Raw genomic sequence first — 57,671 nt, 5'->3', positions numbered from 1 at the left:
CGTATGATCAATCGCTTTTCCATGCTTTGATTTCAGACGATACTTGCTATCCCAAATCTCCATGGAGGTCGATTGGTATGCAATATCGATTGCTTGAGAGACTTCAGAAGCCGTTGGGTTTTTCGCCATTATGAATGCACCTTAATGTTTGTTGTAATTCATGCGCGATTGACACAGAACGATGAGCAATCCAGAACTCTGTTCTGTTGTCGGTACCCCGATGTTAAAGAGGCACTTGTGGCAGACAATAGATTAAATCACTACATGTGGTATTTATCAAGCTGTCTCGACACAATATCTGCTTTTGTAAGTATGGTATGAAATGGAGTAAATGACCCGGGTGTTATAGGTTTTGGCATTGTGAGCAGCAGAGAATTATGGATCGAATCTGCACTCAATTGATGAGAGATTGATCATAGGTAGCGAAAAAGAAAGCGGGCGAGTTCCACCTCAAAACAAATTATTTTGTTATCAATGAGGCCGACAGTATCAGGCTTCTATCGGTACGGATCAGAACCTACCATATATAGAGGTAGTGCTGGATGTAAAATCAGGATAAAATCGCCGGCTTTTTTATGTGGAGGTTCGGCATGTACATCGGGTTTGATTACGGAACAGCAAACTGCTCTGTCGCAGTGATGGAGCAGGGGCAGCCGCGTCTGTTGCCGCTAGAAAAGGGAAATCAGTACATCCCTTCCACATTATGCGCACCAACCCGTGAAGCTGTCAGTGAATATTTATTTCGCCATATGGGAGTTTCACCATCAGGCTCTGTGGGTGAGCAAGTACTTCGCCGGGCAATTGCGTTAAATCGAGATGAAGATATCGACGTGGACAAGGGTGACTTGCAGTTTGGTCAGGCAGCTTTAGATCTTTATCTGGAAGATCCGGAAGAAGTCTACTACGTAAAATCACCTAAATCGTTTCTGGGTGCAAATGGTTTACGTGATGTGCAAATCAGCTTCTTTGAAGATTTGGTGTGCGCCATGATGGTTAACATTAAGGCTAATGCTGAGCTAACGACCCGCAATAATATAACGAGTACTGTAATAGGCCGCCCGGTGAATTTCCAGGGCAGTGGTGGTGATCGTGCTAATCAGCAAGCTGAAATGATTTTAACTCAGGCCGCGAAACGTGCTGGTTTCAAGAATATTGAATTTCAATTCGAGCCCGTCGCGGCTGGCTTAGAGTATGAAAGTACTTTAACCGAAAATAAAACCGTGCTGGTGGTCGATATTGGTGGTGGTACGACAGACTGCTCATTGATTGAAATGGGACCGGACTGGCGCGGCCGTACCGATCGGCAAGGCAGCTTACTGGCACACAGCGGCCACCGGGTTGGCGGGAATGATCTAGATATTTATTTAGCGTTTCGCCAGCTTATGCCATTGCTTGGTTTAGGCAGTAAGACGCAAAAAGGCATCGATATGCCAATAAGCCAGTTCTGGAACGCCATTGCCATAAATAATGTCGTGGCACAGACAGACTTTTACAGTGCTTCTAATTTAAGAACGTTGGATCAGCTAAGGCGAGATGCGGCGGAACCTGAAAAGCTGCAACGTCTGATCCAGGCTTATCACGAGACACTGGGATACCAGATAGTTAGAAAAGCGGAAGAAAGTAAAATTGCACTGTCAGAGGCTGCAACAAATAATGTGCAGCTGAACATGTTGTCTGAGCTGCTTGAAGTAACGATCAGCCAAACTGATATGGCAGAGGCGATTGAATCACCAAAAGAGAAAATGAGTGATTTGGTAGCAGAAGCCATGGCACAGAGCGGTAAAAAGCCAGATGTGATTTACATGACGGGTGGCACTTCACGATCGCCAATACTGCGTAAATGTATCGAGCAACAATTACCGGATGTTCAGATAGTCAGCGGCAGCTACTTCGGCTCTGTGACTGCGGGGCTGTCTCGTTGGGCAGAGCACTGCTTCGCGTAACAACCTCATTGTCAGGCAGCTTCTCACCGTTAGTCCTTTAATGTCATCTGACAACCTCTGCACTTTCTTCCTTGTAAGCCATTGAGTAACAGGGAAGAAGCTTGGTATCTCCCGCATTTTATTACTGTGCTGTCATTGATATAGCCAAATATAAACTTATGGGAGGTATAACCGCACTTTAGTGAAAAATGTCGATATTTCTCCAGTTTTTTTGTGATTTTCTGTCTACCCTTGTTCAGGTAGAGGTGTCGGTAATCGCTTGTCCTCAAACTGCAGCCAACACTCTGAATTGAGCGGAGAATTGTCCGGTTGATATAACACCAGCCAAGTGACCAGAGGTATAGGCGTATGAATGAAAACGACAGGGTGAATTACTGGTTTAACGAAGTGTTAGCCAAAGCCAACGGAAATGTGCTGGCCGAATGTGCGACAGATCCTTTCAATTTTCATCTCTCTGGTGGCCGCTGTTTGACGCTTAGCCATGAAGAATACCTTTCCTATTTAGTTATTTGGAACCAACGATTCAAAAATGTTCAGTTTACGATTAATCAGATTATTCATAATGAACAGAAAACCGTTGCCGTTTATAAATGCAATGCGACCTACCATGGTGGTTGGCTCAAAATACCAGGTAAAAATCAAAAGGTTACAATGACAGGTATGTTATTGCTTAAGATCAAGGACGACTTGATAACGGATTGCTGGCTTGAAGACAGTAGCTTTGATTTGTATCAGCAGTTAACGCGCTATCTCGAGTAATAAAAAGGTAAAAAAAAGCGGTATCCTCACAATACCGCTTTTTATCAGCACATTTTTATCTTAAAAGATTAAGCGGCTTGCGTTGTAGCCTGAGACGCTGACTTTAGCTGGCCAAAGTAATATTTACTTTCAGAGATAACAACGTTACGCAGCAAGATCAGACCGATCAGGTTTGGCACTGCCATCAGGCCGTTGACGATATCAGCGATTAACCAAATCATATCGAGCTTTATGAAAGCCCCGCCGGCAATCAACACCAGGAATATAATTTTGTAAGGTAAAATCGCCTTCACACCAAACAGATACGTGATACAACGCTCACCGTAGTAGTTCCAGCCAAGAATGGTGGTAAAGGCAAAGAACATCAGGCCAACGGAGACCATCAGCGGGCCCCAGTAGGCAGAATCTAAACCCGCAGCAAACGCGTAGGTTGTCATTGCGGCACCGGCATAGTCACTTTGCCACGCACCCGTAACAACCAGAGTTAGACCTGTCATGGTACAGATAATGATGGTATCGAAGAAGGTACCCGTCATTGATGTTAGCCCTTGCTGTACACAAGAGTCGGTTTTCGCCGCGGCTGCCGCCATCGGTGCACTGCCAAGGCCCGACTCATTCGAGAACACACCACGTGCAATACCGGATTGAATCGCCAGCATGATACCCGCGCCAACAAACCCGCCGGTTGCAGCCTGACCGGTAAAAGCCGAGCTAATAACCAGAGCAACGGCCGCTGGCAGGGCGTCGGCTTGCGACGTCAGTACTAACAGACACGCCAGAATATAGAAACCAGCCATTACCGGAACGACTTTACTGGCAACGCTTGCGATAGATTTAATCCCGCCCAGAGTCACCGTGGCGACTAAGATCGTCAGCAATACGGCGGTGTATTCTTTCGGTACCTCAAAAGACAGGTAAGCAGCATCAACAATCGCATTGACCTGTGGGAAGGTACCAATACCGAAACAGGCCACACCTAAGGCAAAGAAGGCAAACATTTTTGCCAGCCATTTGCTGCCAACACCTTTTTCAAGGTAATACATCGGGCCGCCAAGCATTTGGCCGTTTGCATCTTGCTCGCGATATTTTACTGCCAGCAGGCATTCAGCATATTTAGTTGCCATCCCAAATAAAGCGGCGATCCACATCCAGAGAAGGGCGCCGGGTCCACCTAGTTTAATCGCCGTCGCAACGCCAACAATGTTACCCGTCCCGATGGTTGCAGACAGGGCTGTGCAGAGCGCAGCAAAACTGGAGATATCTCCCGATCCTTTAGTGCGGTTCTTATTTGAAAATACGTAGCTTAACGCTAATGGTAAATAGCGAATTTGTATAAAACCCAGGCGCAGTGTGAGGTACAAGCCTGTGCCCACCAGCAGCAATAGCAGCGGTGGTCCCCAAACGAGGTTATCAATAACTTGAAGTGTATTTTGTAGCGTATCGTGTAGCGGATTCATTATTCCCCCTTTAAAAATCAAAGGAAGAGATACAGAACAACAGAAACGTGGGATTAACAGAAAATATTTCTGGCTGTTGAACTTATCTCCTCTGTCCTTTTGCCTGAGAGTTTCACCTTCCAGCGATGTGCAACTAGTGCAACGCGGGTCGGTTTGCTCCTTCGGCGCCCGATTTAACGGATCTCTCCAGAGGCTCCTCCAACAACAGTCCATACCGTAAACGGTGCCTGAAAGATTAACGTTTTGTGCTTGAACAGTAACAAGCGAGGTAAAACGCTTACTTCTTCGGCGGGCTAACTACCTATCTATTTGTCAATAGATAAAGCGCCACTCTCCTGCTGTCTTCATCGGAACTCATTTTTCGAGCCGCAATACTAATTGATAAATATGCGGTTGTCTGCAAAAAAATACAGGCAAAAGGTTAAAAAATCACGCCGCTGAAAGTTAAGGGGTTAGGCGTGTATTTCTTGGTATAACGAGAACAGGTTAACGGTAGTAGGCATCAACGAAGAAATGGATGTTTTTGTGAGCACAATCAAGTGTTAAAAAACTAAGACTGAATCACGCCTTATCACTTTTTTATGATTCAGTCTTTTTTTTACGACGCTATAAATTATATAAGTGATAGTTTATTTTGGAATAAGAACAGCGCCTTGTTATTTTATTTTGACATATAAGCGCGGCCTCTAAACATATAATATTCTGTAACTGTCTGATTGCTGCAGCGTAGCAGAATTTTATTTTTTCATTGCTTAATTTTGAGACATATTTTCCAAGCTGGATTTATTTGGTTTTTTGGCCGTTAATTATTCATATGTAAGGTTTTTTTTGTCGTACTTTACATACACTTACTTGTATTTTTCTATACATTCATCGACACGGAGTGTCTATTACGAATAGATTTGCCTAGTACTTAGTTGTGTAATTCATTTTAGTTGCATATCAGGTAAATCGTTTGGAATTTAATTGGTATGTACATACTTGCTTTTATAGTGAGATGCATGAGTTATGGTGCTGGCAGTAAGGTGAAATTGTGATTTGGGTTAGTTGTTATCATCAAGATAAGCAGACTGAAGCGGAAGAAAACCTGAAGCTGTTTCATAGCGTGGTTGATATTTCGCCTTTTGAACTTTTGTCAACAATGACAGGGCATGAGTTGATTTTTCTTGAGGTAGAGAACTCATCGTCAGAAGGCTTTGAGTTGTTACAAGCCGTCAAGAATCGTTTTCCATCAACAAAAGTGGTCGTGGTTTACCATGATCTGGATGCCGATTTAGCATTAAATGTGTTACGTGCGGGTGGGGAAGATGTACTGAGTGCAAGAGCAACACGGCAACAGCTGGAAGAATGTTTCAGTCGCATGCATACGCATACGATTGAAATGGGTGACGATGATGACTACCAAAACCGAGAGTTATCGATCAAACCGGCACTGAAAATTATCGATGAAAATATAAGTGCTCCACTCAGAGAACAAGATTTGGCGAACGCCTGCCATTACTCTCCGACTTATTTTTCCCGCCTGTTTCATAGCATTATGGGGGTGACCTTAAAGCAGTACATCATAAAGAAAAGGCTAGATTTAGCTTGTGGTTTATTAATCTCAGACCGAGGGAAAATTGCATCTGTCGCCACTTCGGCAGGATTTAAAGATGTGTCCTACTTCTCTCGGGTTTTTAAAAAGCATATAGGCTGCTCGCCGGGTGAGTTTCGGATGAAAAAACATAATTTCAATTGAGTTAATAAGTTTGTTTTACTTAGTCTTTTTGTTCCGTTATAACGCTTAAAGTTGTTCAATATATTGAATTAGAATATATTCTCTGTAGAGACTTTTCGGTATTTAATTAGAATGACAGAATGGCATCTTTCCACGATATCTTAGGCACAGATAAAAATACCTCCAGCGATGAAGTAAAACGTCGTTATAAATTGCTTTCTACTCGTTTTCACCCTGACAAGGGGGGCTCGAAGGTGATCATGCAGCTTGTTTCTCAAGCCTATGATCAGGTAGGGAAGGGGAAAGGCGATGAAGAAGCCGTGCACACTTGCTATATCAAAGACCCTGCAATTGATAACTATGTGCTAAAAATTCAGCGGCTGGAGCGAGATTATCAGCAGCTCAAAGAGTCTAACGATGTTGTGAAACGAAAGTTGAAGCAGGCGGATCAAGAGAATAAGCAAAGGCTTAACTCCGTTGCGAGGCAAGCTAAAGCAGAAAGTGAAGAAAAAAAACTGCGAGCAAAAAATGATGAATTACAAGCACAGCTGATAAACGCCCGGCGAGAACTGAGAAAAAGATGGCGGGGTGTTAAGCCGTTTGAATCGGCTTCAGACAACAAGTCAGGGGTTGTTTTGTCGCAGAAAGTGTCGGCGCAAATCAAATCACTTGGACGATTTAACGCTCGTCGGATTGCACTACTTATGATCTTTCCGGCCATTTTTTTGATGCTGATGTCGATGCTGGGTAAAGAGCCCTGGTTGGCTCTGTACGCTATGGTTAAAGGCCCGACTGACAAACCGAAAACGGTGGTGACAGTATTAGCGATTAACCCGGCTGACTTGGTTTCTCAGCAACGGCCACGGCAAGCCACAGAACAGGAAACCGTGGTATCGGCCAAGCCAGAGCCTGACGTAAGGATCAAAATGGCCCAAGTCACGGGCTCGTGGCAGTATCGGCATTTTGAAGACACTCAGCAGCCTTATGTTTCAGTCAGGAGCGAAAAGGGATCCTATATTGTGAAAAGCTGTGAAGGGGGCTTTAAATATTATCGCAACGACAACCTTCGTTCACGTCGTTTGCCCGCCAACATGGTTTTAGAGCGTCGAGATCGTCACTTTACAATCTATAAGCTTGCTTATGGTAACGGCTCATCGGTTGCGAACTGGTCTGAAAGTAAAAGCTTGCTGATTAACGAAGAATATTTTCCGAATAAAGGATTTGCAGGATCCTACAATCAACTGACGAAAGCATGCCAAGCGACGAGTTAACGGCGCATTATTCTATATTTTTTTGAGCTCTGACCGCTGACATTATACCAATTTGAATAATTACACTAATTGGTATTCTTCACACTTTTTGTTGAAAAAATAACCATAAAAATAAACACAGTTTCCCTGAGCGGAAACAGTCTCGACGGTTTTTTCGGTTATCATTTAGCAAATAATTGCGAGGGATTAGCTATGACAATGACGAGCTTAGATGTAAGTAAAAAGAAAGTAGTAGACTTTCAAATCCAGAGTTTGCAAGGCTGCGATGAGCAATATTTGCTGTCGCTGTTTAATGAGGAAAAAGCCAAAAAACAAGAACAAGATGCAGCTTATTACCTGGTCTTCGAGCAAAGCGTACCGTGCTTTCACTCATTAAAAAAACAGCGTATTCAGCTTGATGCTGAAAATCGCTTTCCGATCAAAATGATCGCCACCGACTGTGCCGTCGCAGAGATCGAAGTCGATTTCCCTTTAGCATTTTATCGCTCGTGTCAGCGAACCGAAATTTTTGATTTGCTACTGTCGTTAAGAGAGCAGTGCAGTCATTATACTTTTAACCTGCGCTTAAACCTGGATGATATTGCATCCCATTATGAAGTTAATGACATTGCCAAGTTGTGCATTGTTGCCGGAGCGGACAACCTGACTCTGGCTGTTGACGGCAAACTATCTGAGCAAGAAGAATCTTATATCATTCTGATATCTAACCTTTTGAAGAGTCTTTATGTTGCCGATAGCTGTGGCCTAATTTATGCGGGCCTGACTGCCCCACAAGAGCTGGATAAATTGGTCGTACTATCGAAAGAGGTGCTGGGTGATGCCTGGGTGCAAAATAAACAACTTAGGTTTGAGTACTCATTGCGCGATAAACATCTTGAGGAGCTTTGGGGATAACGGTGCCAGACAGCACCGTTAATCATTGCATTATTTGATGAACTGAATACCCAATTACAAGGTGTTGAGAAAACTTTCAATTTTCGTTTTGTGTGCCATTACGGTTTCTTCTGATGGCACTTTATTGTGACGATAAGTCAGGTATACCAGCAGGGCCATTTGAGCCGTTAGGCGGTTTTCTGCTTCATCAAAAATAATCGAACGGGAAGACTCCATTACTTCACGGGTACATTCACGTTGGTCGTTGGCTGGCAAACAGTGCATAAACATCGCATCCGGGCCGGCTTTTTCCATCAAACCTTCAGTGACGACATAGTCTGGAATGAAAGTCGACAAACGAATGTCTTTTTCATCTTCCTGGCCGAACCAATAGAAACTATCGGCAACGATAACATCGCAACCTGCAACCCGATCTGTGTCATCAGTGATCACTAACTTGCCACCCGATGATTCGCAGTTCTCTAAAGCAATATCAATCCATTTTTGCGGTGCTTTGAAACGCTCAGGACAAATGTGCTTAAATGTCATGCCAAATTTTGTGCAGGCAAACATCAGTGACGAAGCGACGTTTGTTGCATCACCGACGAATGCAACAGTCAGATCACCCAATGATTTACCTTCCGGTAAGTGTTCCATCATCGAAAACAGATCGGCCATGATTTGGGTGGGGTGCAGCCAGTCACATAATCCGTTAATAACAGGAACGCTCGCATGCTCTGCTAATCCGGCCACGGTACTGTGTTCATCAACACGCGCCATGATCACATCCACCATTCTTGAAAGAACACGGCCAGTGTCTTCTAGCGACTCTTTTGCACCAAGGTGAATGTCTTTAGGTGATAAGAACAGGGCATGGCCACCCAGCAGTGTTGCCGCGGTCTCAAATGATACCCGAGTACGGGTAGAGGGCTGCTCAAAAATCATCGCAACCGACTGGCCCTTGAAAAGCTGAGGAATAGCATTGTCACTACGGGCCTGTTTCAGCATAGCCATCAGCTCAAGAATATCGGTCAGATCTTTTTTCGTAAAGTCTTGAGTTTTAAGAAAATGGCGTAGACCTTCTTTATGTAAATTCGTTGCGCTTGAAGATGGTAATTTCATAATAGATCCCTATTACTTTTTATTTTATGAATGTTATTTCAACATGCAAAGTGATTGTCTATGGTGGTTATTTATTTTGGTGAGATATATCTGAATGTTTTTGTATATCCCCCCTTGGTGTATGACTAATTATCGATTAGGTAAGTGCGGATTTCTGAAACCAGAATCACTAATCGGTATAGCGGACACGAACACAATAATATTCTCGTGCATTCTCACATTTTTATTATTCATCATGACGTGATTGTCGATATTTAATTCTAATGATGATGAGAGCGAAAAATAAAGGGCTAGACCACGCTGATTAATAAGCTTGGTCTAGCCCTTTATTTTTAAATAGGATAGGACTAATGAAATGAAATGTCTTCGGTGGTTGTTTCGTCAGGTTTAGGCAGGTATTTAGGTAAATAAACGCCAAGGTACGCTTCAGTCAATATTACCGCTTCACGGGCCATCGCGGTGGGGATATTGCCATTTTCCCGGTAGTTCATAGAATAAACTTTATCTGCAACCTGAAGGGCAATTGCAAATATATTCACATCTTCAGGCAGCTGAGGCAATTTAAAATAGGTACGATAGATACGCTCGACTTGCTCAGCTAGAACAACATCATTTTCGGCATCGGCATGTCTGATTGAGGAATATGTGTGCTGACCGAGTAAAATCCTTTGCACTAAAGGGTTGCTGCTGTAATAGGTCACAAACCCTTGTTCAACCATGCGGTTAATATCACTCCAGTGGTGAATGTTCTCTGGCTTTATCGCTGAGGTCAGTACTGACTTAAAATCTTCAAAGATGTCTTCCATTAACCGATAGACTAAGGCTTCCATATTGGGGTAGTGGTGGTATACCGTTGATGTTGCAATTGAAGCCTCCTTGGCAACATCATAAATGGAGATATTATTAATGTCTCGGTTTGATACCAGGGTTGTTACAGCCTTATGTATTCGATCTAAACGCTCTTGAGTGGATTCTTTTTTCATCTTGGCCTCTATAATCTGCGGACAAATCCATTGCCGTATTTTAAACATGGCTGTAATCACTAGATCGGGTGTATCCGATGTGTGTCCCTCCAGCACATACGCTACCACTATCAGCCGGTATGATGAAAGCCACCATGGCCTAAAGTATAGATAAGAAGGAAACGGCAAGGTTATTGTCTCTTTCTCTGTAGAACAACATACCGCTCTATACACAGTAGATAAATTGATCAGAATCAAATTTCTGCTTTGTATGCCATTACGGACGATTTTTTATCTTAGCTATCACGAAGTGAGCGGTGTATTGAAACGCAATGTCGATAAGTGATTTTCATAACAATAAATAAATCGATAGTTTGATTAGATAATTACCAGTCGAGCGGATTAATTCATGAAGGGTTTGAATTTTAATTCAAATTCATGGTTGTTGATTTTAATGATGGTACTGAAGAAAGTAGTGACGGGATGAAAGCGAAATATTGCTAATTAAATAAAAACCAAATGAATGGCTGAATAGGATTGTGACTGGTAAAGACAGGCATCTATACAGCAGATGGAGAAATAGATATGGAAACGAAAAAATCTACAGGGAAAATGGGGGTCACAAGCTTAGCGTTATTTAGCCTGTGTGCAGTTATTGTTGTCGATACATTAACAGCTTCAGCGTCAATCGGGGTCAGCTCTATTGGATGGTGGCTGATCACTTTGTTCGTTTTTGTTATTCCTTATGGGTTGATCACCTCAGAGCTAAGTACAACGTATCCTGGTGACGGGGGGATTTACGATTGGGTCAAACAGGCATTTGGATATAAATGGGCGGTTAGAACAACCTGGTTCTACTGGATAAACGTCGGTTTGTGGATGCCTGCCGTATATATTATGTTTGCAGGAATGTTTGCAGAATTATTTATGCCGGACCTTTCTTTATTTGGTCAAATTGCCATATGTATCGTATTAACCTGGTTAACGATCTGGGTCTGTAATGTCTCTGTCGACGTCGGTGTATGGGTCACCAATATTGGTGCGGTATTGAAAGTAACGGTTATTAGCGTTCTGGGTTTTGGTGGTTTCATTTATGCTGCGAAGAACGGGGTAGCTAACGAATTTAGTCTATCTGCAATCATGCCGTCGCTCGATACCGGGGTCGCTTTCCTGCCAGCTTTGGTTTTTAACCTGATGGGGTTTGAATTAGTTGCGACCATGACGAAAGAAATGAAGGATGTACGTGATCTTCCTAAGTCTATCTTCTTGGCGGCAATTATCACCGCATTCCTCTATGTCTTTGGCACTATTGGTATTTTAATGGCCTTGCCAGTTGAAGATATCGGTCTGGTCGCCGGTATTATAGACACCTTGAGGAAACTGTTTGGTGAGGGGGCGTTTGGGCAGTTCATGGTGTACGTCATTGGTACCATGGCGCTATTGACCTTCATTGGTAACATGGTGACCTGGACCATGGGTGCCAGCCGGGCTGCCGCCGAAGCTGCCAGCGAAGGAGAGTTACCTGCGGCCGTCGGCAGAATGTCTGAAAAATTCGATACCCCTGTAGGAGCCAACAATATTACGGGGATTGTTTCTACTGTCGTGATTATGGCCTACGCAGTGTTTGCACAAAATAGTGATGAACTGTTCTGGTCGGTGTTTGCATTCTCCAGTTGTATTTTCTTGTTGCCATATCTGTTCATGTTCCCTTCTTATCTGAAATTACGTATCAGCGATGGCGATAAGGAACGTCCGTTTAAAGTACCTGGCGGTATGGCGGCGCAGTGGAGCCTCAGCATTATCTGCTTCCTTGTTATTGCACAGGCCGTGTTGCTCTTCATCTTCCCGGATCTCATCACCATGACGGTCGATTGGGTCTATAGCGCCCCGGTACTGATTGGCGTCATCGTCACCATCGCGATAGGGGAGTACTTACTGAAACAGGCAACAAGCCGTAAGCAGAAGAATGAATATCAAGAAAACATTGCGTAGTTATTGGACTGAAATCTAAAGGTGGAAAAATGAGTAAGCAATTAGAAACTACCCCTAAAAAAGATGGATTCCGGATGCCGGCAGAGCATGAAGCACAATCCGGTATATGGATGGCATGGCCTGAGCGCACAGATAACTGGCGCTTCGGTGGAAAACCTGCCCAAGCAACATTTGTTGACGTTGCCAAAGCAATTTCAAAAACCACCAAAGTGACAATGGTCGTCAGTGCCGGTCAGTATGACAACGCGCGTTCTATGCTTCCTGAAAACGTCCAACTGCTGGAAATGAGTACGGATGACTCATGGATGCGCGATATCGGCCCTTCCTATGTGGTAAACGACAACGGTGAACGACGCGGTATTGACTGGCATTTCAATGCCTGGGGAGGTCTGGAAGACGGTCTCTACTTCCCATGGGATAAAGACGATGCCGTTGCTCGTAAAGTTTGCGAGGTTCTGGGTGATGAAAGCTACCGCGCGCCTGTGGTGTTGGAAGGCGGGTCTATTCATGTTGATGGGGAAGGAACGCTGTACACGACCGAGGAATGCTTGCTGCACCCGAGTCGAAACCCCGATTTGTCAAAACAACAAATTGAAGAAACACTGAAAACGTACTTATCCGTTGAAAAAATCATCTGGATCCCCAACGGGCTGTATAATGATGAAACAAACGGTCATGTCGATAACCTGATTCATGTGGTTGCGCCGGGCGAAGTCGTTTTGACCTGGTGTGACGATGAGGCCGATCCCCAGTATGAGATTTCTCGCAAAGCGCTGGATGTCTTATCGACGGAAACAGATGCCAAAGGACGTCAGATCAAGGTGCATAAATTACCTATGCCTGGCCCGCTTTATATTTCAGAATCAGAAGCTAGCGGCGTAGATGTTTCAGATGGTATGGAGCGCGTACCGGGTGAACGTCTGGCTGGCTCATATGCAAACTATCTGGTTTCTAACAAGCATGTCATCTACCCGCTACTCGATCCTGAATGTGACGCTGAGGTTGGCGTATTGCTGCAGCACCTTTATCCCGGCTATGGAGTCACAGGTGTCGATGCTAGAGAAATCTTATTGGGAGGTGGCAATATTCATTGTATTACCCAGCAGATCCCAGCCGTTTAACCGTTAAGTAATACGCAATCCTTCTCAATATCATTGTTAACGAGCTTGTTAATTTACTTATTGGGAAGGATTGTTCCGTTGCAGTGGTTTAAGCTTAATAAGATCAACTATTTTTGATCACACCGCAAAAATAAAGAAAGCCATGAAAATAATTTGTTATATTGCCTTTAGAACCTGGAACTTAAGGAAAAGTGCATGGATTTATCAGCATATAAAGGCATTATTTTCGATATGGACGGCACATTGATCGATTCAATGCCGGCTCATCTCTACGCATGGAAGGCGGCCTGTGAAGAGTTTGGGATCCCTTTTGATTATGACTGGTTTTACAGCCTGGGCGGCATGCCGACGATTAAAACTGCTCATGCAGTGAATGAAAAGTATCAGCTTGATTGTGACCCCACTTTGTTGGCCGAAACTAAAATTAGCTGTTTCGAAGCGATCGAACATAAAGGCGATATCATTCCACAAACATTTGAACTGCTAAAGCTGCACAGAGCCGATAAAAAAATCGCAGTCGGAACGGGATGCCAGAAAAGGCATGCTGATGAATTGCTGGAAGTAACCGGCATTCTCTCACTGTTAGATGCGTTGGTAACCTCGAATGATGTCGAGAATCACAAACCAGCTCCGGATACATTCTTAGAAGCAGCCAAGCGAATTGGCCTGGCGCCTGTCGATTGTGTGGTCTTTGAAGACACTGATTTAGGGCGTTCTGCCGCCCTGGCAGCGGGAATGGATTGCTATCTGGTTGTTGATGGTAAAATCACCGAATTTACGCCAGCAAAGGCATAGAAAGCGGCCAGCCCTAACTCTCATCTCGCAACTTGTCTTTCACTTCGGTATCCTTAGCGGCCTGTACCGAGACTCGATTGCCACAATGAAAAAAACAGATGAACCGCAAGAGCCACAACAGATATTTTCTCATGCAGAAAGAAAAGGAAAGGGAGATTGCAAGGGTGAAAAATATCCGATCTCCGAAGCTCGTTTCTGGACGCAAAGATTAAGCAAAACAGGCTTACGAGCACTGCATATCTTAGGCGTTGCAGCATCCAGCGGCGGAATACTATATGGCGTCGATAAACACCTGTGGGTAGGCTGGTGGGTGTTAGCCATGTCGACAGGCCTGATCATGATGACGCTGGAAATAATCCGTTCACGTCTGTGGATCATTCAGCTAAAAGGCGTGCTGACCTTCGTTAAACTGGGATTGTTAGCCTCGTTCTGGCTGATCCCTCAGCACAAGCCGGCGTTATTTATCAGCATTCTCGTTATGTCGGTCTTTATTGCCCATGGTCCGGCGGGATTGCGGCATTATTCCATCTGGCATCGACGACGTATTGATGAAAAGCGGAATGTAAATGGCTGAAATCATAAATATAAAACATAATTTTTTTGCGTAAGCAAAATTCTCCTATTACAATGAGGTATAAATTCTGACACCGACAGGAGAAAGTCAGTGAAAGTAGTTCTTAGTGTCATTTTTGCAGTTTTAGCGTTATCAGGGTGCTCTAAATCGGTCGACGAACAAGCAGATGACTATGTGGATGTCAGTTTTTCTTTGTGTGGAACTAAAGTAAAAGCCTATTCGCAAGGGGATGACGGCAAAATCCGTGTGATCTGTGATAACGACAGCTATTTTCTTGTTAAGAGCGAAGAAACCTTAGCCTATATGCAAGAACTGAACGGCGCATACTGTCACGGCAAAGGTTTCTCGTTGTTTAATGAGCGCAAAAACTATTACACCTTTACCTGCGCTGATGACAGAAACTTCAATATTCCGAAGTAATCTCGATTACAGGTATATTCTTTCATTCATTAAAAAGTAGCTTAACGCTGCTTTTTTTGTTTTTGACCGGATCTATTTCGTAATCCAGTTCGACTGCTTCTGGGGTATTCTGCTTTACCGGGTCAATTCAGAGCGTTGTCAGCCGTTTGAGTTTATAACAGCAAGGAAAAGTGTGCGTTCGCTAGATAACATTCTATCTAATTGATGCAATTAATAATTGTTGGGATTAGAGTGGGAGCAGTTGCATAAAGTAAGCGCGTTTGTTGTGAATCTGTATTGGTTTTTCCTGGTTGGTTTATTGAACGACTATCACGTCCACCAATTGCTATTCTGAATCATAAAGAGTTGTGTGGAACGATTCCTAAGATATCTGGTATGAGTATTTCTCCTCAACTTCAAGCTCAGATTGTTTATCAAATCAAGCAATATAATGTTGAGCAGGATAGAGCCTTTGAAAAAGCAAAAGCTGCTTAACTGGATGATACCTGTAATCAAAATAAGTGACATGTCTCATTCAATCGTGCCCTGAGCACTACGCTACTAATGCCAAAGAATTCTGTCTTTACTGGCTGATCCCCATCAGCTTCTGATACTCGTTCTCTGTGACGACATCGTGCTTGCCTGCTCGGTCGAGGAAGACAATGCCGTTGAGGTGGTCGAGTTCGTGCTGGAAAATTCGCGCAATAAAACCGTCGAACTCTGTTTCAATCACCTGGCCTGATTCGGTTTGGTAACGAACCTGTATACGTTTATGGCGGTTCACTTTGGCTCTTATTCCCGGGATGCTGAGGCAGCCCTCCCAGTCCTGTTCCATCTCATCGCTTTGCCAAAGCAGTTCGGGGTTGAGCATGGCTGTTGGCTCCATCAATGGAGCGTGGGGATAGCGAGCGTTAGGGCGAGAGGCCACAATAAAAGCGCGTACCGACTGGCCAACTTGAGGGGCGGCAATACCGACCCCCTGATATTTGCTCATGATATCTTTAAGTGATCCAAGGAAAGGAGCAGATTGTTCAATCTGTACAGACGTCAGGGTGACCGCCTGTGCTCTTAAGATGGGATTGCCGAGTTGGATTATGTCTAAAGCAGGCATTGTCTTACCCCTATCATTGAAGAGCTCACGTTAATATTAGATAAGTCTATCGGCGTTTAGGGTGTCTGCGTGATGATTTTTCTTTATGCGCAGAAGCCGCTTTTGCCTGAGAAAGCAGGATTGACTCAACGGTTAGTACCATCGGCTCACGTGGCACGATGCCGACTGGAAAAGTACGCTTACGAGGTGGTAATGCAAAGTCTTCTTCGCTTGCTCTTGGCATGCGCTTATAGCGGGATAAATAAAACGCTTCTACTTTTTCGCGTGCCCACTCTGTTTTGCGAAGAAACTTAAGGCTACCTGCAATGGTGGGGTTGGTATTAAAACAGTTGAAACGCATAGCGGTGTCGAGGATATCCCAGCCATAAAAATCGACAAGTTCTGTGAGTAAAGTTTCTAATTTAAGGCCGTGTAACGGGTTGTTTTGTTGTTCTTCTAGCATTGCTGTTCCTAAAACGGGTATATATGGGCAGGATCTGCGCGCATTATACTGCTTACTGCTACGTAATGGATAGCCCTTAAGCGCTGAGACGCGAATCATCGGCGAGATAGTAAAGTCTATGCGTCACTCAATCCAGAGATGTGACTCAAAACACACTTTCATTGTTCTAACGCATAGTGTTATAAAAATCAGTTGGTTATAAAGTCACAATCAGTCACAAGTGTGAAGAACAATGAAATTAGTAATCAATACAATCTATGAAGCAAAACTTGAAGAGCTTAAAAGTAAAATCACGACTTTAAGCATGCCAGTACAACTGACTATCGTTACTGTTGGGGACGATCCCGCCAGTAAAGTTTATGTCCGCAATAAAATCCGTCTATTTGATCAACTCGGTCTTGAATGTCATCACATCACATTGGCAGAAGAGACAACGGTCCAGGCGGATCTTGATATACTTGCAGCGAATGCGGATCATCCTATTTTATTCCAGCTGCCATTGCCGAGCGGACTTACCGCTCCCGACCTACCTGTCGACATCGATGTGGATGGATTTGGTTCTGCGTCGCTGGGTCAGTTAGTACTGGGTCAGAACATCGTTCTTCCTTGTACCGTGCAAGCGACGATAGATATTATATCGGCTCATTGTGGCGAGCATAATTTTGCCGACCTCAAAGTGGCCGTGGTTGGTCGCAGTAATATCGTTGGCAAGCCTTTGGCTATTGAGCTTATTAACCGTCAAAGTACGGTCGCCAGCTTTAACAGCCGTTCAGATCTCTTCGCGGTAGACTGGAATAAATATGATGTCATCGTCGTTGCAACCGGTGCTCACGGTATTTTAGACAACTCACAGTTTATCGAAGGCCAGCTTATCATTGATGTTGGAATTAATCGCGTAGACGGAAAGTTGGTCGGCGATATTAAGCATCACCATGGGATGGTAACGGCGGCATCAATTACACCAGTTCCCGGAGGTGTAGGTCGACTTACCTGCCTGCATGTTCTGGGCAATGCCGTGAAGCTGATTGAATCCTATCAGGCGGGATAAAAAGCCATCAAGAAAAGATAAAAAGCCTCAGAATTTTAACTCAGGCTTTTTATTTACATCAGCAGCAGGTTGAAAGCGTCATTGAGATCGCGATTTCAATTGGCTTAGCAGGAATTATGCTGCAGGCATCAACAGTTGTCCCAGGTAGCGAACAACATGCGCGGCATCTTGTGCGGCGCTGTTTACTTTGGCAATGATCGCTTGGGCACGTACGTCATCCGCTTGCAGGCTAGCCTTCACTTTCTCGTTCATGGCTTCGGCCATTTCTAATTTCTGCTTACAGTCTTGAAACAGTGCCGATAGGAACTGCATTTCAACTTCACCGCCCTTGGCAAATAATTCAGCCGCAATGGTATAAACCGTGTGAAATTTTGTTGCCATGTCTTTTTTGTCAGCCTGGCTTTCTTTTGCCCAGTCAGCTGCCCATCCTTTGAAGATTACGGCGATTTGTGGCATTGGGGCGATGTTAACTTGCTGCATTGCGTGTTTGTCCTTGGGTTCGTCTGGAACGAGCATAGTAAAGGAGCACAGAAACGGTTTAAAGGAATAATCTTTTTCAATGCATTGGCTGACTAAAAAGTAGCCAATAAAAAGGCCTGTAGCGGAGTTATAAAAAAGGTTTATGTTTTGGCTTCGGAGTTCGGGTTTCCTGAACTGCCTGAGCCAATTAATAATATTCCCGAATACTAAATTAACATCCACTTATTTAACGCTATCAGTATATTTCCAATAGATTAGTTGCAAATCTGTTGCAAGCTAGGTCGTAACGTACTACTGTTGTTATATACAGTTGTCGGGAGGCGCTTATGATTAGAGTTAACTTCGAACTGGCAAAGCAAGCATATGGTAAAGTATTGAAATACCCTTACGGCGGCGAGATTGAGCAGCATGAATATCAGGCATTGAGGGTGTTTAAGCAGGATCTTGCCCGAGCAGGAATGCCCATTGATAGTGCCTTCGATTTACGATTAAAAGCCGCTGGATATCGTAATATCGCCACACGGCCAGCTAAGGCGCACCGGCCATTGCCAGCCTGCGTATTAAATCAAATGAGCAAAAGCTGGAAACACGAACATGGTTATTATTAGCGGTGAAAGCAAAGGCCTCGGAATCGGAGGCCTTTTTTAGTGCTGCGTTTTCTTGAGCGGGAGCTGGTTCTGACCATTTGTTCCTTAGATCCCGCATAAGCTTTTCATTTTACGGAATGATAACACACGAACATCACACCATTATTTCGAATAGTTTTCTAAGCGCTCGGCGAGCAGATCAACAAAGCCTTGGCGGTTAATATCATACAGTACCGTGGCGTTGGCCGGATTATTGGTGAGCTGGTAACGATCGACCACTGTCATACCTAAGCTGTGGTTTCCCTGGGTTTCAATACCAACCCAGCAATTTTGCGGCTGGAACAGTTCCGGTTTTAATAGCCATGCAATGGTACATGGGTCATGCAGTGGTGCGCCTTCAAATCCCCACTTTGGATCGCGATGATAAATCATAAAGAAATCGAGTAACTCAGCGACGACGTTTGCAACGGGGTTGGCGATCGCTCTGATCCTCTCAATATCTTGATCCATTATCTGGGCCCGGTGGGTGACATCCAGCCCGCACATAGTGATAGGAACACCAGATTTAAAGACGATATCCGCCGCTTCAGGATCGACAAAAATATTAAATTCGGCCGCTGGCGTCCAGTTACCGGCTTCGGCGGCACCTCCCATCAGAACAATTTGTTCAATATTCTCATGCAGTTCACGGTGGCTTGCCAGTAACAGGGCGATATTGGTCAGTGGCCCTGTCGGTACCAGTGTTACCGGTGTTTTTGATTCTCTCAGAATATTCGCCATTAATTCAACGGCATGAATCGGTTGTGGCTTAAATCCGGGATCGGGTAATACCGGGCCATCTAATCCGGTTTCACCATGCACGTTGTCGGCAATGATCAGTTCGCGGGAAAGCGGCTTGAGTGCGCCGCCAGCAACAGGAATATCCGTTCTGCCAACCAAGGTCAAAATCCGTAATGCGTTGTTAAGGGTTTTCTCGGGCGTTTGATTTCCTGCGCTGGTGGTAACGGCTTTAATATCCAGTTCTGGACTGGCACAAGCCAAGATCAAGGCAATGGCATCATCATGACCTGGGTCACAATCGAGAATAACGGGGTACGACATAGAGATCTCCTTCTGTATATCGCCACACTATATCTGTTTCGAGAGTGAGTGCTGTGATCCATCTGTCATAAAAAAGCAAGGATTGATAGTAAAGGTGATGCACATGATAAGTTGATGTATCTGGTTGGTTTTTATATTAAAAAACATCGTGTCGTTGGCTTGTCTATACTGTTTAACACATTCAATGCCGGTAACTCTGGTCGACAGCGCCGAACAATTAGAGTCAGGGGTTTACGGGCTTTATGACAAATACTTCTTATTTCAATACAGCAGAGCAAATATCGTGAAATTATCAACATTTATAGGTGCCTTCGAAGATTATCTTGAGAATAATGCAGCAAAGGATTTGTCTGTTCTTCCCCAAGATATTCAGTTGCTGCTGGAAAGCCCGTTATCCCTTAATTATATCGTCACAATGGGGTGTGCCAGCCCCTATGATGTTGAGAGTGATGAATTTGACTTATTGCTGCAGTGGCTTGAATATTCAGCAGGCCATTTCTATCTGCTGAAACGCAATGATCCTGAAATGTTTGAGCAGTTTAGTGAAATAGTGTCAGCGATTCTGATAGCCCTGCTGGAAGACGACAAGATTAATCCTGATTGTGCCTATCAGGTTGTCAGGGTGTTGAAAAGCCACCAGGTCTCAGTCCCGGAAGAGGTTATGAGCTGGTTGCAGAAAATCTATATCGATAATGACAATCACACCGGCACCTATGTTATCGATTCCCCCGACGGTTTGATAAGCCATATACATGCGTCAGGTATTAGAAATGGCGAAGATTTTGTGGTGTTAATGATGAGTGAATTAGCCATGCTGCCTGAGGGGGGAGTAGCACAGCTGCTAAGTATTGTGTCGGAACTTCATTGGTATCTGGATGCTGCGGTTATCTTACTTGCTCATCAGGATGAAAATGTCAGGGTTGAAGTTCAGGATTTTTTGCAGCAACTGCCAGATAGGGAATGGTCAAAACTGTCGAATATTAAGTATCTTAGCCTTCTTCGCTACCATGCTGGTGTCAGCCTGAAAGTAGATCTTGAACGCTGGCAACGTCTCACTCTTCGGGCACAAAAACACGATGAGAACGATACTGAGGTGCTAGAAGTGCAGGCTTCTATGCCTGATGGTCAGGATGCCGTAGTGCTGATGCTGCTGTTAAAGCGGGATAATGAGTATTCTATATGGAGCGGGATGTTGCGCCTGGATCTGGGGATTGTTGATGGAATGTACCGTCCTGACGTTGATATGGAAGAGTGGCGCCAACTGAAAAGTATGGCAGCAGAAGATGTCGATGCTATGGCGGTGTCTTTGGATTACCCGGCGAAGGTGTTTCCCTGGTTGCTGGCTGTTGGACAAAAAGCGAGTACCTGGATCGATATTGAAACACTGTTGCTGCTTGCGCGGGTGCCTTTGTCCTGGGGCCAGCCACAACCGATTAGATTGCTGGATGTAATTAAGGAGTTTGAGACCGATCCGTCTGAACGTGAGATCAACTTGGCTCGATCATGTAGTGCGATGATTTTAGATCATCCTATTATCCAGACCTGGTTAGAAATTGATCTGCCGGCAGGGTGTAAAACGGTGCGGGATGTGATCAATAAGGTCTATTTGGCCGATCGGTCTTATCTGGCCAAACGTCTGGTGCTGAGTGGACTGCTGTGTCGTTACCAGCTGAAATCGGAACTGAGGGCTGATGACGAGAAGCTCTTTATGCTTTGCGCCTACGATCTTCTGGTGAACGATCTTAAACGTAAGAAGCTGCCGTTACTGGAGCAATTGGCTGAACGATCACTATCAGCAAGGGGTGAACAGGCTGTATTTTTAGCGACTAACAAATTGGCTATGCAACCGGGGCACGGGTATGTGCTTAAGGTTGAATTAAATGATGTCAGCCCGGCGGTATGGCGGCGGTTTACTGTCAGCAATAAGTGCAGTTTGCTTGATTTGCATACCGCAGTTCAGGTCGTGATGGGCTGGGACGATGCCCATTTATTTGAGTTCCAAAAAGGCAAAACCCGATATTCACCAGATTTTGAGGGCAATGTTGATGGCGCTATTGATAACGATGATGAAGGGTTTGACGGGCTTGCTGCCATCCCTCTGGGCAGTTTGTTAAAGAAACCTAATGACAGTATTTATTATATCTATGATTTTGGCAATAATTGGCACCATACCATTACCCTGGAAAGAATTAATAAAAGGGATTGTTTAACACCGGTAGTGACCGCTGGGAAAAATAGATGCCCGCCTGAAGAGTGTGGTGGCGTACCCGGTTATCAAGAGTTATTGGAGGCGTATAAATCAAAAGAAGCCGGCGCTCTGGAACAGCTTGAATGGTTTGGCTGGGATGAAGACGGCTTTGATCCGAAAGCCTTTGATAAAAAGACTGTGAATCAGCAGCTGCAGCATGTATTTTCTGACTAGGCTGACGGGCTTTACTGTTTTAAATCAAGCCAGCTAAGTGCTAAATAGCTGGCTTGATTTATTGATAAGGTAGCAGGTCTTGAAATAGGTTTAATCAGCTCGGGCTTATTTTTGTTTACCTGCAAATACGACAACAACTTTGTCGCCATCCAACTCGCGGCTGAAGGCGTAGCCTTGATTTTGCGCCAGAACTTTAGGTTTACCGGCGCCTATTGCGGGATGGCTCTGGCGGAATTGCCCCAGTTTTTGCCAGTGTTTGAGTAAACTCTGGCGCTCAGCATCGGGCGTCCAGTTCATGTCAGAGCGGGTACCATGATGGAAATCATCGGCATAAAGGCCATGCTCACGAGCAACTTCATCACCGTAGTATACTTGAACTGCGCCAGGAGACAGCAGTAGTGCTGTCGCCGCGCCACGCTGCATTTCAAAGGATTTATAGCGATTAAAGTACAATTCAGTATCGTGGGAGGATAAATAGCTGACCGCATTAAAATCCTGATGCTTAGCCAGGGAATCGGCATAGTATTGATAGGTATCGGCCATTTCACTGAAACAGAACGCCCCTGGGTCGACCTTTTTCTGCATGTCAAAGTTGATCAGCGCATCAAAACCATCGTCATAGTAAAAACTACGGCTAGGGCCGTGCCCCCACACTTCTCCCATCATCCAAAATGGGGTGTTACTCTCAACCTTGTTGTTTGTTCGCCACGTATCCAGGCTGGCGGTGGCCTGTCGTTTTAGCTGTTTCCACACATCTCCAGTGACGTGTTTTACTGTATCGACACGGAAACCATCAATACCAAAGCGTTTGACCCAATCTGACTGCCATTCAACCAGATAGTCAGCAACCCGATAGTTGGCACGATTTACGACGTGTGTCCCCGGGTTATCGAGCAGCCATTGCGGCGGATTTACAAAGTCTTGTGCTTCGGTTCTGAAATCAGGCAAGCCAGCTAAGGTTAAAGTCAGATCGCCAGAGCCCGGGGCAGGGTAGCCCGGTAATCCTGCACGCACCCAGTCGCCACCCCACCAGTTTGCCCAGTTAGGTGACGAATAATCGATGTTTTTATGATAACTGTGCCAACTCTCTCCCTTGCCCGGTTTCCAGTCGCCCCAGTTTGATGGCAATTCCGATTCAGCGGCAATGACCTTTATCCCTTGATTTTGAAGATCCGCCAGGGTGGAATAGCCGGGGTGGTTGATAACCGCATCCATTAAAATCTTAATACCGCGCTTGTGGGCTTCTGTTACTAAGGTTTTTAAATCCTCCTCGCTGCCAAAGTTGGCATCAAGCCGGGTGAAATCACGTGTCCAGTAGCCATGATAAGAATAAAATGGGAAGGATCCGCTTTCACCGCCACCGACAAAGCCATGGACTTGCTCGACAATAGGCGAGAGCCAGATAGCATTTGTCCCCAGGCTTTTGATGTAATCCAGTTTCGCGGTGATACCCGCCAGATCGCCGCCATGGAAAGTGGCCACTTCGTCTTTACCGTCTTTCTTGCGGCCATAGCTGTGGTCGTTTTCAGTGTTGCCGTTGTTAAAGCGATCGACCATAACAAAGTAGATATTGGCGTTGCGCCATTCAAAGCTCTGAGATTCTGGCTTGATCTTCTTTACGGGCTCAAGCAGTAACAGACCGCCACTCTCTGCGGCAGGTGTTAAAGTGATTTGCCCGTTTTTGACCTGGGCCTTATTTCCGCTGTATGTATCACGCAACCAGGTACCGTCCGGGAAAGAATCTTCCAAGCTGACTGAGATTTCTCCTCCGGCATAAATATCGCAGCTAACTTTTGGCAGTGGCCGCTTGAATTCGGTTTTGCTTTGCTTAGGCTGGCGTTTAATCAGCAGAGTCTTGGCGTTGGCATCGAAATGAAATGCATAGTCACCAGAAAAACGAATCTTTATGGGCAGTACGGTATTTTCACCACAGTTAAGCCCCAACGGTTGGTTAAATTTTACTTTTGCCACTGGCTCCGCGATGCAGTCGCCTGTCAGATCTGAGACTGTCAGGGTGTAGTCAGCTTTATTGAGCGGTACGACCAATGGGCTGTCAGCAGACAAGGGATAGTCGCGACTATTGGTCGGGGTGGCGACAGTGATCGATGGAGCGGCCATCACAGGTAGGGCTGTGGCAGGCAGAGCCGCCATTAGAGCAAAGGTAGAGAGAGTCCTTTTCATAGTTCATTATTTTTGTTGTTAATAAGGTAATATCAAATATATTGAAGACATAGATAAATGTAATCATTCTGCTTACTACTCCCCCCAGTGATAATCGAGGGCGTAGGCTGTTTATATCCCGGTCTAAATAATTATGTTGGCGCCGAACACTGCACCCTGAAGTCTTTTGGGTTCAAGGTAATCTGTTTTGATCGCGCTCACCGGAAGAACAGCTGAAACTAAAAGACTTTAATATTAATTATTTATCGGTAACAAGCCTCACCGATATAGCGGCGCATTTTATTTTCTGCGAACTATAATTTTAGGGCTACTTTATTAAAGGAGAACAACTCATGAGTGTCGTACCAAGAGTGAGTGCATATCTGGATAAAGCCCATGTTCATTATGAGTTACTGAAACACGCAAGGAGCTTTAATTCCCTGAGTTCGGCCATTGCATCTAATATCCCGTTAACTCAAGTTGTCAAAGCGGTGATACTTGAAGATCATGAAAGCCGCAAGTTGATGGCCATTTTACCTGCCAGTCATAAAATTAATTTAAGCACATTAAGTGAAGAATTGAACCGGCAGCTCCATCTGATGAAAGAAGAAGACGTTTTTGAATTATTTAAAGACTGTGAACACGGCGCGGTTCCCCCGGTTGCGCAAGCCTACCATATGGATAGGGTTTACGATGAATGTCTGTTGGAACAGCCAGAACTTTACCTTGAAGCGGGTGATCATGCTTACTTAATGCAATTGAAGAAAGATGGGTTTATCCAGCTGATGGATGACGCAAAATGTTTGCACTTCAGTAACCAGGTATTTGATTAAGCGTTTAACGGGTAATAAAAAGCCAGCATTTCTGCTGGCTTTTTATTATGTCCGCGCTAAATCAGATTTAAGCGATAGCTTACTTCGTTGCTGCTACTGGCTCAGCACCTTCTGGATGCCACGCACCGTCCAGTTCATCCAGTTCTGGGAACTTAGAGCGGTCGAATTCTGGCGTTTTACCCGCTTTAAGCTGAACTTCGTAATCTTTGATCACTTTGATTGCCAGTTTAGACAACATGATCAGCGCCGCAACGTTAATCAGTACCATCAAACCCATAGAGGCATCAGCCAGGTTCCAAACCACAGGCAGAGAAGCCACAGAGCCAAACATCACCATTGCCAGTACTGTCAGGCGGAAGACGAACAGGCCTTTTTTGCTGTTGCCATTAAAGAACATGATGTTCGTTTCAGCATAGCTGTAGTTAGCAATGATAGACGAGAAGCAGAACAGGATAATGGCTGCTGCCATGAAGTATGTCGTCCAACCGCCTAGCTCGCTGGTTAGTGCTTGCTGAAGCAGGCCGATACCTGAAGCGGCATCCGGTTGATCCATGACGCCAGATAACATAATCATTGCTGCCGATGCGGTACAGATAACAATCGTATCAGCAAAGACACCTAGCATCTGAACGAAGCCCTGTGACGCAGGGTGGTTAGGGTTTGGTGTCGCACTTGCTGCAATGTTAGCAGCAGAACCCATACCGGCTTCATTCGAGAACAGACCACGGGCAATACCGCTTTGCATTGCCTGAGAAATCGTATAAGCCACACCACCAGCTGCAGCTTCTTGCCAGCCAAATGCACTCTTAACGATGAGCATAATGGCCGCAGGGAGTTCAGTGATGTTGAGAGCGACAATAAGAAGCGCAATTGCAAGATAGCCTACAGCCATTACGGGTACGATGCGTGCTGATGCTTTTGCTATTTTGCTAATACCACCCATGATGAAAAAGGCCGATACGATAACAATGATCACACCCATAACGGTTTTATCGAAGCCGAAAGAGTGGTTCAGTGCATCGGTGATAGTGTTGGCTTGCACCGCATTGAATACGAGGCCGAAAGCGATGATCAGGAACACAGAGAAGAGTGAGCCCATCCAACGCTGACCGAGCCCTTTTTCCATATAGTATGCTGGACCACCACGGTATTGGCCATCAACGTCTTTAACTTTATATACCTGAGCAAGTGTTGACTCGATAAAAGCCGTCGACATACCGAAAAGGGCCATCATCCACATCCAGAAAATAGCACCTGGACCACCTACGGTAAGCGCAACGGCAACGCCTGCCATGTTACCAGTACCAACGCGTGCAGCCATCGAGGTGCAGAACACCTGATAAGAACTGATACCGTTTTCAGTTTTTTTACCGGTATTTAATACAGTAATGGCATGCCGGAACTGTCGGATTTGAATGAAGCCCAAACGGAAAGTGAAGTAGATACCTACACCAACAAGTAGGTAAACAATAAGTTGGCCCCATAGAACACTGTTAATAGCACCGATGACACTCATCAGGCTGTCGTTCAGTGATGTTAACCAAGTCTGATTCATAACACTCATAAAATTTTCCTGTAACTAAGGCTCAGTCAGCAATTTGCTGATTGAGCGAACTGGAACGTCAATTTCAGTGACTGTTCGTGAATACGATTCTGGATTTATATTTTGTTATTGCTCACAGATGAACAGGTCGATCAACCCGTTGCATTTACAAATGTGAAACATCGAATCGATAGTATCGCCTAAAGAAGGCGCTGAAAGTTAGCATGAAATCCTGATTTTCCAGTGCGACATTGATCACAATTTTTGAATGATTGTAATGCAACAAATGCATTAAGAATAAGGTTTTTCTTCAAAAAAACTTAAAAATCATATGGTTGGTGTTTTTTGTGAATGCGGATAAATTTGTGATTAAAAACGCTGTACAGCTGACTTTAACGGTTATTTAACCCGTCTTTAACCAAAAATACGGACTTAATCGCTGGATAAAGCCGCATGTTTTGTCATATATATGTAACAACTTAATCGAGAGTGACGGATTGGGTGAATTTTTTGTATTCAACATGAGTAATATTGTGAGGGCGGTGATTATCCTGAATGACAAGGATATTACGGAGGAAAGCGCTCCGGATTAGGGAGCAGAGATTGTTTGGTTCCCACGGCAATGTAATGGGATTCGCAGCCTTTATTCTGGGTTTTACGAGTTAAAAGTGTTTATTGTCTATTATTAAACCTGAAGGGTTTTGACCGTTCTTGTTTGCTATCGCTAATTGATTAGTGAACATAGTGTGATTGTACTGCTTTAAGGTAGCCACTTGGTTGCTTTAGCGTGGCCGATTGTGGGTCTTCTCCTATATAGAACTGATGACCGCAAACACAGATGAAGATACCTTTATTGGTCACAAGATACTCGTCTGACTGGCCGCATACGTCACACTTGGGAATATCCCCCATAGTATTATCCTCTTATGATTAGTATGTCTTTATTAAGTCTATAAATAGTACTACGAGTTTTTTTAGTTTGCTGTACTGTGAAAATGAAATTGGGAGATATAGTAGAGTTTTGAGACAGGGTTACCATATTTGCAAATTTTACAAGCGGTATTAATTGCATATAAAGAGGTATCTTACCGTTGAGCTGCGGCTCGTGCTAGCAATGTTTAATCAATGCGATGGAAGTCGAAGAGTAGGCTATGAAATAGTGTTCTGAAATGAGGATGGCTTTTTGGTCGGACATACTGGATTCGAACCAGCGACCCCAACTCCCCCAGAGTTGTGCGCTACCAAACTGCGCTAATGTCCGCCAAAAAGGCATGCTGTATGTTGCTTAATGAAGGTTATCAAAGCTTACGCAGCTTGCATACTCATTACTTGAAGTACTTCGTGGAAAAGTTAAAATTAGTGATGCAGAACACTGCAGTTTTGACCTTATAGGCCTTTGTATTATTTATTGGTCAGCGACGGCACAACTTAAAACTCATCATGAGAGGCTATCGGCTGGAAAGACAATAGAACTATTTGATCGCTGAGTGCCAGCTTTGAAGAATCTTGTCACGGCATGAGATTTTTGGGATTATTTATCTGTTTCAGATAAAATTAAGTTCACATAAACCTTTTCTGAGGGTATATTTGCTTAAATTGACTGTCTTTTTGGCATCAAACCACAAATATCAATTATAATTACAAGGTAACCAGGCATCAGCCTTGGTTGGTTTGTGCGTTGGCAAGGCCTTTACCAACCTCTCCTTTCATATGAGGTTGTTAATTTATTTAATTTGACACTTTCTAGAACAAGTTTACCTGCACTGGAATGTTTCTATTGTAGGGAATATTATTAATACAATCCTTTGAGTTTTGCCAAACTCTGAGTGGTTGCTTCGTATGATTTAAGAGGTATTTCATGGATAATTTTGCAGCTGCAGAAAAAGCGCTGAGTGCAATGTTAAAAAATGTTGAGTCGGGAAGCGGTATAAAAGAAGAGCGTACTGATTACCGTCAGGTTCTGATTGATTTTGCAGATGAAGTCCCAGGTCGCCAGAAAGCGGTGATTAAGCGGATGCCTCTGCATAAGATTAATAACCTTATTGCTGTATTGCATGAATTTAAAGAAGATGCACGTCAGGTGCGAATGAATGAAATTCTGGCATTAATGGAGAAAGACGGGGTCCAGCCAGATGAACTACTCGCGAAAGATGAATGATTTTTTAAACTAATAGCCAGTTTTCTTACACAATCCTACGCAAAGCCAATGGCTTACTCACATACGTTGAGGTTTTAACGCATTTAGCAATCTTTGATTGTTATTGGACTATGACACATTAATTTTCATAGTTGCCATTAACTGTTGGTATTTATTGTAATGCCTAATATTACATACATAGATATATGAGAACCCGAATTGATTTTTTGGGTGTTTATTAATACCCTTAATTCTGCTGGTTGAAGTGAGATTCTCTTCGCTTTTTTGTATGTGTTTTTTTGTGATTGTGTATTGGGTGAAACCGTCGATGACCGATATTCTCCCATATTGAAATATTTTGACTAGGGCGCCTAACCGATTATTTAAGCGCCTTATCATATCGTTTTCTGCTTTCCCCTCTTTATATGGCAAACCACTTCAGAGACATGATTCAAAGTTTCCTTTGGAAACTGTTGATGCACTCTGCTAATTGACGTTGCTTAGCCATATATTGGCACTTCCTGTCTTTTTTGTACTCTTCATCGTGGTTTGGTATATCAGTCTTGGTTTCTTTTTGTTTTGGTGTTATATATCACTATAGCAGTGGTTGTGGTTGATGAGTTAGCAGATGAATGACTGGGGCGATGAACAGCCGATTTATAAACAATTAAGCCAACGTATTATCGGGCAGATCGCCGATGGTATCTGGCCCGAAGGGAGTATGTTACCTTCGGTTCGGGGAGTGGCGGCTGATCTGAAAATCAATCATCTGACAGTAATGAAAGGATACCAGCTGTTAGTTGAACAAGGGTTCATAGAGAAAAAACGCGGGCAGGGGATGGTTGTATTAACGGGTGCTGTTGAGATGATTCGAAAAAGTCAGAAGCAGTATTTCCTTAATAAAGAGCTTCCTGAATTGGCTGAGAAATTAAACAGAATCGGTTTATCAGCTGATGAACTGGTTCAGGCACTTGAACAATATAGAATCAGGTAGTGTAAGACGTGGACGTATTAATAAAAGCTGAAAAACTGGGTAAGACTTATCGGCAGCAACAGGCATTATCGAACATTAGCTTTGAATTAAAAGCTGGCCAGATATTAGGTTTACTGGGGCATAATGGTGCAGGTAAATCGACGTTGATTAAGTCCTTGCTGGGCGCCAATGACTATGATGGCGAGTTGACGATATTTGGGTTATCACCTAAAAAAGATCGAGCGCGTATTGTTGAGAACCTGGCATATATTTCTGATGTCGCAGTATTACCTGAGTGGATGACGGTATCTCAGTTACTGAAGTACATGTCGGGTGTTCACCCACATTTTGAGCTTGAGAGAATGAGGGATTTTCTCAATAAAACAGATATTAAAGACAGTAGTAAAATTGGCAGTCTATCGAAGGGAATGAAAGTGCAGTTGCATCTGGCGGTGGTAATGTCGACCGATGCAAAGGTACTGATTCTGGATGAACCCACGTTAGGCCTGGATTTAATCTACCGAGATACTTTCTATCGGTATTTGATGGAATGGTTTCATGATGGGGAGCGCGCTTTGATTATTGCCAGTCACGAGGTGTCTGAAATTGAACACTTGTTAAGCGACGTATTGGTTTTGCGCAAAGGTGAGATGGTCTTACAGGCACCGTTAGAGAAAGTGGAAGCGCAATACTCATTGCTGACGGTAGATCCGCACAATCTGGCACAAGCACAGCTATTTAAGCCGATATATCAAAAGTCGGGCCTGGGCCAGCATTCATTATTATTCGAAAATGTGTCGCGGGAAGCCTTGATGCCATATGGCAAAGTATCGCAACCAGGTCTGGCCGATATATTTATTGCAAAACAGCAGGAGGCCGTGAAGTGAGCCCTGTTATTTATATGCTGGAGAAAGAGCTAATTGAGCATAAACTCGTGACTCGACTGCCTATCTTTCTTGGAATATTCGCTGTGGTTATGTTTGCCCTGCTAATGAGTGGTGACAACAGTCATTTTTATTTCGAAATATCAGGTGATTATACCTGGACTGGTTTAGCGGCTGTCACCGGCTTTGCCGGGATCATTGGTAAGGTGAATGTTATCGTGGCTGGAATGGTTTCGGTGCTGTCTTTTTTTGCCTATATGCCGAAAACTTTACGTAAGGAGCGTCAGGAAGGAAGCTTGATGTTTTGGCGTTCAATGCCCGTTACAGATCAGTTGGCGATAGCCGTAAAACTGATTTTTGCGCTAATTGTTATTCCGTGTATTGCTTCATTATTATTGCTGTTTTCAGATTTGATCGTATGGCTGTTAGGAAGTTGGCTGTTACCCGTCGATATGCAGGCATCAGCATCAATGAGCTTATTGGCGATGGTATCGCATTGGTTTGAATTTCTCGGTCGAATGATCTTTGTCAGTTTGGCCTTATTACCGATAGCCTGCTTATTGCTGGTACTGTCGCAGATCACCCGTCATCCATTGATTTCGTTATTTGTCGCTGTGCTGATGATAAACCTGCTGACCTATATGGTATTTGGTTCAAGTCGCGTAGGTGATTTTCTCAGCGACATCTATCATCTGCCATTTAACATTTTAGTCGGTGACAGCCCGGTAACGGATTTCTTCAGTTTAGGGCCAATAACACTCATTGCTCTGTTATTGGCAAGCGGAGGGTTATTCTATTTAAGTGCCCAACTACGCGGTTCTGATGACATTGCAGAGCGTTTTGGGATGAGTCGCTGATAATATCAATCGTTGAGAGAAACCGGAACAACATTGCAAACGAACATAAACGGAGAGCATATGGCTCTCCGTTTTAAAAACTATGGTTATAAGAAACACCCGCATACCAGGTCGAATAATTCTGACTAAGATTGCCCAGCGTTAACACTGTAGGCAAGCTATCAGGTTGACTGTTTGACCAGTAGTAGTCTCGATCGTCGACATGTTCATAAATCACGTCGAATCTGATTTTAGCCTCCGTAGACAGTTGATAAGTAGCCCAGCCATTAACAGTATGATTTCGATAGTAATTATCAGGATAACCATTGCCAGTGTTTATATTTAATTCGATACTCTGTTGATTGGCTCCATACGACAAAACATAGTCCAAACCAATATCCAGCGGTTGAAGCCACAGTCCTTTGGCATCCCCTCCGAACATCAGACTGTAAGTCCGGTCATCAAGCTTACCTTGCCATGAAGGGTTACCACTTGAGTTGGCACCAGTCTGTTTATAACGCAAGCGCTGATAGCCAAACCCGGTGTAAAGCGAACTTAGCTCACTAACCTGCCAATTCCAGTCCCAATCGACAGAAAATCGATTATGGTCGGTTAAACCCACTTCAGTATCATTATAATGCTCTTCGGCGAAACGGGTTTTAAATAAAGACGATACGCTGTCAGTCACCTGCCAATCAGCACTTAAACGCGCCTCAAGCAAATCGCGATCTGCAAGATTATAACGGCGAAGGTGATCTGATTGATTATCAGCTAACTCGGTAAAATCTGAACCGCCTCGACGAGCGGCGATCAATTTCGCGTCAGCCACAACCGACTGCCAACGCTTGGACTTTATGCCTAACCACAGTTGGTGATCATGTGTATCTTCTCGCTCGCCTAAACTACGATGAAAAGTTTGATATTCATAACCCAATTTTATCGGAAACTCTTGCCAGCCTTTATAGTGAGCCGTCAAAGCTCCACTTTCTCGGCGATAACTATAAGCTTGGTTACTCGAACTGCTGCCAACAAAAGTATCTGCAACAACGGGGGTAAACTGATAAATCTTGGTTTGATTATCGCGATCTTGAACTTTGAGCCTGGCCGTCAAACGCCACTCTCTATTGATCCGATGACTTGCATTGATATCGGCATTAATGGTTTGTACTTCGGCATCAGCTGATTGTGCGGGTAGCAGTGTCGTCAGTAAGCTGTCGTTGACTGTATACGGATCAAAAGCTTGATCTTGAATCTGTAAGCCATAGGCAAAACGCGCACTAATTTGGCTTGATAACCACCGATAGCGTCCGTTTATACTTAGCTGATGAGCCTGATTATCAGGTGTTTCGCCAAGTTGACCATATTCAGTACCTGAAATGAACACAGTATAGGGATTTTGCCAATTCTGGGAATCTAGCTGGTTCTTATATAAAGAGCCGTCATAAGTAAGACCCAACAATCCGTTTTCACTGGTTTTGGTCAGTCCGGCATCCATCACCAGTGTCTGTTGGTCGACCGGTGTGACCCAGTTTGTCGTGCCTGTTCCCAAAAATCCGGATGAAACCCGTTGGCCCGTTTGTTTTTCCAAACGTACTTTCAGTTCAGGGCGCAAGCTAGCATCGCTGCGAAAATCACTGTTGATTATAAGTCTCTTTCGTAGCAATTTTAGCTCTTTAGGCTGCAGGCTTTGATTTAATGTGGTCATACCGCCGGTAGTGCTTTCCGGTTGCCAATCTGCCGGAAGCTTAGCTTGCTCAGCCACGGCAACATAGGGGGTTAATGCCTGATTTGAATAATAACGCGGTAGCTCTTGATAACTGATTTCTGCTCCACCGTGACCGGCACTTTGGTAGCCCGCAGCAATACGAAAGCGTTCTAAGCCAAGATCAGTTACTTCAATTTTAGTTGATGAACCAGACTCATTGATCTTCTTACCACCACCCGACAGGATCGCAATCGCACCCTCGCCATTATTACTGGGTACTAGGTTACGAAAAGCATAGGCACTGTTGCTGACAACACCGACCCCCACTTCAATCTGCCCCTCTGACTGTACTTTTGAACGGCATCTTTTACAGATCCATCTTTTCTGGTTGATCTCCTTGGTCACCCCTTTGGGGCTAAAAGTCATATCTAGCGCCCAACTGGGTGAACTTGCCGTTATCACAGCCATCGCAACTGCCGAGAGGGAGAGTGAAACAGATGAATGATTCCTAGTCATGATGCATCTCCTTAGCGTTGCAACGCCTTCCCTGACGGGTGATTTGATCCGTGAATAACATTGTGGCAATTCAAACAACTCTTGCCACCGACATTAGCGTTGTCCGGTCCGGTTATTGCTCCTCCTGTATGTGCTGAGCTATGGCAGTTTTGACAGAGCTGCGGCATACGCTGCTCTAACAATGCAGGGTTATTCGACCCGTGTGGCGCATGACAAAGGGCACAATCTTCAGTGACCGGTTGATGTTCCCATAAAAATGGCCCCCGTTTCTCTGCATGGCAATCGAAACAGGTTTCGTTGAGAGTGAAACGTGTCAAGCTTGAAGGGTTATCTGAACTATGGGGGGTATGACAATCAGTACACTGCTGTTCGCCTTTTCGAAGCGGATGGCGGGAACGTTTGTGCAAGTCTCTTTTAATATCGGTATGGCAGTTGGTGCAGGCTTGATTCAAGCTCTCTTTAACCAACATAGGATCATTGCCGGTATGGATTTGATGACAATCAACACAGGCAATCTCTTCTGTTTGGTGAACACTGGCCTCCCACCCCTGACGGTGCTGGTCGTCATGGCAACCTAAACAGACTCCGTCTTTTTGCTCACTCGTTAATGGCGAGCTTGGGTCGAAAGTTAACATTGGATCGCGGTATTTGGTACCCGCAATAGTAACACTCTTAGGGTGTATTCCCCTTGGTCCATGGCACGACTCACATTGTAAGTCTTGCATTGGTGAGTCGGGGTGAGTCAGGCTACCATGTGCACCTTCAAAGAGTCCGGATGCATCACGTTTTTTATCTTCGCCATGACATGCAAGGCAGCTGTCGGCGCCATTTCTGGAGTATTTCCCAATTGAAAACTTATCAACTAAATATTCAATTTGCTGATCTTGGCTCAGCGGTTGTGATTCTGCTGCAATCGCACAGGATGTCCAACCAAACCACAGCAACATCATCATAATCAGATGAGCGACCCGCATCATAAACTTTCCTTGTAACCAACTAACGGAGAGAAAAAGGAGGGGAGGCCCCTCCTTTGTTATCGTGCATTAAAGTCCGTGAGTAACATCCACTCCTTTAGCTTCACCTTTGGCATGACAACCAGCACACAGTTCGGGAGCCGTATCGGCCTCAGCCATCGATGCCTGACCAAATAAACCACCGGTTTCAATCATGTGGGCAATGACTTTCTCATTAGCGGCAATATCATCAGCCGACAAGCCGGCTTTACGTGTTTCATCCATCGTGCCGACAGCATCAATCAAGCCCACAGGCATATCTTTGATATGGCAGCTAGCACAAACTGTCACGGTTGCGCTGGTATAAACACCACCACCTGCAGAAGAACGAGTATTCATTGATAAAGGTACATCGTACTGATCGTCGGTATGGCAGGCAGTACAGGTTGCAATATCAGCGGGGTAAGAATCCATCGGGTGAGATGAATCATTATTGGCGTGCAAAGTATGCACATGTGATTTCAGATCCGCTGGACGCCCTGCGTAGAAAGAAGAACGGGTTGCGTTGTGACAGTTGGTGCATTCTGCTGAATCAGTCGCGCCGTGACGGGTTATATGGAAACCATCATCATTGTGGCAATTCGTACAACTTGCCATATCAGCACCAAACTTCTCAACATAGTCGGTCGCTGGACTCAAGTCGCTGAGGTTGTAATAGGCTTTGACATTATGCGCCGGAACGACTTCTACTTGGGTGTAGGCATTTTCGACCGCATTACATGCGATTAAATCACCTCCTGCGGATTTGCCATTAGCACAGATTGGCATTTCCGTGGTCACCAGTGACAATACACCGGTTGTTCCGGGATCGACGATTGTACAGGTAAAGATACCAGTACCGGCGGGCTTACAAGCCTCATCTTTTATGCCCGTATTTTTATCATAAGTGGGTTCAAGATGAACTTGAATCGCACCATAACTGAGTTTGAAACCTTCCCCTTGATCGTTATTAACTAATAGGTAACCTTTCTTGGAAAGTAGCATGCTATCTGGATAATCATACTTATATTCATCTTTAACCGAATCAAAACTAATATCGGCAGTACCTACTAATTTTTCAAAACCGGCAATACCAGCGCCATATAGCTTAATTAATACATCCACTTCGATTAAACCAGGATCTTTACGCTCAACACGTGCAAAGCTGATGCTTAAGTTGTCCGCTGCAGATTTTGCTTGACTGCGCACGGTTTCATGCGCAAATGCCGGAGAGATATTGCCTGAATTAGCGCCATGACAACTGGTACAAGTGTCGAGATCTACAAAGCCATTCGGATGCTGACGTTTCCATACGTCCTGATTGAGTTCTTCCTGAGTGAAGGCAATATCATCATGACAAGAGGTACAGGCGTCTAAACTTGCATTAAGCTTCCAGCTATCGCCCTGTGGTGTTGCCTCGTTGGCCGCAGTATGACAGTTACTACAGTTACGGATGTCTTGCGGAAATTCAACCCCATCAACAATTGGATTACCGTATTTATCAAGCTTGCCATCATTCTTCGCATAAGTATGAGCTGAACCTTTATAGCCAATAATCTCGTAGACAGCACCATCACCTTTGGCAAGCATACTTGGCAATTCGACACCACGGTGAATTTTATGGACCATTGGCGTAAAGTCGACGCTATTGCCTGATTCCGGGTCGGTGCTCCCCGGGTTATGACACGTTACACAGTATTTAGTCTCTACACGGCTACCATGTAATTTCAGTTCACCATGGCAATTATTACAGGTTGCAGTGTCCACGATATTACGTTCGTCAACTAGCCCATTACCGGAAGGTACCCAGTCGTAAGTCGCGTTAATCGTATTATTCGAGTTACCAGAAATCTGCATACCCACACGGTGAGTCGCATTAGCATCCCACGCAATGGAAGCGCCAGTGAGTGGATTAACCGCTGCTAACACCGTTTCTTTTAGCTTAAAGCTGTAAGTTCCATTTCCGTTATCAGTAAAACGACCTTCTTCATTTTTACTATCGCGATCATAAGTTGCTTGTAATTCTTTAGTTGTATCGTCAATTGCGCTAGTTGCCACTTTGTTGATTAAACTCACCCATTCGCTTGGTTTACCATCTTGTTCAGGTACTAACTTGGCAACCGTAAAGCGTGGTTCGCTCAAGCCAATTAATGCAATATCATTTTCATTGGTTGCACTGAAGTGAACAGTGACAGTGTGGTCGGTATTTTCCGCGACCGAATTTATTGTGACAAGTGCCCGTTCTGCAACCTCGACAACGGGCACAATGACTTCTTTACCGCCATCATTATTATTATCCCCACCATCCCCATCACCACCGCAGGCTAGTAACGATAAACTAAGCAGGGCTATTACACCCAACCGACTAAATTTGAGTCCATTCTTCATGCTACCCCCAGTTTGCTACTTTTTGAATTAAGCAGGCCAATGTGTCTTTTGTTTGCTTATTTAATCGAAGCTTATTAATTTAATCGTTACTTAATTTATAAATTGATTTAATCAAAATCATTCGATCATCACTAAATTCCTCAACCCTAATTAAAATAGCACGAGAATAAAAAAATAATTCGATCTTAATCATAGTTATCTATATACATATCAAATAAACCATCTGTAACCTTAATACTATAGGGAAGGTAAAGTAGATAGTTAATAAAGCTCAATTTTGCAATTGATTAAAATCAATATTATGTTCATTTTATTGTTGGGAAGAGTATGCTGATTAAGTAATCTTTGGCAAGAGACCACCTCTGGCGCTGTAACTTTAAAGGGCTTGGATAACATCAAAGGATAGTTAAGTCATTCAAATCAACATCTTGAGGTCTGTTGTGGCTGCTCTGTAATGTGAGTGTTTAAAAATAAAAGTTGTAATTCCAGTGTTTTGTTTTTATTGAAAGATAGGGTTTAATCAAAAATCAGTACTGGTTGGTTAGACTGATAATTCATAATTGACATGGGTAAATATCCAGCATGTACAATGATTGTTACTGGTAAGAGGATTAAAAATACCATTAATAATAAGCAAATAATAAATTAAACATGAGAGTTAATGTTCACAAAGGAGTCGCCATAAATCCTTGAGTAAAGCAAATAACAACTTAAAGATGATAATTAAAATTCACAAAGAAATCGTCAGGAATCTTGAGTAAAGCAAATAACAACTTAAAGATGATAATTAAAGTTCACAAAGAAATCGCCATAAACCCTTGAGTAAAACAAATAACAACTTAAAGATGATAATTAAAATTCACAAAGAAATAGTCAGTGATACTGTCCGCCTCATTAATCTTCAGCATATCCATTGCATTATCAGTGATGTTGATATGAATAATTGTGCTAAGGAAAATACGGGGTATCCGATTCCATAACAAGAAACGAAAACTAAAAGGCATCGCTGCAATCATCATTATTGCGAAGACAATCAAAAACGGAGAGCATCATGCTCTCCGTTATTATCAATCAGCAACTAAACAAAGCGATTAAGCTGCAGCGACATTTTTGATGTAATTTACCTCATCCCGGTACTTTTTTACATTACGAGAAAGTGTACCTTTGGGCAGGTCAAAACGTTTTTCTGCTTCATAGCTTGATAATCCATCAAAGATCACCGCAGCAACGGCTGTACGCTGGTCTTCGGATTTAAAGATACGTTGAGCAATTAAATGAAATTGGCAATGATTCATGGCTCTACTCACTAAAATCTTCATTTTTGGTAAGCTTTAAAGGTATAGAAATGCGCTTAAAGCTTAACGTTGTTATGACGCTGTAGCGTAACAAGCTAACCCTAACGTAAGCTTAATCAATCAAACGTAATCCCGTTGGCAGGGCATCACCAAATACCCGTCTGGTTTCAGCTTCCGTCAGTACTTTGACTACCGATACCATTTGAATCCAGCTTTCCGGCGCTTTACAGGCCTTTAGCTTGGCAATGACTTTTTTGCGGTTTTGTTCATCGATATCTAAGGTACGGTCACCTGTCATACGACACATCATCACCGCAGCAAAGGCAATATTAGGATCTTTACGCCAGTCGAATTCCATCAGCTCAGGTAAGCAGTAGGCGATATGCTGGGGAGACAATAGGTTATGTGCGCTACCGTAGAACGGGCTACGTGTTGCGATACGACCGATTGCCCACCAGTGGGCCTGGGAATATTGCGCTTTTTGTAAGCGGCCAAAGATTGATTCAATCAATTGCAGCTTGTTTTCAAACGGCAAATGCTCGAGAGAAGCTGCCAGACGTACCATGTCTTCATAACTGCGCTCTTGCATCTCTTTGCTCAATTTACTGTTGCGCGTTGCACTCGGGCTGATGTACTTCGCAATATCTTTAAAGATCACCAGTTGCTGTTCCTGAGTCAGACCACCTGCGATACGGCGCCAGAATGTCCACCAGTCGCTCCAGGTCTGGGTATTATCGCTAAACTGGACACCATGCTGATAGAGCGGCCAGATTTGTTCCATACGCCATTCATCAGAAGGATAACCAAAACCTGGCCGCATTGTGAAGCCAGTCAGCTTTAACCAGTTTCTTTCATGGATGTCTGAACGACGTCGACGTTTCTTGCTGTCTAGCAGGGTATCTGCCAGCGCCCGCAAGCATGGGGTTTCCCAAGTGTCACGTTTGCCTAGTAGCTTGTCCAAATCGTTACGCAGCGTTTTTATCGCTTTGCTGTTGGTCTTTTTGGTACTGCCACCATATACCAGCTTAATGACGTCAATAGCTTCTTCCATGCGGGCTGGAAGGATCGATTGGGCGAGGGTGGAATCACCTTTGTTACGATTTAAGCGCGCCAGATCTTTACGAATACCAAACTCCACTTTCCAGCGCTTTCTGTCATCGCTTACGCTAACGCATTCGATCAGGAGAGTACCGACTTCGGTGAGCTGGCAGGCCAGGGTCACTTCTTCGCGATCTTTCTGGTTAGCGGCAAGCTCGGCGCGATCTCGCTCGCTTTCAAGCGTTGCAATGAACGGAGGAAGGGTGACATAACTTTCGTTATCACCGTCATTATCAAAAGTGACAAGCTCACCAATTTTGGTATGGCTGTCATCCGTCGAAGAGACCAGATTAAAGCGCACAGGCTCACCGAGAGTGAGAGCAAATTTTCGCTGTTCAAGTCGTACTTCAGTACCTTCATCGATCCCTTTAGGCAGCAGACACAGGCCTTGTTTGCTTTTCTTTTTATCTTCCAGCATTAAGAAGAAAGAACGCGCAGAGCCTCCGCCGATTTTTAATTGGGCACCATGACGGGCTTTCGCGTAGGCGACGGCACCATGGGCAACGGCGAGGTCGGGATGTGGATTCTCCAACTCAGTGACACTGTCACCTCGCCAGTTGGAGAAAATGTTTAACACGCGCTTTGATAGCAACGGGCTGTTAAACACACCGCCATTCAATAGTACAGCGGAAGGAATGATTGGCTGATCTTCAATTAATTTACTGTCACCCGTGGTTAGCGCCTCATGGTCTGCCAAGGCTTCACGGCATACGCCAGCGTGCAGATCAATGAACTGGGCAAGGTGCTTGCTGATTGCCGGATCGGCAGCATAAGGCAGGCCGAATTCTACTACCGCAGCCTGGCGATGGCTGGGTTGATCTGTAAACTCTGTCAGTGGGAAGAAGCCATCTAGCGCAATATCATGGACTTCTTCACGGGTTAGCTCGATGCTTTTAGCACCGCCTATCAAGCGCGAGCCACTGCCCAATAAGGTGACCTTGGCCGTTGCAGGCGCATTGTCTGAGAGTAATTGTTCTTTAACCTTACGGGTTTGCTGGATCAGTTTTGACAGGCCTGCTGCACTGAGTTTTTTTGTACTGCCATGCAGGCGTTGTTCTGCTTTATGGGCGAGGGCAAGATCCAGGTTATCGCCGCCCAGCATCAGGTGATCGCCGACGCCGATACGATCCAGTGCCAGCTTGTTGTCTTTAGTGCTGACTTTGATCAGGCTAAGGTCGGTTGTACCACCGCCGACATCGCATACCATCAGCAATGGAATGTCTTTTAATAATTCTTCGGCCCGATCTTTATTTTGGGCGTACCAGTCGTAGCAAACCGCTTGCGGCTCCTCTAACAACAGGACGTTTGGCAGGCCAGCCATAGCGGCCGCTTCTAGTGTTAATGCCCGTGCCCCTTCGTCGAAAGAAGCTGGAACGGTGATCACCACTTCCTGTTCGCATAATAGCGCATCCCGGTGGTGATAGTCCCATGCCTGACGTACATGATTAAGATAGCTGGCACTGGCAACCACAGGGGAAACTTTCTCGACGCTGGTGTTTAGGCTATTCGAAGCCCCCTTATTTGAGGACCCTTTATTTGTAGACCAGGGCAAAATAGCCTCGGTACGGTCAACACCGGTATGGGATAACCAGCTTTTGGCACTGACGACCTGGCGGCCTTCTACTCTTGCACCAAGCTCACGGGCAAATTCCCCGATGATCACGCTTTGGATCTCACCAGCGACGGGTTGAATATCCCAAGGCAAGACTAATTCGGCTTGGTTCATTTCCCCTGGTGCGGGGTGATAGCGAAAAGAGGGGAGCAGCGGCTTGCGGGCAACTTCACCGGGTGCGATAAGCTGGTCAATTTCAAAAATGCTTATTGGGCTGGATTCAAGATCGTCACTAATGGGTGCATAGGCGACAACAGTGTGAGTCGTACCTAAATCAATACCAACAAGAAAACGCGGGGAAGCGGGTGAAGACATTGTTTACTCCAGAGTTGATCCTGAATTCAGGCGTTCACTACGGAATGGCTTTGAGAGCCGAATATCGCTGGTGGCAGTGAATTCCCTACAGGATGATATCTTCAATGTAATATTTATATCTTTCAGAATAACGGTACAACGAAAAATAACGGCGCATCAAGATGCGCCGTTATAAGGTAGGAGTTATTTTCCGCGTACGTCGAATTCAACCTGCCATTTCTGGCCGCCGTCGGTCGGTATTGCTTCAAGGCATAGCGTACCGAGTTCCGTTACATGGGAAGCAAGACGAACAGGAACTACTTCACCAGCAGTGCGGCCATCAGCAACCGGGAGAGTTACCTGAATAGCCGGAAGTTCTTCCAGCTCTTCCGGTTGCCACCAGTCAAGATGGGTACCGGCAGGATCTTCACGGCGCACCGTTGAACCAAAGAATTTGAATTGCACCGGCTGGCCAATAACCAGACCAAACTCCTGGCTTGGCACTTCAGCGTGAGTGCCTTCTTCCATACCAAACGGTGCTACACACAATGCTTCCAGAGGTGGTTCCATCCCCGGAATGGCTGGCATGGAGCTCTCGATACCGACGTAGTAGCTGCTTGCAATACCACCACGGATACGGACACCTTTACCTCGGCGAACAGAGCCGTAGTAAGAGGCACCACTTGCAACCGCCAGATCAAGATCCAGACCTTCCAGCAACTTCGCTTCTTCATTACCGGCAGTGGTCAGCCAGTTGTTGATGATTGAAAGCAGGCGCTCAGACAGCAGTTCAGACTTCAGTACACCGCCATTGAATAGGATAGCTGTCGGGCGGATAAAGCCTTCGTGTAGTTGGTCGTATTTTTCGAACAGCTCATCAACTGCTGAAGATTGACGGCTTAGGAACCCGGCAACATGGCGAGAAACAGCCGCATCTTGCGCATAGGGCAGGCCCATTTGAGTCAGGGCGCCGCGCTGCATTTCTACCGGATGTTCTTCAATGCTATTGCGAGGGAAGAAACCTTCAACCAGTGTTTGCTGAACTTCTTCTTGTGTCAGTTCCGTTTGCAGGGTGCCACCCAGTAGCTTGGAACCGCGGCTTGGCACAACAATCGGCACAGCCTGAAGTTCTGCATCACTTAGCAGGGCTTCTTTGGCATCACGGCAAGCGTGGGTAATAGCCTGGATCTGCCAAGGCTGAAGTTGTTTGCCTTCTTGTGCCAGCTTCATCTTCAGACGATAAGCCAGCGCCAGATCCATATTGTCACCACCGAGCAGGATGTGATCGCCAACCGCGACGCGGTTCAGGGTCAGGTTACCTTCTTCTTCGGTTACCGCGACTAAAGAAAGGTCAGTGGTACCACCACCGATATCGACCACGAGGATCACATCACCCACGGTGACTTGATCACGCCAGGTATCATGGTTGTTTTTCAGCCAGCTATAAACCGCAGCCTGTGGTTCTTCCAGCAGCGTCATGTGCTTAAAGCCCACGCTGCGTGCTGCTTCTGCCGTCAGGTCACGTGCTGCCGGATCAAAAGAGGCCGGAACCGTGATTGTGACGTCCTGATCAAACAGTGGCGTATCCGGGTGTTGGTTGTTCCATGCCTCTGCCAGATGCGCAAGATAACAGCGAGTCGCTTCGACAGGAGACACTTTTGCAACTTCTTCCGGGCTGTTCAGCGGCAGGAAGGCATCACGGCGATTCACACCGCCATGGCATAACCAGCTTTTTGCACTGGCGATAAGTCGAATCGGGGTTTTACTACCAAGCGTACGTGCCATTGCACCGACGATGGCATTGGGGTGCGCGCTCCATGGCAGGGCTGTATCGCCTTCTGCAAGCTCAGATTCGTGAGCCTGATACATGAATGACGGTAGTTGATCTTTCTCTTCAACATTACCTGGTGTGGTCAGTTGAGCGATCGGCATGACGCTTACTTGCGCTTCTTCATCTTGCAGATCGACATAAGACAGTACGCAGTGAGTGGTACCTAAGTCGATACCAACGCTAAAACGATGTTCTTGTGTGTCTTGCATTACAATTCTACCTCAGCGGCGGCAACAATATTTGCATCGTGGCCTTCTGCCAGTTTCGGCAGTTTAACTTCAGTCACTTTCCAGCCGCGATGAATAAGGGTTCCGGTGAAAGGTGCTTCGCCAACGACATTACCGGTAAGACGCACTTCAGAGGCGTTAAAGCCCTGTGGCAGGGTAATGCGCGTTTCTTCGTCTTCAGTGCGAACAGGGGCAAAGCGGAAGTATTCGTTTAGGACTTTCTGGCCACCTTCATGGATTACACGGGCAGCAGCACCGATTTCAGCATCAGCAAAACCTCTCAGGTCTTCTTGCATGAAATCAATAAAACGGGCTTCTTGTTGCAGAAGTGACAGTAGCTGAAGTGCTGCATCAGGCGTAGCCGTTTTCAGTTTTGGCTCAACTTCAACGATTTTTTCTACGATCTTTTCTACTTCTACAATTTTCTCGACAGGTTTTTCAATCTCAACGATTTTCTCTACTTCGACTGGTTTCTCGACAATTTTTTCCACTTCAACTGGTTTGCCTTTTTTAGCAATATAGAGAGCCAGTAAAATTAATACAAAACCACCCAGCCATGCATGGCCCATATCGATGGTAGTAGGGATTGCCGATAGATCAACAGTCATATTAGAAAAATCAAAAGCCATATTCATTTACTCTTAACAGTGAAAAATCGATTCACTATGAACAATTTGGGCAGAATACTAACATAATCATGTCGTATTACATCTAAGCTGCAAGTATTTATCACCCAAAAAGCAAGAAGAATCGTCGCCTTAGTTTATTTTACAGTCAATCCAGCCTTTTACCATGGCTGACGCCTAAGCTATACCGTTTGAGTATGCAGCAGTAGGCATTATGTTATTGTCAGAATATATGTTGTTACCCGTTTAAAGGCATTAATTGTGTATCAACATTGTGTACTTGGTCAGGTATTGTAGAGGGAAATCAGTTAAACTAAATCAAGTACTACCGAAATTACAGGCTAAATATGTCATCTGATATTTATGGCACCAGTGCCAGCTATGCTCGTCAGGAGCAAGGTTACCGAGAGAAAGCATTAAAGCTCTATCCGTGGGTATGTGGTCGTTGTTCTAGAGAATTTGTCTATTCAAACCTTCGTGAACTGACGGTTCACCATGTTGACCATGATCACACCAATAATCCGGCAGATGGAAGTAACTGGGAATTGTTGTGCCTTTTCTGTCATGACCATGAGCATGAAAAATACACAGAACATGATCAGCAAACCGGCAGTGTGATCAAAGCAGGTGGCGATGATCATGAAGCCGCGACGTTTAATCCATTCGCAGATCTGAAAGCGATGATGGAAAAGAAGAAATAATAATCTAGGGACGAGAACCGAGTTACTCGGTTCTCGTCCCTAGATTCCAGATACTTGCCACTAGAACCTGGATATTTTCCCCTAAGAGCCCAATACCTGCAGCGGCAAGCCGAGCATGGCGTCTCCTGTACCGGCGAAATACCAGATAATACCTACCAGCGAACTCACTAATCCGATATACCAGACAAAAGAGAAAACCTGACCATAACGATTCAATGGAAGCAGGTGACTTTGATGGCGGTATTTCCATTCAAACAAGATTTCAATACTGCCCATAACCAGCAGGAAACCAAATAGGGTCAGTTCCAACTGGTAGCTTATGATCACCCCGCCAATAGCCGCTAAAGCACACAGGGCAATACCGATTTTACTGTTCATTGAAAAGCTGATGCTTTTCAGGACGTGACCACCATCGAGCGGCAGAATGGGCAGCAGGTTAAACAGGTTTAGCAGGGCGTTGAATACGGCAAGTCCGGCAAAGAACATTTCGCCGGTGATCCAGTACGCCACGATGCATAGCAACGACATTATCAGACCAAAGAGCGGGCCCATTATCGAGATAACCACATCTTGCCAGCGAGTGTTGATTTTTTCGTCACTCAGGGCCAAGCCACCCAGAAAGGGGATTAAATAGATGCCTTTGGTTTTCATTCCAAAGTACTTCATTGCGCGGATATGACCGTATTCGTGGAAGACCAGGCAAGCGACTAGCGCCAGGGCAAACTGCACCGAAAACAGCCATGAATAAGCCGCCAAGCTGGTTACTGCCAACACCCCTTTGATGATTTTGGCACTTTTTAATGCTTTCATGCCTAAAGAGACAAGACCAATCAGGCTGAATTTACGTTCGGATGTCGGCGCGGTACTGGGTGTTTGTTGTTCGATGTCTTTTTCATTGCGAGAGCCGTCGGCAATGACTTGATCATTGGCTCTGACGCTATATTCGATAAGAAATGGCTGCCAGCTCAGAGCGATATCCAACCGGCAATTTATCGTTTTTTCACCATTGCTGAGCTCAAATTCATGAACGTGAGGATCGCTGTGCGCTGCATTCGCATCAAGCTGAGATACCAGGGTGTTATCCCAGAAGAGTTGCTGCCAGCCAGCCATCGATCCTTCCAGGCGTAATGGCCGGCCAAGAAAATCAAGCGTTAATAATTCCAATGCAAAACCTTATTCATCGAGATATGAGTGCCTTGTACTCTGTTTCAGCAGGCGAGTGTATTGGTTTATGCGCGGAGTCGCTAGTTTTTTGGAACGAGGAACTTGTGTCGTGTAGCGAGTCTTTCGCTTCCCGCTTTATGGGTAGTCTAATGCGGCTTTAATGTCTGTCATGTGTTCTGCAACCCAGTGTTTGTTGATCGCCCCCCAATCAATGATCTTATACTGTCCGCTACGGTTTCGTTCACCTTTGGTTTGGTTAAATATACAGATAATATCCAGTTCAGACAGGCTTTTTATCGTGTCTTGTGCGGTTCGCCTTGGCATACCGGTATAGTCAATAATTGCGGGAACGGTGGCAATACCCTTCTCTATTAAATGTGCAATGTATAAACGACGGTAATAGCTCGATTTGGTTTTGCTGATGGTCGTCATGATAGGGTATTCCGATCCTTTTATCTGTACGGTTATGGGGGAAATGTCCAGATTATTCTGAATACAGAGTAACATTATATAGCCCATATTAATGATATCTCTGATTAAACGCCTACCGGCGATGAGCCGACATCGGCTTCATCCCGGCTTTAGTGGCTCTTGCAGACAATTTACAAGAGGAAGTAAATAGCCTCAAGGTTTAATAAGAGGGTGGTTTGGGTATATAATGTGCCGTTTTTCATAAGCATGAACATCCACTTTATTCTTCATGTTCGACTTACCACAATAACAAGTAAGGTAATGTTTTTCTCACTATGAGCAAATTTACGCCACCCACGTTTAGCAAAGCGTTTCTGCATCCGCGCTACTGGCTGACACTGATCCTGATCGCGGTAATGTATTTGATCAGCTGGTTGCCATATTTTATTCAGTTTCGCATGGGGCAGGTTATAGGCCGATTAGCTATTCGCCTGATGAAGAAAAGACGTAAAATTATTAAACGTAATTTAGAACTCTGTTTCCCTGACATGCCTGATGGTGAGCGTGACGCGCTGATAAAAAAGAATATTGATAATACCGGCCTGGCATTATTCGAGACAGGTATGGCTTGGTTCTGGCCTGACTTTCGGGTTAATCGTCATGTGACTATCGAGGGCATGGAGCATATGACGAAACTGGATCAGGATGGTAAAGGTGCGCTGCTGGTTGCTGTTCATTCCATGAACCTGGAAATAGCCGCTCGGGCTTTTGGAATACAAATGTCAGGCATGGGCGTTTACCGCCCTAACAACAATCCTTGTTTTGACTATTTTCAGTATAAAGGCCGATCGCGTTCGAACCGGACATTGATTGATCGTAAAGACGTCAAAGAGATGCTGCGTATGTTACGTCGAGGGGAGCGTGTCTGGTATGCCCCCGATCATGACTATGGTCGCCGCCGTTCAACATTTGCACCACTGTTCGCGGTAGAAAATGCCTGTACTACAACGGGAACCAGTTTGTTAGTCGATGCATCCGATTGTGCTGTTGTTCCATTTTCTATGGTACGCAATACTGATTCCGGTCAATACACCTTAACGATGTTTCCGCCGTTAGAGGGCTTTCCGCATAACGATCCGGATGCTGCTGCGGTCTATATCAATAAGGTGGTTGAACAGTCGATCATGCAGGCGCCGGAACAATATATGTGGTTACATCGCCGCTTTAAAACCCGTCCGGAAGGCGAAGCCTCGCTGTATGATTAATGATATGATTTATTGATATTGAGATAAGTCAAAGCCCACGGAAGTGGGCTTTGTCGTTTATAATTGCGCAGATCAAGAATATCACTCAGCAACAAATTTTCCGTTCTGATAATCAGAAATAGCCTGATTGATCTCTTCCATCGAATTCATGACGAAAGGACCATAATGAACAACGGGTTCATCGATTGGAATGCCAGAAAGAAGTAACACACCGCTATCGTCTGTTGCCGCTAACGACAAGCCTTCTCCTTGATCAAGCAGGGCCAGTTGACCCGCTTGTACTCTCGCACCTTCCACTTCAATTTCACCCTTATAAACGTAAAGTAAGGCCTGAAAATCTGGATTCAGACAGCTTCGGAATTGTTCACCTGCCGCGGCTTGCCAGTCAGCAATCGTGGTGGGTACGCCTGTCTTCTGGAGCGGTCCGGTCAGAGTTTCCCCCTTAATGGTTAAGTCACCCGAAATGACCCGGATCAGGTTATTTTCATTGAGTGCTTTTTCTGTGATCACTGCTGGCTGAAAGTCGTGGTATTGCGCAGGCTGCATTTTCTTTGCTGCAGGCAGGTTTATCCAAATCTGGAAGCCGTGGAGCTTGCCATCGGTCATCACCGGCATTTCACTGTGAATGACCCCTTTTCCGGCCGACATCCACTGTGCACCACCATCATGAAGTTCCCCGGTGTTGCCCATATGGTCTTTATGCTGGAAATGACCATGTAACATATAGGTCAGGGTTTCGATGCCGCGGTGCGGATGTGGGGGAAATCCACCGATATAATCGTCGGCGTTGTCAGATTTGAGTTCATCAATCATTAAAAAGGGTGAAAATAGCGTGTTATCAAAACCGTGAACACGCTGAATTTTGACACCATCACCATCTGAAGATGGGTGAGACTGAATGATTTGTTGGATACGCCTAATCGCCATGATGACCTCCTAAAGCCTGACTCAGGGTTTGATTCTGAGAGAATACAATCAGTTTAGAGGGTGTGCGGGCAGGTTAACAGCCAGCGGAGATGAACAGCTTATTAGAAAAAACTGATTAAGTTTTGTTGTCGGTCAGGGAGCGTAGATGACGGGGACTGGCGAATCGCACTTATAAATAGTGTTGTATACGTTGCCAGGCTTCACATACCGTGCGAAATTTTCCGGCATTGCCATTTGGCCGATCCGGGTGCCATCTTAAAGCCATTTTTCGCCATTGCCGGCGGATCTCTTCTGGTTTCGCATCTTTGGTCAGCTCTAAGATTGCCAGATCCTGATGATGCGGCCCGATAGTCGATTGTGTATGTGTATTAAAATAGTGCTGACCGGAGTGGTTGTACTCTTTTTCAGAGCCAATATAGTGTTGATAGCGTTTCCAGAAAGAGGATAACAAACCTTCAATGGTAGCCAGATCGGCATTGTAGTTACGCCAATCTAAGTAATACTCACGCAAAGGGTCGTTGAGATCGAGGTGATGGTTATCAGAAGAAAGGTTGTTTAACAGTTGGATGTCCACCGCCCGGGCTTGTAGCCATTGGTCAGGCAGCAGTATTTCCTGCAATTGATATAACGCATTCATGAGTAAGAAGTTACGTTTAAACAGGTCTTTGTTCGGGTCGTCATCTAATGCGCTTAGTATGCCTTGGTTTTTCAGCTCTTCTGACAGGGTATGAATCATCCAGCCGGTGGGTTTGACTTTCAGAATACTGATCATGGGCCAAATCAGAGGGTTATCGTACTGGGAATTGCGGTCAATATACATGGACTGGCGCTGTTCAATTTAGGCTCTGTTATTGATTTACTTTAGCAAACTGAGCAATAAAGAGTATGAATAGTTTGGATATAAACAGAAGGAAGGCAAGATGCCTTCCTGTGTATACCGTTGGGCCAAGTTAATCTCGCTGCGGCAGATTAGTCGCGGAAATTGTCAAACTGGAACGGTTGGCCCAGATCTGCTTCACGGACAAGTGCCATCGCGGCTTGCAGATCATCTCGTTTTTTACCCGTTACGCGTATTTTGTCGCCTTGAATAGCGGCTTGAACTTTAAGTTTCGCATCTTTAATTGCTTTAACAAGTTTTTTTGCGGTCGCTGTTTCAACGCCTTGCTTAAATTCGATGTTACAAGCGAATGATTTGCCAGTACGAACCGTGTCTTTTTGCTCCATTGATTGAGCATCAACAAAACGTTTAGCAAGATTACTCCGGAGGATTGCGACGAGCTGAGTAAGCTGAAAATCAGATTCGGTAGTGATTTTTACTACTTCTTTTTCTAGTTTGAAGCTTGCATCAACACCACGGAAATCAAAACGAGTTTCAAGTTCGCGATTTGCGTTGTCTACGGCATTTCTGATTTCAACGAAATCAACGTCAGAAATAATATCAAAAGATGGCATGTCATCAACCTTAGTTGTTAATCTATTGGTTAGCTTTTTGCTTACAATATTTTAGCAAAAATAATAGATACATCGCTTGATGCGTTGTATCTAAAAATAGCAATCTTACTTACGGCTTTTAACGGCGTCAGCAAGCATGTCTAGCATGGTTACGGTATCATTCCAGTTTACACAAGGATCGGTAATTGACTGACCGTAAACGAGTTCTTTTTCTTTGCCTGGAATTACGGATTGATTACCTTCTTCAATAAAGCTCTCAGCCATAATTCCGGCAATGTAATTACTGCCACTCTTGATTTGGGCACAAACATCAGCGGCAACATCCAACTGGCGCTTATGTTGTTTCTGGCAGTTGCCATGACTGAAATCGACAACAAGACGCGTTGGCAGGTCAAAAGAGGCTAAGGTATCACATGCTGCAGAAACATCTTGCTGGTGGTAGTTTGGCATTTTACCGCCACGCAGGATCACGTGACCATAAGGGTTACCCGCAGTGCGATAAATTGTCATTTGACCATTTTTCGCCGGTGAGCAGAATAGGTGAGATTCACGCGTTGCTCGAATAGCATCAACGGCTATTTTGATATTGCCGTCAGTGCCATTTTTAAAACCAACCGGGCAAGAAAGGGCAGAGGCCATTTCGCGGTGAATCTGTGACTCAGTCGTACGGGCACCAATGGCACCCCATGTGATCAAATCAGCCAGATACTGGCCGGTGATCATATCCAGAAATTCTGTCGCCGTCGCAAGGCCCAGCGCGTTGATATCAACCAATAGCTTACGGGCTTTCTGAAGGCCGGTAACTAGGTCAAGGCTGCCGTCTAAATGTGGGTCAGAGACGAGCCCTTTCCAGCCAACAACGGTGCGGGGCTTTTCAAAATAGGTACGCATTACAATACAAAGTTCATCTTTGTATTTGTCCTGGATGGCAACAAGCCGCTTCGCGTAATCCATCGCAGCATCAGTATCGTGTACAGAACAAGGACCAACAATAACCAGAAGACGAGAATCTTGCCCAGTCAGAATAGCTTCTACCTGACGACGAGACTGAGCGATGTGCTCAGCGATTTCATCAGTAATTGGAAAGGCTGCTTCTATTTCTGCAGGGGTTGGCATTAACCCTAGGCTAACGGTACGGAGTTCATCTGTTTTCATTGGCATAATACGTTTGCCTACCTTGGTATCTTCAAAATAACGACGCGTTAAGATAGCCCAAAAGTCCGCAGGAATAAACCAAACTTGTGATATGTCTTAGGTTTTTGACTGAATTGAAGGCTTTGTTAAAGATAGATGCTGCATTGATAGTCAATCGTCAGTAACTGGCAGAAATCTAAGCGTAAAACAATGTTACCCAAACCATCTCAAGACATGAGATTGAGCAATTCCCCTGGAGATTTAATGCGAACCTATATGAATGGCAATCTCTTTCAACAGATAAGTATATTGTTAGAGTCATAATGATGCCATATGAAGGAGATTGGTTATCAGCTGTATGTTGTTAGCGAGGATTGAATATTTTTGCAATGGTGATTTTTCTGCTTGCTTCAATAATACTGAAACAGTAAGGTCAGGTAAAGGGTAGTTAACAAGTACTTATGCCAAGTAATCTATGCTGAATCCACCTCGGTATTCTCTGTGGGTTTTAGCGTTAAAATCGTGTATTGATGCATTTTATGTGATTTTATATGGCATTTTGAACATGTATAGTATGGCTTCCTTAATTTCTGGTGTTGAGCGTACTTTTGATGGCTCTTAACACTCACGCACATTTTAGCATGGTTGTATTGGTGCCTTATGACAAATAAAGCTCAGTCTGAACTTAGTTACTCAGAATTGTTAGTAGATGCTTCTCTGTTAGAGAAAGAATCCCCCGCGATTGGATTGGTTTCAATGGATGACTTAGGTCATGCCATTATTGGGGTACATCCTTATGCAATTGCCGATACGCATAAGCTCGATGAGCAGCGGCAGCAAGAAGTGTTGAAACGCGCTGGTGAATATAAAACACCTGCTGAATATTATGTGGCAGAACTAACAAAAGTGCTGGTTATTGCCGCACAAAAAATGCAGGGGAAACCGCTTAAAGTGAGGCTGTCCGGGGCAGATTCGCATACTCGTGAAGGGTTATTCGGCAGTGAGCTTGAAGCAAAAGAAGTGAATCCGGTTATCGGTTTACGCGGTGTATCTCGTTTCGCAGAGAAAGCACATCGTGTTAGCTTTGAACTTGAATGTGAAGTGATCAAGCGTGCCCGAAATGTAGAAGGTATGACCAATATTGAATTGGTGATTCCTTTTGTTCGAACGTTTAGTGAATCAGCAACCATCATTGACTTGCTGGCTGAGCAAGGGTTGTGCCGAGGGGCTCAAGGCTTAAAAGTACATATGATGTGCGAGCTGCCAGGAAATGCGGTGCTGGCAGAAAAATTCCTGCAGTATTTCGATGGTATGGTGGTTGATATTGATCAGATAGGGCAGTTTGCTTTAGGTTTAGATCTGCATCATGAGTCTTTGAATTATCTTCACGATGATCAAAATGAAGCGGTCTTGTTATTTGTATTTCAAGCTTTGAAAGCGGCTGAAACGGCAGGTAAACCTTGCGACGTTGTCAGCCATTTTATACGCCAGTCCCCAAAATTACAGAAGTGGCTGCTTGAACAGGGGATCGATACGGTGATTAGCCAGTAGGCTGAAATTATAGTCGCGTAGGGTACATTAAGAAAACAGCAAAACATCAATGCCAGCCAGGAAACTGAGTGGCATTTTTTTTATTCCTGCTAACTATGATGAACAACTTATCGCTAGTTCTTTGCTCCAGTATGGCGGTTTAGCCGCGAATTCATTAAAGTCGGGGTGCTCGTCAAAAGGGGTGCTCAGTACCTGTAACAGCTGCTCAATCATTAAGAAGTCGCCATCTTGTGCTTTTTCGATTGCTTGCTGCGCCAGGTAGTTGCGTAAGATGAATTTCGGATTGTGTTTTTTCATCCGCAATAATCGTTGTTCATCGTCTTGCTTTTGATCGGTAGTAAAAGGTTTTTTTTCGAAACTAAGGCGTGTTGCATAAGCTGTTAGCCAGGTGTTGAGTGAACGGGGGCAGTCAAACAGATCACCAAAACGGTCAGTACTTGCAGATAATGCATGTGATGGAATGTCAGATAAGATCCTAAAAAACAGTGTGTAATCGACATCTTGTGATTTCAACAGGTCAAAAAGACTTGAAAATAAGACCGTATCCTCCTCTCGCTTTTCGATTAATCCTAGTTTGCGGCGCATATTGACACTGTATTGTTGCTGTAGCTTTACCTGATAGCCTTGCAGTGATTGATCAATCGCTTCTTTCTCGACTAACGGGCTCAGCGCATAACCTAATGCCGAAAGGTTCCACAAGGCAATCGAGGGCTGCTGATTAAACGCATAGCGGCCGCTGTAATCTGAGTGGTTGCAGATAAAGCCCGGGTCGTAGTTATCAAGAAAAGCATACGGCCCATAATCAAACGTCAGGCCCAGTACGGACATATTATCGGTATTCATTACTCCGTGGGCAAAGCCGGCGGCTTGCCAGTTGGCGATCATGGTCGCCGTCAGATCGACGATACGCTGAAACATTGCAGCGTAAATTTTCTTATGGGTTACTTCTGTTTCATGCTCGTCCGTTTTGCCGTGGATAAGCAATTCCTGCTGAACGTACAAATCATCAAAATGATGTTTGATCAAATAATCGGCGAGAAGTTTCAGTTCAGCATGCTGGCCGGTGTAAAACAGGTACTCGAAGTGGCCGAAGCGGAGATGGCTTTCAGCAACACGGATCAGCGTTGCACCACGTTCCACCTTCTCGCGATAAACCGGGGTCGTGCTGCCTAAAATGGCGAGTGCATGGGTGGTTTTAATGCCTAATCCCTGCATGGCGGCACAGGCCAGGTATTCCCGGATGCTTGAACGCAGCACGGCACGCCCGTCGCCTTGACGAGAATAAGGGGTCATGCCTGAACCTTTTAAGTGAATATCCCATTTTTTCCCTGTAGAGGTGAGCACTTCACCCATAAGCAAACCGCGCCCGTCGCCGAGGTCCGGATTGTATTGGCCAAACTGATGGCCGGTGTATTTCATCGCCAACGGTGAAAAACCTGAAAATGCGCTGTTGCCAGTAAACACATTGATAAAACACGGCGTGTTTGCTTGCCGCGGATCCAATTCTAGCAACTCACACACTTGAGGGTTCACACTCACCAGAAATGGATTGTCTAGCGGTTGCGGTGTGACTAAGCAACCAAAGGCTTTGGGAAGCTCACTGTAAGTATTGTGAAAAACTAATTCAGATAACGTTCGCATCGGTCCCTGCCTTGTTGGCGTATAAGTGGGTGCTATTGATGCAAGAATAACAATTTATCGCTGGCTAACAAGGGACAAAAAGTAAGGGTATATACCCAGCCACCACATCTTGAGATCACCGGGGTATATATCTAATAATAGGGGGAACGGGTGGTGCTGGACAAGAGGATGCGTTGCAGGAGGCAAGACTCGGACGCTAGTCTTCCGTGATCATTTCGATATCAACGATTTTAGAACGGTTCATTATGATCTTCCAACGTTGAATACGAACGGTATTATCTTCATCGGTTTCTTTGGTGATAAGGTTGATCAAATGGCGTTTTTCAACCGATTCTTTAGTGACTTGGCCTTCTTTTAATTGGTAGATCCGTTGCGATCCTTTTTCCATCAAGCTTGAGAGAATACGAAGGTCAAGCATAATGGATTCTCGGGTTTGTTCATAACCACTCAAAAACTTCGTCGGCGACATGCGTGTGGTGCTCTTGTAGTGAAGCACCGTTTCTTCTCGTTGTGAGACTTTGTGTTTTCGGACGGCTTTAATTTCGGAGCTCAGCGCATTATAACTACTGTATTCCAGCCACTCTAACTGACGGCCAATCAGACGTCCGTTATTGGTATCGAAAAATTGTTTTCGCCACTTCGGCTTGCCTTTTCGCACCCAGCGCCACAACATTTTCTTCAGGTCGTCTTTAAACACTTCACGCGCAGCATAAATAACAGAGATCACCAGAATAAAAGAGGCGGTAATATCGCCGAGGACGCCACGGGCTTTTATCAGCATCATAGTGACGAATATCATCACAATCCCGGTTGCAACAGCGGTAACCACTTTTTTGATGTTGTTTCCTAATTCGATGGTTGTTTCTTTCATCGTGACCGGGTATTCAATCAAGCGCCGCAGAAGTCGCATTTTATTGGACATTCGGGTTTGATCTTGCATTGCTTTGGTTGAATTGTAGCTATGCTTTCTGCGATGCTCGGCCTCGCTCGCACAGGTATCAAGCAGCAGATTTTTTATGTCGGCGTAACTATTACCACGAGGTAGGTGGGCGACTAATGATAAACAACGCTGCTCTGTGAACCATGACAGATAGTTATCGATATTCTCGTAATACTTGAGCAGCTTTTCATCTGTCGGTATGCTACGTCGTAACCTTTTTAGGATCCTAATGGCTAGTTGAACAACCTCTTCGACTTCCTCCAGCGTGCGTTCCTGTTTATCTTCCAGCAGCTGTTGGGTAGTCTCTTCTAATGCCAGCGCATACTGATAGGCATACAGACTTAAACTTAAGCGGTACTGCTCGATAGAAAGCTTACCTCTGCTGGCCAGGCGGCTGTGAACAAGCGGCAGGTGGTTGACGTCACTGTAATAGGTACGTTTGCCGTGAATGGCATTGTGGTAAAATTCATCTTCAGTGATGATCTTAGCGTTCAGGCCAAGTTCACCGGGTACGAAAATGTACATATCAAGCTGTCGATTAGTGGTTTCTTGAATTACATGGGAAATCTTTACTTTGTGTCCATCTTTTTTTTCAACAGTGATCACTACGTTTTCATACCTTTGCTTGTGAGTGGGATATCCTATAATTCTAGATTATTTAGTCGGTTATTATCAGTTGAATGACATAACTTTTCTGTCAATAGAATAAAATTTAGCCAAATAACCGAAGATAGGTCAGGCACGTTGAACTAACATCACGTATAATGCGCGACCAAAGTTCGTATTGATACTCGGATGGCGAGCTTCTCTTATATTGCAAGAGGTTAATGCCGACATATAAGAGTATCACTTATATTTACTCAGAGAGTGCCGGATTCATGATTAAAATTGGACAATACAACACATTAGAAGTCGTCAAGTTAGTTGATTTCGGCGTATTTCTTGATGGTGGTGAAGACTTCGGTAATATCCTGTTGCCGAAAAATTCTGTTCCTGCTGGCACGCAACTGGGTGATGAACTGAACGTGTTCATTTACTTCGACTCAGAAGACGAGATTATAGCGACAACGGAAGAGCCGTTAGCTCAAGTTGGTGAGTTTGCGATGCTGCGTGTTGTCGGTGTGAGTGCTATCGGTGCCTTCGTTGATTGGGGATTGCGCAAAGATCTTCTTGTACCATTCAGCGAGCAGCGTCGTCGCCTAGAAGAAGGCGAGAATGTGATGCTGCGTGTTTACACCGATAAAGCATCAGGCCGTATTGTAGGTTCGACTAAATTTAACCGTTTTCTAGATCAGACGCCTGCTAATTATAAAATTGGTCAGGAAGTGAAAGTCGTCATTGTTGAAATTACCGATCTTGGTTATAAAGCTGCGATTGAAGGCGAACATTGGGGATTGATCTTCAAAACAGAATCCTTTGGTAAATTGTTTATCGGTAAGAAACTGAAGGCTTATATCAAAGAGATTCGCCCGGATGGCAAGATTAGCTTATCTTTGCAGAAGGCGGGTCGTGGAAAAGTTGATGATCTGGCTGATAAGATTTTAACGTCGCTGGAACGAAAAGGTGGCTTCATGCCACTGAGTGATAAATCTTCACCACAAGAGATTTTTGAAGCTTTTCGTACCAGTAAAGCGACCTTTAAGAAAACCATCGGTGGCTTGTACAAAAAAGGCCTGATTGTCATCGACCGCGATGGTATTCGTCTGAACGATAACTAAGAAACAGTCTAACTAGTTACTATCTGAAAGCCGGTGATATTCGCCGGCTTTTTGTTACCTTTTTTACACGGTATATCACCGACTAATCTCAACTCCTGCCTTTCGCTTTGTATTAAGTCTACATTCTCCTAATACTGATTGATAATCAATGATGAATTATTGATTATCAGGTTGAGATTCATCATTTTCAATGATCAGAAAAATAAATGAATATAAACGACTGAAAAATATGAGTTAATTTGGTGGCATGTCTTTTGCTCTATATCAATCACCTTATTTTGAGGTGAATTTAATCCCACTTATAGAGAAAAAGGATATTAAGAATGCCAACTCCTGCATATATGCGCATTGAAGGCGAAAAACAAGGGCTGATCACGGCGGGTACATTTACAGAAGATTCAGTTGGAAATATTTTTCAGGAAGGTCATGAAGATGAAGTACTGGTCGAAGCGTTTGAGCACCAGGTTGTTTTACCTCGCGATCCGCAATCAGGCCAGCCAACCGGTCAGCGCGTGCACAAGCCAGTGAAAATCACCAAAGTGTTTGATAAGTGTTCGCCACTTATCTATAACGCACTGACTTCCGGCGAACGTCTGCCTAAAGTTGAAATTAAATGGTACCGCACATCAGCAACAGGCAGC

The 57,671-nt window shown here is 44.7% G+C and carries 48 protein-coding genes, 1 tRNA gene and 1 riboswitch (1 of these 50 running past the window's edge); of the genes, 23 read left to right on the top strand and 26 right to left on the bottom strand.

Annotation, left to right across the window (positions count from 1 at the left end; all coding sequences use genetic code 11):
* Positions 1 to 129: the 5' portion of an adenosylcobalamin-dependent ribonucleoside-diphosphate reductase gene (locus R3289_RS00245; RefSeq protein ID WP_318923212.1), read on the bottom strand. 2,022 nt of this gene lie to the left of the window's left edge; the window shows 129 of its 2,151 coding nt (coding positions 1-129); it begins with the start codon at positions 127 to 129; its stop codon lies beyond the left edge, outside the window.
* Between the two features lie 461 nt (positions 130 to 590).
* Here R3289_RS00245 and yegD point away from each other — a divergent pair, with 461 nt between their 5' ends.
* Positions 591 to 1,943: a molecular chaperone gene (gene yegD / locus R3289_RS00240; RefSeq protein WP_318923210.1), complete on the top strand. Its 1,353-nt coding sequence runs from the start codon at positions 591 to 593 to the stop codon at positions 1,941 to 1,943.
* 348 nt (positions 1,944 to 2,291) lie between these two features.
* Complete coding sequence (locus R3289_RS00235) at positions 2,292 to 2,702, top strand: ester cyclase (RefSeq protein ID WP_318923208.1); 411 nt, start codon at positions 2,292 to 2,294, stop codon at positions 2,700 to 2,702.
* 68 nt (positions 2,703 to 2,770) lie between these two features.
* Here the strand turns inward: R3289_RS00235 and R3289_RS00230 are convergent, their stop codons facing one another.
* Complete coding sequence (locus R3289_RS00230; protein ID WP_318923207.1) at positions 2,771 to 4,159, bottom strand: sodium:alanine symporter family protein; 1,389 nt, start codon at positions 4,157 to 4,159, stop codon at positions 2,771 to 2,773.
* A gap of 81 nt (positions 4,160 to 4,240) precedes the next feature.
* A riboswitch (glycine riboswitch) is annotated at positions 4,241 to 4,359 on the bottom strand.
* A gap of 833 nt (positions 4,360 to 5,192) precedes the next feature.
* Here R3289_RS00230 and R3289_RS00225 point away from each other — a divergent pair.
* The 3 genes from R3289_RS00225 (at position 5,193) to R3289_RS00215 (ending at position 8,041) form a co-directional block, all read left to right on the top strand.
* Positions 5,193 to 5,897: a DNA-binding response regulator gene (locus tag R3289_RS00225; protein ID WP_318923206.1), complete on the top strand. Its 705-nt coding sequence runs from the start codon at positions 5,193 to 5,195 to the stop codon at positions 5,895 to 5,897.
* 119 nt (positions 5,898 to 6,016) lie between these two features.
* Positions 6,017 to 7,147: a J domain-containing protein gene (locus R3289_RS00220; RefSeq protein ID WP_318923205.1), complete on the top strand. Its 1,131-nt coding sequence runs from the start codon at positions 6,017 to 6,019 to the stop codon at positions 7,145 to 7,147.
* Positions 7,148 to 7,339: 192 nt separating this feature from the next.
* Complete coding sequence (locus R3289_RS00215) at positions 7,340 to 8,041, top strand: hypothetical protein (protein WP_318923204.1); 702 nt, start codon at positions 7,340 to 7,342, stop codon at positions 8,039 to 8,041.
* Positions 8,042 to 8,095: 54 nt separating this feature from the next.
* On the opposite strand, the gene ptcA is transcribed toward R3289_RS00215, so the two are convergent.
* On the bottom strand, positions 8,096 to 9,142 hold the full coding sequence (gene ptcA / locus R3289_RS00210) for a putrescine carbamoyltransferase (RefSeq protein ID WP_318923203.1): 1,047 nt from the start codon (positions 9,140 to 9,142) through the stop codon (positions 8,096 to 8,098).
* A 347-nt stretch (positions 9,143 to 9,489) separates the two neighbouring features.
* Positions 9,490 to 10,125, bottom strand: coding sequence for a TetR/AcrR family transcriptional regulator (locus tag R3289_RS00205; RefSeq protein WP_318923202.1), 636 nt, complete (start codon positions 10,123 to 10,125; stop codon positions 9,490 to 9,492).
* Between the two features lie 564 nt (positions 10,126 to 10,689).
* On the opposite strand from R3289_RS00205, the gene R3289_RS00200 reads away from it, so the two are divergent.
* The 5 genes from R3289_RS00200 to R3289_RS00180 all read left to right on the top strand — a co-directional run bounded on the left by R3289_RS00200 (position 10,690) and on the right by R3289_RS00180 (position 15,006).
* Positions 10,690 to 12,096 carry an APC family permease gene (locus R3289_RS00200; RefSeq protein WP_318923201.1) on the top strand — a complete coding sequence of 469 codons (1,407 nt, stop codon included), beginning with the start codon at positions 10,690 to 10,692 and terminating at the stop codon, positions 12,094 to 12,096.
* Positions 12,097 to 12,125: 29 nt separating this feature from the next.
* The gene (gene aguA, locus R3289_RS00195) at positions 12,126 to 13,217 is read left to right on the top strand and encodes an agmatine deiminase (RefSeq protein ID WP_318923200.1); all 1,092 of its coding nucleotides are present in this window, start codon (positions 12,126 to 12,128) and stop codon (positions 13,215 to 13,217) included.
* A gap of 195 nt (positions 13,218 to 13,412) precedes the next feature.
* Positions 13,413 to 14,012 (top strand): beta-phosphoglucomutase family hydrolase, encoded by a 600-nt coding sequence (locus tag R3289_RS00190; protein ID WP_318923199.1) that lies wholly within the window; start codon positions 13,413 to 13,415, stop codon positions 14,010 to 14,012.
* Positions 14,013 to 14,097: 85 nt separating this feature from the next.
* A complete protein-coding gene (locus tag R3289_RS00185) occupies positions 14,098 to 14,586 on the top strand; it encodes a hypothetical protein (protein ID WP_318923198.1) in 489 nt (162 codons plus the stop codon).
* Between the two features lie 90 nt (positions 14,587 to 14,676).
* Positions 14,677 to 15,006 (top strand): hypothetical protein, encoded by a 330-nt coding sequence (locus R3289_RS00180; RefSeq protein ID WP_318923197.1) that lies wholly within the window; start codon positions 14,677 to 14,679, stop codon positions 15,004 to 15,006.
* Between the two features lie 562 nt (positions 15,007 to 15,568).
* Here the strand turns inward: R3289_RS00180 and def are convergent.
* Together def and R3289_RS00170 are read right to left on the bottom strand one after the other, a co-directional pair.
* On the bottom strand, positions 15,569 to 16,096 hold the full coding sequence (gene def / locus R3289_RS00175) for a peptide deformylase (RefSeq protein WP_318923196.1): 528 nt from the start codon (positions 16,094 to 16,096) through the stop codon (positions 15,569 to 15,571).
* Positions 16,097 to 16,142: 46 nt separating this feature from the next.
* Positions 16,143 to 16,538 (bottom strand): VF530 family DNA-binding protein, encoded by a 396-nt coding sequence (locus R3289_RS00170; protein ID WP_318923195.1) that lies wholly within the window; start codon positions 16,536 to 16,538, stop codon positions 16,143 to 16,145.
* Between the two features lie 232 nt (positions 16,539 to 16,770).
* Between R3289_RS00170 and R3289_RS00165 the strand changes: the two genes are divergently transcribed.
* Complete coding sequence (locus tag R3289_RS00165; RefSeq protein WP_318923194.1) at positions 16,771 to 17,586, top strand: bifunctional 5,10-methylenetetrahydrofolate dehydrogenase/5,10-methenyltetrahydrofolate cyclohydrolase; 816 nt, start codon at positions 16,771 to 16,773, stop codon at positions 17,584 to 17,586.
* A gap of 114 nt (positions 17,587 to 17,700) precedes the next feature.
* Here R3289_RS00165 and R3289_RS00160 read toward each other — a convergent pair whose 3' ends face one another.
* A complete protein-coding gene (locus R3289_RS00160) occupies positions 17,701 to 18,066 on the bottom strand; it encodes a hypothetical protein (protein WP_318923193.1) in 366 nt (121 codons plus the stop codon).
* A 326-nt stretch (positions 18,067 to 18,392) separates the two neighbouring features.
* Here R3289_RS00160 and R3289_RS00155 point away from each other — a divergent pair, with 326 nt between their 5' ends.
* Entirely contained in the window at positions 18,393 to 18,674 is a 282-nt protein-coding gene (locus R3289_RS00155) for a hypothetical protein (protein ID WP_318923192.1), read from the top strand.
* A gap of 141 nt (positions 18,675 to 18,815) precedes the next feature.
* Here R3289_RS00155 and rihA read toward each other — a convergent pair whose 3' ends face one another.
* Positions 18,816 to 19,754 carry a pyrimidine-specific ribonucleoside hydrolase RihA gene (gene rihA / locus R3289_RS00150; protein WP_318923191.1) on the bottom strand — a complete coding sequence of 313 codons (939 nt, stop codon included), beginning with the start codon at positions 19,752 to 19,754 and terminating at the stop codon, positions 18,816 to 18,818.
* 283 nt (positions 19,755 to 20,037) lie between these two features.
* Here rihA and R3289_RS00145 point away from each other — a divergent pair, with 283 nt between their 5' ends.
* Positions 20,038 to 22,176 (top strand): plasmid pRiA4b ORF-3 family protein, encoded by a 2,139-nt coding sequence (locus tag R3289_RS00145; RefSeq protein WP_318923190.1) that lies wholly within the window; start codon positions 20,038 to 20,040, stop codon positions 22,174 to 22,176.
* A gap of 105 nt (positions 22,177 to 22,281) precedes the next feature.
* On the opposite strand, the gene R3289_RS00140 is transcribed toward R3289_RS00145, so the two are convergent.
* Positions 22,282 to 24,357: an alpha-amylase gene (locus R3289_RS00140; RefSeq protein ID WP_318923189.1), complete on the bottom strand. Its 2,076-nt coding sequence runs from the start codon at positions 24,355 to 24,357 to the stop codon at positions 22,282 to 22,284.
* Positions 24,358 to 24,689: 332 nt separating this feature from the next.
* Between R3289_RS00140 and R3289_RS00135 the strand changes: the two genes are divergently transcribed.
* Positions 24,690 to 25,169, top strand: a complete 480-nt coding sequence (locus R3289_RS00135) for a YbaK/EbsC family protein (protein WP_318923188.1) — start codon at positions 24,690 to 24,692, stop codon at positions 25,167 to 25,169.
* A gap of 79 nt (positions 25,170 to 25,248) precedes the next feature.
* On the opposite strand, the gene R3289_RS00130 is transcribed toward R3289_RS00135, so the two are convergent.
* Together R3289_RS00130 and R3289_RS00125 are read right to left on the bottom strand one after the other, a co-directional pair.
* Positions 25,249 to 26,733: a sodium:alanine symporter family protein gene (locus tag R3289_RS00130; RefSeq protein ID WP_318923187.1), complete on the bottom strand. Its 1,485-nt coding sequence runs from the start codon at positions 26,731 to 26,733 to the stop codon at positions 25,249 to 25,251.
* A 1,163-nt stretch (positions 26,734 to 27,896) separates the two neighbouring features.
* Positions 27,897 to 27,973 (bottom strand) — tRNA-Pro (locus R3289_RS00125).
* Between the two features lie 597 nt (positions 27,974 to 28,570).
* Here R3289_RS00125 and R3289_RS00120 point away from each other — a divergent pair.
* The 4 genes from R3289_RS00120 to R3289_RS00105 all read left to right on the top strand — a co-directional run bounded on the left by R3289_RS00120 (position 28,571) and on the right by R3289_RS00105 (position 31,563).
* Positions 28,571 to 28,870, top strand: coding sequence for a hypothetical protein (locus R3289_RS00120; RefSeq protein ID WP_318923186.1), 300 nt, complete (start codon positions 28,571 to 28,573; stop codon positions 28,868 to 28,870).
* 607 nt (positions 28,871 to 29,477) lie between these two features.
* Positions 29,478 to 29,843 (top strand): GntR family transcriptional regulator, encoded by a 366-nt coding sequence (locus R3289_RS00115; protein ID WP_318923185.1) that lies wholly within the window; start codon positions 29,478 to 29,480, stop codon positions 29,841 to 29,843.
* 8 nt (positions 29,844 to 29,851) lie between these two features.
* Positions 29,852 to 30,709: an ABC transporter ATP-binding protein gene (locus R3289_RS00110; RefSeq protein ID WP_318923184.1), complete on the top strand. Its 858-nt coding sequence runs from the start codon at positions 29,852 to 29,854 to the stop codon at positions 30,707 to 30,709.
* Positions 30,706 to 31,563 (top strand): ABC transporter, encoded by an 858-nt coding sequence (locus R3289_RS00105; protein WP_318923183.1) that lies wholly within the window; start codon positions 30,706 to 30,708, stop codon positions 31,561 to 31,563. The genes R3289_RS00110 and R3289_RS00105 overlap by 4 nt, the downstream gene beginning before the upstream one ends.
* Before the next feature lie 73 nt (positions 31,564 to 31,636).
* Here the strand turns inward: R3289_RS00105 and R3289_RS00100 are convergent, their stop codons facing one another.
* The 7 genes from R3289_RS00100 to R3289_RS00070 form a co-directional block, all read right to left on the bottom strand.
* Complete coding sequence (locus tag R3289_RS00100) at positions 31,637 to 33,763, bottom strand: MtrB/PioB family decaheme-associated outer membrane protein (RefSeq protein WP_318923182.1); 2,127 nt, start codon at positions 33,761 to 33,763, stop codon at positions 31,637 to 31,639.
* Between the two features lie 11 nt (positions 33,764 to 33,774).
* Entirely contained in the window at positions 33,775 to 34,740 is a 966-nt protein-coding gene (locus R3289_RS00095; RefSeq protein ID WP_318923181.1) for a DmsE family decaheme c-type cytochrome, read from the bottom strand.
* A 66-nt stretch (positions 34,741 to 34,806) separates the two neighbouring features.
* A complete protein-coding gene (locus R3289_RS00090) occupies positions 34,807 to 37,143 on the bottom strand; it encodes an OmcA/MtrC family decaheme c-type cytochrome (protein WP_318923180.1) in 2,337 nt (778 codons plus the stop codon).
* Between the two features lie 1,091 nt (positions 37,144 to 38,234).
* Complete coding sequence (locus R3289_RS00085; protein ID WP_318923179.1) at positions 38,235 to 38,450, bottom strand: hypothetical protein; 216 nt, start codon at positions 38,448 to 38,450, stop codon at positions 38,235 to 38,237.
* Positions 38,451 to 38,550: 100 nt separating this feature from the next.
* Positions 38,551 to 41,463, bottom strand: a complete 2,913-nt coding sequence (locus tag R3289_RS00080; RefSeq protein WP_318923178.1) for an Hsp70 family protein — start codon at positions 41,461 to 41,463, stop codon at positions 38,551 to 38,553.
* A gap of 183 nt (positions 41,464 to 41,646) precedes the next feature.
* Positions 41,647 to 43,482 carry an Hsp70 family protein gene (locus R3289_RS00075; protein WP_318923177.1) on the bottom strand — a complete coding sequence of 612 codons (1,836 nt, stop codon included), beginning with the start codon at positions 43,480 to 43,482 and terminating at the stop codon, positions 41,647 to 41,649.
* Positions 43,482 to 44,108 (bottom strand): DUF2760 domain-containing protein, encoded by a 627-nt coding sequence (locus R3289_RS00070; RefSeq protein ID WP_318923915.1) that lies wholly within the window; start codon positions 44,106 to 44,108, stop codon positions 43,482 to 43,484. The genes R3289_RS00075 and R3289_RS00070 overlap by 1 nt, the downstream gene beginning before the upstream one ends.
* Positions 44,109 to 44,473: 365 nt before the next feature.
* Here R3289_RS00070 and R3289_RS00065 point away from each other — a divergent pair, with 365 nt between their 5' ends.
* Entirely contained in the window at positions 44,474 to 44,827 is a 354-nt protein-coding gene (locus tag R3289_RS00065) for a YajD family HNH nuclease (protein ID WP_318923176.1), read from the top strand.
* 81 nt (positions 44,828 to 44,908) lie between these two features.
* Here the strand turns inward: R3289_RS00065 and R3289_RS00060 are convergent, their stop codons facing one another.
* Both R3289_RS00060 and R3289_RS00055 read right to left on the bottom strand, forming a co-directional pair.
* Complete coding sequence (locus tag R3289_RS00060; RefSeq protein WP_318923175.1) at positions 44,909 to 45,991, bottom strand: site-2 protease family protein; 1,083 nt, start codon at positions 45,989 to 45,991, stop codon at positions 44,909 to 44,911.
* 135 nt (positions 45,992 to 46,126) lie between these two features.
* On the bottom strand, positions 46,127 to 46,423 hold the full coding sequence (locus tag R3289_RS00055) for a winged helix-turn-helix domain-containing protein (protein WP_318923174.1): 297 nt from the start codon (positions 46,421 to 46,423) through the stop codon (positions 46,127 to 46,129).
* 314 nt (positions 46,424 to 46,737) lie between these two features.
* On the opposite strand from R3289_RS00055, the gene R3289_RS00050 reads away from it, so the two are divergent.
* Positions 46,738 to 47,667 carry an LpxL/LpxP family Kdo(2)-lipid IV(A) lauroyl/palmitoleoyl acyltransferase gene (locus R3289_RS00050; RefSeq protein WP_318923173.1) on the top strand — a complete coding sequence of 310 codons (930 nt, stop codon included), beginning with the start codon at positions 46,738 to 46,740 and terminating at the stop codon, positions 47,665 to 47,667.
* Between the two features lie 81 nt (positions 47,668 to 47,748).
* Here the strand turns inward: R3289_RS00050 and R3289_RS00045 are convergent, their stop codons facing one another.
* The 4 genes from R3289_RS00045 to R3289_RS00030 all read right to left on the bottom strand — a co-directional run bounded on the left by R3289_RS00045 (position 47,749) and on the right by R3289_RS00030 (position 51,207).
* Positions 47,749 to 48,594 carry a pirin family protein gene (locus R3289_RS00045; protein ID WP_318923172.1) on the bottom strand — a complete coding sequence of 282 codons (846 nt, stop codon included), beginning with the start codon at positions 48,592 to 48,594 and terminating at the stop codon, positions 47,749 to 47,751.
* Between the two features lie 169 nt (positions 48,595 to 48,763).
* The gene (locus tag R3289_RS00040) at positions 48,764 to 49,414 is read right to left on the bottom strand and encodes a DNA-J related domain-containing protein (protein WP_318923171.1); all 651 of its coding nucleotides are present in this window, start codon (positions 49,412 to 49,414) and stop codon (positions 48,764 to 48,766) included.
* Between the two features lie 149 nt (positions 49,415 to 49,563).
* A complete protein-coding gene (locus R3289_RS00035; RefSeq protein WP_318923170.1) occupies positions 49,564 to 50,046 on the bottom strand; it encodes a YajQ family cyclic di-GMP-binding protein in 483 nt (160 codons plus the stop codon).
* Positions 50,047 to 50,151: 105 nt separating this feature from the next.
* The gene (locus tag R3289_RS00030) at positions 50,152 to 51,207 is read right to left on the bottom strand and encodes a 3-deoxy-7-phosphoheptulonate synthase (protein WP_318923169.1); all 1,056 of its coding nucleotides are present in this window, start codon (positions 51,205 to 51,207) and stop codon (positions 50,152 to 50,154) included.
* Positions 51,208 to 51,840: 633 nt separating this feature from the next.
* Between R3289_RS00030 and R3289_RS00025 the strand changes: the two genes are divergently transcribed.
* A complete protein-coding gene (locus R3289_RS00025; protein ID WP_318923168.1) occupies positions 51,841 to 52,731 on the top strand; it encodes a putative PEP-binding protein in 891 nt (296 codons plus the stop codon).
* 93 nt (positions 52,732 to 52,824) lie between these two features.
* On the opposite strand, the gene R3289_RS00020 is transcribed toward R3289_RS00025, so the two are convergent.
* Together R3289_RS00020 and R3289_RS00015 are read right to left on the bottom strand one after the other, a co-directional pair.
* Entirely contained in the window at positions 52,825 to 54,372 is a 1,548-nt protein-coding gene (locus R3289_RS00020) for a protein adenylyltransferase SelO (protein ID WP_318923167.1), read from the bottom strand.
* A 196-nt stretch (positions 54,373 to 54,568) separates the two neighbouring features.
* On the bottom strand, positions 54,569 to 55,918 hold the full coding sequence (locus R3289_RS00015) for a hypothetical protein (RefSeq protein ID WP_318923166.1): 1,350 nt from the start codon (positions 55,916 to 55,918) through the stop codon (positions 54,569 to 54,571).
* A 272-nt stretch (positions 55,919 to 56,190) separates the two neighbouring features.
* On the opposite strand from R3289_RS00015, the gene R3289_RS00010 reads away from it, so the two are divergent.
* A complete protein-coding gene (locus tag R3289_RS00010; RefSeq protein WP_318923165.1) occupies positions 56,191 to 57,030 on the top strand; it encodes a S1 RNA-binding domain-containing protein in 840 nt (279 codons plus the stop codon).
* A 323-nt stretch (positions 57,031 to 57,353) separates the two neighbouring features.
* Positions 57,354 to 57,671 (top strand): Hcp family type VI secretion system effector (locus R3289_RS00005; protein WP_318923164.1); only part of this gene is annotated, 318 nt, incomplete at its 3' end.

Origin of the sequence: Photobacterium sp., assembly GCF_033720175.1 — a bacterium.
Taxonomy (GTDB): Bacteria; Pseudomonadota; Gammaproteobacteria; order Enterobacterales; family Vibrionaceae; genus Photobacterium.
Note: the sequence above shows the minus strand (reverse complement) of the source record. Positions and strands in the feature narration are given on the sequence as shown.

Coding starts and splice junctions, on each gene's coding strand:
- yegD (WP_318923210.1), top strand. CDS start 591: ATGTACATCGGGTTTGATTACGGAACAGCAAACTGCTCTGTCGCAGTG.
- R3289_RS00235 (WP_318923208.1), top strand. CDS start 2,292: ATGAATGAAAACGACAGGGTGAATTACTGGTTTAACGAAGTGTTAGCC.
- R3289_RS00230 (WP_318923207.1), bottom strand. CDS start 4,159: ATGAATCCGCTACACGATACGCTACAAAATACACTTCAAGTTATTGAT.
- R3289_RS00220 (WP_318923205.1), top strand. CDS start 6,017: ATGGCATCTTTCCACGATATCTTAGGCACAGATAAAAATACCTCCAGC.
- R3289_RS00215 (WP_318923204.1), top strand. CDS start 7,340: ATGACAATGACGAGCTTAGATGTAAGTAAAAAGAAAGTAGTAGACTTT.
- ptcA (WP_318923203.1), bottom strand. CDS start 9,142: ATGAAATTACCATCTTCAAGCGCAACGAATTTACATAAAGAAGGTCTA.
- R3289_RS00205 (WP_318923202.1), bottom strand. CDS start 10,125: ATGAAAAAAGAATCCACTCAAGAGCGTTTAGATCGAATACATAAGGCT.
- R3289_RS00200 (WP_318923201.1), top strand. CDS start 10,690: ATGGAAACGAAAAAATCTACAGGGAAAATGGGGGTCACAAGCTTAGCG.
- aguA (WP_318923200.1), top strand. CDS start 12,126: ATGAGTAAGCAATTAGAAACTACCCCTAAAAAAGATGGATTCCGGATG.
- R3289_RS00190 (WP_318923199.1), top strand. CDS start 13,413: ATGGATTTATCAGCATATAAAGGCATTATTTTCGATATGGACGGCACA.
- R3289_RS00185 (WP_318923198.1), top strand. CDS start 14,098: ATGAAAAAAACAGATGAACCGCAAGAGCCACAACAGATATTTTCTCAT.
- def (WP_318923196.1), bottom strand. CDS start 16,096: ATGCCTGCTTTAGACATAATCCAACTCGGCAATCCCATCTTAAGAGCA.
- R3289_RS00170 (WP_318923195.1), bottom strand. CDS start 16,538: ATGCTAGAAGAACAACAAAACAACCCGTTACACGGCCTTAAATTAGAA.
- R3289_RS00165 (WP_318923194.1), top strand. CDS start 16,771: ATGAAATTAGTAATCAATACAATCTATGAAGCAAAACTTGAAGAGCTT.
- R3289_RS00160 (WP_318923193.1), bottom strand. CDS start 18,066: ATGCAGCAAGTTAACATCGCCCCAATGCCACAAATCGCCGTAATCTTC.
- R3289_RS00155 (WP_318923192.1), top strand. CDS start 18,393: ATGATTAGAGTTAACTTCGAACTGGCAAAGCAAGCATATGGTAAAGTA.
- rihA (WP_318923191.1), bottom strand. CDS start 19,754: ATGTCGTACCCCGTTATTCTCGATTGTGACCCAGGTCATGATGATGCC.
- R3289_RS00140 (WP_318923189.1), bottom strand. CDS start 24,357: ATGAAAAGGACTCTCTCTACCTTTGCTCTAATGGCGGCTCTGCCTGCC.
- R3289_RS00135 (WP_318923188.1), top strand. CDS start 24,690: ATGAGTGTCGTACCAAGAGTGAGTGCATATCTGGATAAAGCCCATGTT.
- R3289_RS00130 (WP_318923187.1), bottom strand. CDS start 26,733: ATGAGTGTTATGAATCAGACTTGGTTAACATCACTGAACGACAGCCTG.
- R3289_RS00120 (WP_318923186.1), top strand. CDS start 28,571: ATGGATAATTTTGCAGCTGCAGAAAAAGCGCTGAGTGCAATGTTAAAA.
- R3289_RS00115 (WP_318923185.1), top strand. CDS start 29,478: ATGAATGACTGGGGCGATGAACAGCCGATTTATAAACAATTAAGCCAA.
- R3289_RS00100 (WP_318923182.1), bottom strand. CDS start 33,763: ATGACTAGGAATCATTCATCTGTTTCACTCTCCCTCTCGGCAGTTGCG.
- R3289_RS00095 (WP_318923181.1), bottom strand. CDS start 34,740: ATGATGCGGGTCGCTCATCTGATTATGATGATGTTGCTGTGGTTTGGT.
- R3289_RS00090 (WP_318923180.1), bottom strand. CDS start 37,143: ATGAAGAATGGACTCAAATTTAGTCGGTTGGGTGTAATAGCCCTGCTT.
- R3289_RS00080 (WP_318923178.1), bottom strand. CDS start 41,463: ATGTCTTCACCCGCTTCCCCGCGTTTTCTTGTTGGTATTGATTTAGGT.
- R3289_RS00075 (WP_318923177.1), bottom strand. CDS start 43,482: ATGCAAGACACACAAGAACATCGTTTTAGCGTTGGTATCGACTTAGGT.
- R3289_RS00070 (WP_318923915.1), bottom strand. CDS start 44,108: ATGACTGTTGATCTATCGGCAATCCCTACTACCATCGATATGGGCCAT.
- R3289_RS00065 (WP_318923176.1), top strand. CDS start 44,474: ATGTCATCTGATATTTATGGCACCAGTGCCAGCTATGCTCGTCAGGAG.
- R3289_RS00055 (WP_318923174.1), bottom strand. CDS start 46,423: ATGACGACCATCAGCAAAACCAAATCGAGCTATTACCGTCGTTTATAC.
- R3289_RS00050 (WP_318923173.1), top strand. CDS start 46,738: ATGAGCAAATTTACGCCACCCACGTTTAGCAAAGCGTTTCTGCATCCG.
- R3289_RS00045 (WP_318923172.1), bottom strand. CDS start 48,594: ATGGCGATTAGGCGTATCCAACAAATCATTCAGTCTCACCCATCTTCA.
- R3289_RS00040 (WP_318923171.1), bottom strand. CDS start 49,414: ATGTATATTGACCGCAATTCCCAGTACGATAACCCTCTGATTTGGCCC.
- R3289_RS00035 (WP_318923170.1), bottom strand. CDS start 50,046: ATGCCATCTTTTGATATTATTTCTGACGTTGATTTCGTTGAAATCAGA.
- R3289_RS00030 (WP_318923169.1), bottom strand. CDS start 51,207: ATGCCAATGAAAACAGATGAACTCCGTACCGTTAGCCTAGGGTTAATG.
- R3289_RS00025 (WP_318923168.1), top strand. CDS start 51,841: ATGACAAATAAAGCTCAGTCTGAACTTAGTTACTCAGAATTGTTAGTA.
- R3289_RS00020 (WP_318923167.1), bottom strand. CDS start 54,372: ATGCGAACGTTATCTGAATTAGTTTTTCACAATACTTACAGTGAGCTT.
- R3289_RS00010 (WP_318923165.1), top strand. CDS start 56,191: ATGATTAAAATTGGACAATACAACACATTAGAAGTCGTCAAGTTAGTT.